Genomic DNA, 56,425 nt, shown 5'->3' with positions numbered 1-56,425 from the left:
CCGTCATGGCCGGGCTTGTCCCGGCCATCCACGCCTTTCCTGCGTTGCCGTCAGCAAGGCGTGGATGCCCGGCACAAGGCCGGGCATGACCCGTGGAGACGGAAGTGCCCAAATCTAAAGGCCGCATGTCCGGCCGGGCTCTGAGAAGCCCGGCGAAGCCGGGCGTCTCGAAGGATGGGGCCACGCATCCGTGCGGCCATGGTTCGAGACGGCGCTGCGCGCCTCCTCACCATGAGGTCGTGCCTGTGGTGACAGCTTCGGCGATCGCTCAGGCGGCCGTCGCCTCACGCCTGTGCGCGTAGTCCCAGCGCCTCGCTGTTGCGCATCGCGAACAACGCCGCCTGCGTCCGATTGGCAACGTTGAGCTTCTGGATGATGCCGGCGACCTGCGACTTGACGGTGAACACGCTCATGTCGCGCTCCTTGGCGATCTGGCGATTGCTCTTGCCGCTGGCGAGATAGGGCAGCAACTCCAGCTGCGACGGCGTCAGTTCGTGCAGCACCTGCGCTTCACGCGCCGGCGTGGTGATCGTCAGCGTCGGCGTGCCCCCCTGCGAGGCCGCGAGCGCGTCGACGATCGCGCCGCGCACGGCGCTGATCATCGCCACCTCGGCCAGCGCGGCCGCCACAGCACCCTGCCCGACCATCAGCGCCGACAACTCGCGACGACCGCCGAGCAGCACCGAAAGATCGATGTGCAACACCACGATGGCGTCGGGATCGTCCTCGCAGGGCGTTGCGACGATCAGGAAATGCTTGCGCTCGCCGTCCTCCTCGCGCCAGTTGACCGTCGCGAAGAAATCAATCGTTCTCTCGGCGAGGTTCTTGAAACCGCGTAGCAACTCCAGCGAATGCCGGTCGGGCCGGATGCAGGCGTCGAAGTAGCTCTTGCCGAGTTTGCTCGGTGGCCGCCCGGAGCCGGACACCTCTGACTCGTCGCTGACTTCGAGAATTCTGCCGTTGCGATCGATCATAAGGGCGCTGATACCGATCCCTTTAATGATCTTCGATAGGCTCGAGCCCAACATGATCTTGCGTCGAAATGAACGATCGAAATCCCACCGGCGCGCGCAGAACGGGCGAGCCGTGACTGGTAGTTGTGCGGAAAGCTAAAGTGACGTCGCGCGAGTCGTCATCCCCAATTTTGGCGACGCACTTGTTTCAACCGCGGTGCGGCCCTGGCCCGCGCGGTAACGACGGCGGTCGCGAACGAACTCGACACGCAGTGGCATCTCGCGATCCCCCTGGGTAATAGGAGCGGGTTCGGACGGCTGCGCCGACCATCCCGCGTCGGTTCGATCGAGCAGATCGCGGTACGCTTTCAGCGCAGCATAAAGCCGGTCCTCGGCGATCGCCTGGTCGGCCTTCGCGATTGTCTCGGCGGCCGCAGGCGTCTCGTCGAGAAGACGGCCGGCCGCTTCCCGATAGTTTTCGAGCGTCGCGCCGTCGCGCCGCAGATACAGCTTCTGCAGCCGCAGATAGACCTGCCGCAACGCCGTCTCGGCACGCTCTTCGAGCATGGTGTTGGCCTGGCGCAGCACCGGCGCGAACCCTTCGATCGAAAAGGTCGACGGCTCGGTCCAGCCATTGATCAGCGTGAGCGCCCCGATCTCGATCCGCTCGAACGGCTTGAGCGTGACCTTCAATCCGGATGGCGGCTTGCGCGCAGCACGCGGCGGCAGCATGGCGGCAGCAAGTTTCATCTCGGGCAAGGCCATCTCGGCTCTCCTGGGTTCAGGCAATCGAGCCGGCGGCTGAACCGCCGCCGGCTCGATCAGTTCCGTTAACGCAGCAGTTGCAGGACGCCCTGCTGCGACTGGTTGGCCAGCGACAGCGCCGACACCGCGATCGACTGGCGGGTCGACAGCGCCTGGCTGTTCGCTGCTTCCTCGTTGGTGTCGGCCAGCGTCAGGTTGGCGGAGCCGGTCTGCAGCACGTTGATCAGGCTCTTCGAGAAGTCCTGACGGGCCTGCACCACCGACAGGTTCGAACCGAACGCCGATGCCTGCGACCGCAGCGTGGTCGAGGCGGCGCTCAGCTTGTCGAGAACCGCATTGGTCGCCTTGTTGTCGATGAAGTCGACGCCCGACGACAGGTTCGACAGGCCGAGGCCGGTCGGGTCGAAGGTGACGCCCTGGATCGAAATCGTCGACTTGCCGGTCTCGTTGAACACCAACTTCAGCGTGTCGCCGTTGAGCAGGTTGACGCCGTTGAACGAGGCGTCCTGTGCCGTGGTCTTGATCTGGTTCAGGATGTCGTTGAACTGCTTGACCAACCCCGCGCGGGTGTTCTGCGCGTTGACGTCGGCGACCGGCGCTTGCGGCGTTGTGAAGGTCAGATTGGCCAGCGCCGAACCGCCGAGCACGCCACCCTCGTTGCCGCCGAGCGTGTGCGAGGCATAGTCGTTCGAGGTCGAGATCGTCAGCTTGCCGGTGGCGTTGTCGATTGCGGCCGTCATGTTGTTGGCGGCCAGCGCGACGTTGAGCTGAGCCAGCGACTTGACGGTGCCGTTGGTGCCGTCGCCGAAGGTGACGTTGACGCCGGCGCCGCCGTTGAACGACGTGAAGGTCAGCGACTTGCCGTTCAGGCTGCCGGCGCTGGCGCCGCGCGACGCGGTGAACGTCGTGTCGGTGCCACTCGGCCCGGTCAGGCCCAGCGCCGCCAACGCATTGCCGGTGCCGGTGATGCTGAGGTCGGACTGCAGGCCGGTCGAGATCTTCAGCATGCCGCTGGCGATCGACGAGTTCGCCGCACCATTGGCGGTCGAGATCACCGCGCCGGCATTGCCGAGCGTCGCCTTGCGAACGCCGGTCGCCAGGTCGATCGCCTTCATGACGTCGTCGAGGTCGCCCTTCTGCAGGTAAACCGTCGAATTGCCGTTGCCGTCGGTTTCGACGTTACCGGAAATGCCGGTGTGCGAGGCCGATGCGGTCGGCACTGCGGCGTTCTTGAAGGTGATGGTGTGGCCGTTGACGTTGAGCGTCGAGCCATCCTGGATCAGCGTGCCGAGCGAATTGCCATTGGTGGTGCGCTGCTTGGTAAGGGTCAGCGGACCGGAGCCGCTCGCGGTGGTCAGGCCGAGATTGGCCAGCAGGTCGGTCGGGCCGGTCAGGTTGAGGTCGGCGCCGGTCGAACTGCGGATGGTGACGATACCACCGCTGACATCCGACGCGGTCTGACCCGATGCGGTGTTGGTGGAGATGGTCGCCACACCGTTCGAGATCGACGCGGCCTTGACGCCGTTGGCAAGATCGATCGCGGTCAGCAGGTCACCGACGGTGGCGTTGGTGAACTTGTCCTGGTTGCCGAGGTAGATCGTCGAGTTGCCGTTGCCGTCGGTGCCGATGCGGCCCAGCACACCGGTGCCGCTGGGAATATTGTTGCCCTGCGGTGCGTCCGAGGTCTTGAAGGTGATGGTCTTGCCGTTGACGGTGAGCTGGGTGCCGTCGGCAATCGCCGTCGTCGACAGGCCACCATGGCTGTTGAACAGCTGGGTGTCCGCAGTGATGTTGGCCGCCGGCGAAGCCGACGCCGCGGTGTCCACCTTGCCGGTTGCGGCGGTCAGGCCCAGCTTGGCAATCACGGTGCCACCGGCATTGTCGCTGATCGTCAGCGGGCTGTTGGTGCCCGAGTGCAGTTCGAGCTTGCCGCCCGTCACCGTCGACGCCGTCGAACCGCCGGCGTTGTTGTTGATGGTGTCGACCGTCTTCAGCAACGACGTCAACGTCTGGTCGATGCCGATCGTGTAGTTGCCTTCGGAATCCGCCTTCGCGGCACCGGCGGTGGTGAAGGTGATGGTCTTGCCGTTAACGGTGATCGCGTCGCCGGCAGCCGGCCCGGTAGCAGTGTCGGTCAGGCCGTTGGTCAGTTCGCTGATCTTGTTGGCGCCGGTCGCAGCGGTGCCGGAGGTGCCGACCGTCAGCCCGTTGGCGGCGAGACCGCTGTTGTCGGCCGCCGCGACGACCGTCTTGGCCGAGCCGGCGATGCTGACCAGCGTGCCGCCGAGCGTGTCGGACCCGGACGCCGCGGTGGCGCCGCCGGCGGTGCCGTCGAAGATCACGTTGCTGCTGGCGACCGCGTTGCTGAAGCTCTGGGTGCCGCGCAGGTCGTCGGCGGTCGCGCCCGAGATGGTCGCCGAGACGTTCGACTTGGTGGCGTAGCCCGAGGTGGTCTGCAGCGCCTGGTTGGCGATCGACTTGGCGCTGTCGACCAGCTTGGTCAGCGAGGTGATGCCGGTGTTGGCCGCCTGCAGGATCTGCACGCCATTACCGATGCCATCGAGCAGGTTGTTGATGTCGCTGGCGCGCGAGTCGAGCGACGCCGCGGTGAAGAAATTCGTCGGATTGTCGAGCGCCGTGTTCACCTTCTTGCCGGAGGACAGGCGGCTTTGCGTGGTGGCGAGCAAGTCGGCCGTGGCCTGAAGCGACGAGAGGTTCTGGCGGACGGCATTGGAGAGGACGATACCTGACATGGACGTTTGCCTTTCTGGGCAATGGCGTGTCGTTGCGCCGAACTTTTCTGTCGGCTCGTCATCTTTGGGTGGGCCGCGCAAATGATCGTTGAAGCGGCCGACGTCCGTTCGGACGTCGGCTTCACCCGATTGGACGTGCCGGGCGTAACGCTTCGTTTGGCTGCGGTTCGGGCACCCGGGCCTGCGGCACCAGCGGCAGACGGATCCAACGGTGCTTCGGAACAGCGGCTGTCGGATGTCGGGCGCGCGGCCGGCTCCGCGCCGCACATTGAGCTTGATCAGTGCTCGACTTAGGGTAGTCGGGCACTGGTCCCTATTGATGCCGATGACACGCAAATCGATTGCAACTGCCACCCACGCGCCGCTCCTGCTCGGCGCGACCCTGCTGCTGTTCATCGTGATTGCGGGCGCGCTGTTCCTGAACCTGATGCGGCTGCGCGACAGCTTCTCCTGGGTGCAGCACACCAACGACGTGCTGCTGGCGATCTCCGGTATCCAGCGCGCCGTTTTGGAAGCCGAAACCAACGAGCGCGGCTATCTGCTCACCGGCATCGAGAGCTACAACGAAGGCTATCGCCGCGCCCATGAAGCGGTCGGGTCCCGGCTCGACAGCCTGCGGGCGTTGGTGGGCGACGATCCCGCCCATGTGGCGCGCGTCGACGAATTGCGACTGTTCGTGGACATGCGCACCGCTCAACTCGGCCGCGTTATCGAGCTCGGCCCGGAGCGGATGCGAGAGGCGCTGGATATTCTCGAACAGGCGCGCACCGATCAGCTGACCGAGCGGGTCGAAGCGAGTTTGACGACGCTGACCCGCGTCGAACAGGGGCTGCTGACCGAGCGGATGCACAAGCACGACCGCGAGAGCCTTGCGGCGGCGCTGATCACCGCCTGCCTATTGATTCTCGCCGTCGGCAGCGCCGCGATCGCGGCGTTCCTGCTCGAGCATCAACGCGCGGCAGCGCGGCAGCAGGAAGCCGACCAGCGGCTGCAGGATTTGCAGGCCGAACTGATGCGGGTGGCAAGGCTCAGCACCATGGGGGAAATGTCCAGCGCGCTGGCGCACGAACTCAATCAGCCGCTCGGCGCCATCACCAATTATGTGCAGGGGTCGCGCCGGCTGATCGAAGCCAGCAGCCATCCCGACAAGGCCAGGATCGGCGCGGCGCTCGACAAGGCGGCGCAGCAGACGCTGCGCGCCGGCGCGGTGATCCAGCGGCTGCGCGACTTCGTCGGCCGCGGCGAGACCGACAAGAGCGTCGAGAGCCTGCGGGCGATCGCCGAGGACGCGCTGGCGCTCGCCTCGGTCGTCACCCGCGACCGTCCGGTCGACGTGTCGCTGACGCTCGACCCGGCAACCGACCGCGTGCTGGTCGACAAGGTCCAGGTGCAGCAGGTGTTTCTCAACCTGATCCGCAACGCCTTCGAGGCGATGCGCGACGAGCGGGAGCGTCGCCTCACCATCGCCAGCCACCCGGCAGCGGGCAGCATGGTCGAGATCGTCGTCGCCGACACCGGCCCGGGCCTCGATGCCCGGATCGCTGAACGCATGTTCCAGCCGTTCGCCACCACCAAGACCGACGGCATGGGCATCGGCCTGTCGATCTCGCAAACCATCATCCAGGCCCACGGCGGCTCGATCGCCGCCTCGACACTGCCGGAAGGCGGCACCGTGTTCAGCTTCACCCTGCCACGGGCGGATGCGGAACAGCAATCGGTGCCAGCGGTGGACGTCGCGGCGGGATGAACGAAGAGGTCAAGCGATAACCCACTGGTTCGCTGCTTGCGTCCCTCAGCTTCGCGGGAAACTCAGTCGGAAGTATCTGGCACTCACGTCTCCGCACGTCATGCCCGGCACTCGGGTCCGGCTTCGCCGGCCCGAGCACAGGCTCTTGTGACGGGCATCCACGCCTTGCTGACGGAAACGCCGAAAAGGCGTGGATGGCCGGGACAAGCCCGGCCATGACGGACGTTGTCAGCAACTAAGCGGTTTGAAATCGGTTGAGCTGGGCATTTGAAGACGACTGTCACGACGACGACCGCGTCGTGTGGTGACGTCTGTTCCTACTCGGCGCGCTCCCGCCGAGGTGTTAGTTCGGCGATCCGCTCTGCGAAGTGGTCGTATAGGCCGATCTGCGCCGGGCCGGCTTGCGCGCGGCAGGCGGCGAGCGCTGCTGTCGCGGCGTGTGCGTCGCCGGCCGCGAGCGCCGTCAGCAGTTCGGCGTGGCTCTGCTTCAATGCTGTGAAGCGCGAGGTAGTCGCCAGCGTCTCGTCGCCGGCGAGCGCGTAGAGACGCGTCGGCTTGGACTTGCCCTTCAGCATGATCTCGCCGGCTTCGAGCAGCGCCAGGCCGGGCGCTGCGCGGGCGACGTCGTCGGACACCAGGATGTCGCTGCGGAATTCCTTCGAGGCGCTCTCGATGCGCGCCGCGACGTTCACCACGTCGCCCATCGCCGAGTAGTTAAAGCGCTTGGCCGAGCCCATATTGCCGACGCAGGCGGTGCCGGTGTTGATGCCGATCCCGATCCGCACCAGCGGGTCGGCAAGCCCCCTCGCCGCGAAGCCGAACGCGTCGGCATCGTTGAGCCGCTCGACCACCGCGCGCATCTGCAGCGCGGCGCGGCAGGCGCGCGCGGCGTGATCCGGCACGTCGACCGGCGCGTTCCAGAACGCCATGATCGAGTCGCCGATGTATTTGTCGATGGTGCCGAGCTCGTCCTGGATCGCATCCGACAGCGGCGACAGCAGCGTGTTGATGAAATCGACCAGCTCGGTCGCACTCAACGTTTCGGAGATCGGCGTGAAGCCGCGCACGTCCATGAACATCACGCTGAGCTCGCGCATCTCGCCGCCGAGCCGCATCGCCTCGGTCGATGTTTCGAGCTTGGCGAGCAGTGCCGGCGCGAGGTACTGCCCGAACGCCTGCCGGACGAAGGTCTTTTCGCGCACCGAGGCGACGTGCAGCACGCGCTCGACCGCCACATAGGTCGCCAGCGTGGCCAGCGACGGATACACCGGATCGATCAGCAGCCGGAAATGCGAGAACGCGACCCACGAGCCGCCGATCGCGCCGAGGAACACCACGCCGCAGGCGATCAGCGAGAACCGCGCGCCGGCGACCAGCAGCAGCGCCGTCACCAGCGAGCCGAGCAGAAGCGTCAGCACGATCTCGAAACCGTCGGCCCAGTCCGGCCGCTCGAGAAAGTCCTGCGAGATGATCTGCTCGATCAGTTGCGCGTGAATCGTCACGCCCGGCACGACCTGGCCGAGCGGCGTGGCGCGGGCGTCGAGCAGACCGGAGGCCGAGGTGCCGACCAGCACGATCATGCCCTCGAGCTGTTCGCGCATCTGCGCGTCCTTCGCCGGGTCGAGCACGTCCTTGACCGACACGGTGCGGTCCGGCTGCTCGCGGTGATAATACACCCAGACCTCGCCGTCGCGCGTCAGCGGCAATTTGAACTGGCCGACCCGCATATCGACCAGCGCGGCGCGGCCGGTATCGGCGTCGCCGCTGGCGCCGGTGCCGCGTACCACGATGCCCTTCTGGTTCTGCGCCACCCGCAGCGCCTCGATCGCCAGGCTCGGATACACCTGCTTGCCGTCCGACATCAGCATCGGCAGCCGCCGCACCACACCGGAATCGTCGCGCGCCGACAGATTGATGGCGCCGGTTCCGGCGGCGGCCTGATCCAGCAGCGGCAGATTGGACACCGCGCCGCGGAACGGCGGCAGCACCTGGGTCGGCGTCACGCCGACCACCGCCAGCCCGGCCTTAACCGTCGGCCGCGTCGCATTCGGCGCCCGGGTCGCAACGAAGCCCAGCACGGTCGGCGTCGCCTGCATGGCCTGCGCGAAGCTCGCGTCGTGATCCGGTAGGCTATTCAGCAGCGCGATCGTGAGATCGCGATCGGGCAGATCGGCGGTGCCGAGTTCGTTGGCGAGCCGCCCTGGTGTGGTGCGATCGGGCTCGGAGAAGACGATGTCGTAAGCGACCACACCGGCGCCGAGTTCGCCGAGTCGCCTGGTCAGCGCCGCCAGCCGCGTCCGCGGCCACGGCCACTGCCCGAACGCCGCCAGCGAGGCTTCGTCGATGTCGACGATCCGCACTGGCAGATCTGCGACCGGCCGCGGCGACAGCCGCTGATACGCGTCGAAGGCGCGCTCCTTGGTCTCGTTGACGAGCCGCGGATCGTAGGCGCGCAGCGCAGTCAGCAGCAGCAACGTGGCCAGAGCCGCCGCGACCGCCCTCACCGACTTGCTGCGGCCGAGCCGCCGCAGCCGCAACCACGCCGTCGCGACGCGGCTCCGCACCGGATGCGCGCCGCGACTTAGCCGCCGCATCGCGCGCCCCGCTTCGATTCGGCAGGCCGGCTACCGCGCTGCGGGAGCGACCACGCGCGATGATGATGACGGAACCGGTCCATGCGATCGAACGTTGTGGCAGCAGATACGGCCCGGATGATCCGGACCGAACCGATAGACGTCGCGATGTTAGGAAGATCTGCCGGGTCTGGCCACTGCTTTCGCGGCCTGACCACGGCCCTCCTCCCGGCGCGACGCAGCGATGAGGGGGCGAGGCGATGCTGCGCAGGGAATCCCGTGGCGAGCGATTGGGTTCGCTGATCGCTCTCGCGATGTTGCCGCTGGCCGCGATCGCAACCTACGCCATGACGACGCGCGCGAACGGCCATACCCATCTGCAGCAGATCGCCGACGAAGCCGCCATCGCTGGTGTTCATGCCCTCGCCGCCAGCGATCACGCGACCGCCGCCGGCCGTCAGGCCGCCACCTCGGTGGCCGCCCGGCGCGCGATCGGCGATCGCTCCGCGACGATCCGGTCCGTGACGCCGTCCGCGGACCGGATGTCGGTCTCGATCGAAATCGTCGACCCCGCCACCAAGGCCGAGGCAACCGCGACCGCCCGCTATTTGCCACCCGGCGTTCGGCCGGCCGGGCAGCAAGCCGCGGCGATCTCCGGTCGGGCCAGTCCGGTGGCGCATCGGTTCTGAGCCGCGCCCTGATCGGCCGCGGCGATTACTTCATCTTCGCCGCGAAGATCCCGGAGCCGAGATAGTTGGTGCCGGTGAGCCCGACCGCCCCGCCCATTTCGCCGACCGGGCTCGAGACGCCGCGGAAGAAGCTGCCGGTCAGCGCCATCTGCCGTTCGCCGGTGTTGCCCGCCAGCGCCCCGGTGAAATTGCGCGGGTCCTGCATGAATTGCACCTGGCCGGCGTAGTTGGTGTTGTCCAGCCCGGTCACCGTGACTTGGCCGGTTCGCGATCCGAAGTTCACCGTATTGCTGAAATCGGCCGAGGCGACGTAGCTGCTGCCGTTGTTCTCGATATGGGCGATGACGTGACCGCCGTAAGTCGCCTGGCCCTGCGTCGGCACCTCCCCGACCGTGGTCGGCCGGCCCGCCACCCAGAATCCGAGCGCCGTGTCGTAATATTGCTGCTGCGTGCTCTGGCTCCCCCACAGGCCCCAGCGCGTGTAGTCGCACTCGCAGAAGTTCGTCGTGGTCGAGCCGTTGTCGGGGGCGAGCGTCCGCGCGGTCTGCTGAGTCACCGTGACCATGACGCCCGTGTGGTTGGTGATCGCCATGCCGTTGATGGTCGACAACGGCTTGCCGGTCTTGTCGTGGGCGGCACTGCCGCCGAAATTGTTGTAGTCGGCATAAGCGCTTTGCGGGTCGAGCGACGGATCGGTCGAGCCGAACTGATAGGACACGTCGGACGGCAGATAGGCCGAATCCGGCGGTTGCGCGACCTGAGCGTTGAAATTGGCCTGCATCCGTCCCGACGCCCCATCGAGCGCAATCGTCGCCGTGCCGCCAATCACACCGGTCGAAGACCGAGTTTCGAAATCATTCACGAACGTCTTCATCAGACCAGTGACGAAGCCGGTCAATGACAGCGATGGCGGCGGCGGCGGCGGTGGTGGCGGTGGTGGCGGCGGTGGCGGCGGCGGCGGCGGTGGTGGCGGTGGTGGCGGCGGTGGCGGTGGGGGTGGCGGCGGAGGCGGAGGCGTCGGGTGTTGCTCGATCTCCTGCAGCACCGCGGCCTGCTGGGTCGAGGTCTGGATCGTTTGGGTCAGCGTCGAGGCGACCGGCGGCGGCGGAGGTGGCGGCGGCGGTGCCGGCGTCAGCGAACCAGCCACCGAGCCGCCGGGCGTGCCGGTGGCGCGGGCTTCGGCGCGCCGCACATTGGCGGGCGACGCCGTGCCGCGCGCGACGCCGCCGCTCTGCCCGCTGCCGCTCTGGAACAGCTGGATCTGGCTCAGCACGAAATTCGGCGGCGGCGGCCCGGGTGGTGATGGCGCCTGCCCGCGTTGCAGGGCCGTGTACTCGCCGGGACTGAGCGAGACCGTGACCCCGCCCGCCGACACCGTCAGGGCGCCGTAGCCGGCATAGACGTGGCCGGTGCCGATCAGCGCCACGCCGCCGCGGATGCCGACGGTGGCAGACGCCGTCTTGATCTCGGCGTCGCCGCTGTGGCTGATCTGGCCGCCGACGAAGCGCAGCGCGCCCTTCCCCAGCGTCGCCGCCAGCTTGCCGCGCCCGGCATTCGGGTCATAGACGTATTCGTCGATGGTGAGATCGCTGTTCGGGCCGATCGTCATCGACGTCTTGTCGACGAACAGCAGCTGCACCGACCCTGCCGAGGTGGTCTGAATCCGCTCCTTGTGGGTGATCGAGGCGCCGATGGAGATGGTGCGCATATTCGCGGTGGCGTTCGGATTGACCGCGGAAGCCTTGCCGACCTCCTGCGCCAGCGCGCTCGTCCCGAGCAGCGCGACCGTCAATGCGGCGAGCAAGCTTGGACCAACCCAAGCACGGACTCTCGTCATTGCGAGCGAAGCGAAGCAATCCATGACGCCGCGCGCCGTGGCCTGGATTGCTTCGTCGCTGCGCTCCTCGCAATGACGGCGGTGGGAAGTTGATCCGATCTCGCGCATCACCACCCTCCTCAAAACCGCAGCGTCGGGCCGACCGAGGCCGACAGATTGTCGGTGCGGTAGTTCGGCAGGTTGGAGTCGATCTTGGTGTAGGTCACCTGGGTGCGCAGGCCGATATTGTCGACCAGCTGCGCATCGAAGATCACGCCGTAACGATATTCCTGGTCGCGACGCGCGATCGTCGGATCGACGATGAAGTTCGGCGCGTCGTAATTGGCCTGGCTGAAACCCGCCGTCGGTGCGAACACGAAGGCGCGCGGCGCGCCGAACACCGGCAGCACGAATTCGAACGGCAGCGCAACGTCGATCGAGTAGCGCTTGTAGCTGTTGTAGTCGGCGACCGCCTTGTTGCTGTCGAAGCCGGCGCGCGTCGTCCAGTGCAGCCCGCCCCAGCGGAAATCCGTCAGGATCGCGGCGGTCAAAAGATCGCCGGTCTGGTCGCCGGCCGTCGGGAAGTAGTTCGAGTCGCTGAAGCGGCGATGACGGGTTTCGACATAGCCCTCGACCAGGCCGAGACCGCCGATCTGCGTCCGCGCCGACAGACCGCCGCCGAGCGCGTTGAAGTAGCTGTAATCGCCGAGCCAGACCTTGTCGCCGATCGCGTAGTACTTGAACGAGGAGTCCTGGCCGAGGCCGACGCGATGACCGGCGGTGACTTCGATGAAGCCGAGGTTGAACTGGCTCTGCGTCATCTGCCGCGAGTTCAGGCCCAGGAAGGTCGTCTCGATCGCGTCGCCGCGCAGATTGAGCTTGTAGGCATAAGCCGCCGCGACCGACTGGAACGCGTTCCAGTCCGGCTTCTTGCCGTAGCGCGGATCGAGGATGGCGTCCTGGCCGAGCGCGCGCACCTGCAGATCGTTCGGGCCGAGATTGGCGTTGGTCTGGTAGCGGATGCCGGAATGCATAAACACGCTGTATTCGTAAGGCGCCAGCCGCCGATCGATCTCCGACAGATACGCCATCACCTGGGCGCGAATATCGGCCGGCACGTTGCTGCCCTTGATGGCGTCGAGCAGATAGCCGCGCGCGATCTCGTAGGACGCCAGCTTGAAGTACAAGACACCGAGTTCGAGCTTCACCCGCGGCAGATCCGGATTGAAGAACAGCATGCGCTCGAGCGCGCCGATCGCCGCCTCGTAGTCGCCGCGCGCCACCGCCTCGTGGGCGAATTTGAAGCTGACGTCGAGGTCGGATGGCCGCTGATACATCTGCGCGAACAGCGCGTCGTAGTCCGGCTGAACCGCCGACACCGGCACCGGTTTGGCCGCGCTTTGCTGCGCGGAAGCGCCCGACACGGCGACACCCAACGCCGCCAGCAGGCCCAACATGGTGGCTCGTAACGTCACGCAGCACCCCGAAATCAAATGTGCTCGAAACCAATTGCTCGTCGCACGAGCTAATTGGTCGGGATTTTGCTGAGAACGTTCGTGCTAGGGTACCGTTTTCTACGTCATCCCCGCGCGATTACCCGCGGTCGTGGCTTTTGTGTCACGCGGGACACGCCGCTCCTGTCCTGAAACCGAACGAGATCACACAACGCGGCGCGGATTTGAGCATCCGTCGGGCCGCGCTTGGTGCTGAGCCGGACCATTTCTGTGACGGAGATTCCGCGCCCGCCCGGCTGCATGGCTTGGCCGAGGCCCTGCGCAAGAGCCGTGGGCTGCACGGCGATGACGAGAGCCACAGCCTCGGCCCGCGTCAGCAGCGTCCGGCAGCGTCGTCGTTCAGATCCCGGCACGGTCGAAAGCCCGTCCTCGAGGGGGGCGGCACGAACGCCGATCCACTCGACGCGTGTCTGGCAGAGCGCAGCGGTGCGGTGACGCCATGCCCTCCACGCATCGCCCGATCTGAATTTGGCGATGGCCGGCCGGACGCGATCCGCGTACGACCACGTCAGCCGCACCATGAGGAAGCCATCGATGCGCATCGTCGACGTCTGCGAGATCACCAAGCCGATCGCCTCCCCGATCCGCAACGCCTATATCGACTTCTCCAAGATGACGACGAGCCTCGTCGCGGTGGTGACCGACGTCGAGCGCGACGGCCGCCGTGTCGTCGGCTACGGCTTCAACTCCAACGGCCGCTACGGCCAGGGCGGCCTGATCCGCGAACGGTTTCGCGGCCGCATCCTCGAGGCCGAGCCCGCCAGCCTGCTGAACGAGGCCGGCGACAATCTCGATCCGCACAAGATCTGGGCCGCGATGATGACCAACGAGAAGCCCGGCGGCCACGGCGAGCGCTCGGTCGCGGTCGGCACGCTCGACATGGCGATCTGGGACGCCGTCGCCAAGATCGCCGGCCAGCCGCTGTTCCGGCTACTCGCCGAACAGCACGGCCGCGACGCCGACCCGCGGGTGTTCGTCTACGCCGCCGGCGGCTACTACTACCCCGGCAAGGACGACGGTGCGCTGCGCGCCGAGATGCGCGGCTATCTCGACCGCGGCTACAATGTCGTCAAGATGAAGATCGGCGGCGCGCCGATCGCCGACGACCAGCGCCGCATCGAAGCGGTGCTGGCCGAGATCGGCAGCGACGCGCGGCTCGCAGTCGACGCCAACGGCCGGTTCGATCTGGAAACCGGCATCGCTTACGCCAAGATGCTGCGGCAGTATCCGCTGTTCTGGTACGAGGAAGTCGGCGACCCGCTCGACTACGCGCTGCAGGCGGCGCTGTCCGAATTCTACTCGGGCCCAATGGCCACCGGCGAGAACCTGTTCTCGCATCAGGACGCACGCAACCTGCTGCGCTACGGCGGCATGCGGCCGGACCGCGACTTTCTGCAGTTCGACTGCGCGCTGTCCTACGGCCTGGTCGAATATCTACGCACGCTCGACGTGCTGAAGCAATTCGGCTGGTCGCCGTCACGCTGCATCCCGCACGGCGGCCACCAGATGTCCCTCAACATCGCCGCCGGCCTCGGCCTCGGCGGCAATGAGAGCTACCCCGACCTGTTCCGGCCCTATGGCGGCTTCCCCGACGGCGTGAAGGTCGAGAACGGCCACATCACCATGCCCGACCTGCCGGGCATCGGCTTCGAGGGCAAGTCGGATTTGATCAAGGTGATGCGGGAGTTGGCGGAGTGAGCACGGGGGCAAGCGCCGTCTGTCGCACGATCCACATGCACTGCGTCCTCATCCTGAGAGCCTGGTCGGAAAATATCGGCCGCGTTTCCGTCATTGCGAGCGAAGCGAAGCAATCCAGAGGCCGCGAATTGAGCCTCTTCTGGATTGCTTCGTCGCTTCGCTCCTCGCAATGACGACATTCAAGGTCGCATTTTGCGGCTCGAGTTTCCGGCCAAGTTCTGAGGAGCCCGGCGCAGCCGGGCGTCTCGAAGGATGGGGCCACGCGGCGCCCTTGGCCCATGGTTCGAGACGGCGCTACGCTCCTCCTCACCATGAGGCCGTGGTTGTGGCATCCGCCTCGATGGTCAGCTTGATTTCATCAGAAGCCGATCAGCTCTAGACTGCGTCCAACAGGCCCGTGCAATCCGAACCTCCGCGCGCAACACGACACCAGGAAACGCCATGCCCGCCCAGCAAACCGCCCCCCCGACGCATCCATTCGAGATCCGCCACGCCATCAACATCGCCGCGCCGATCGAGGCCGTGTTCGACTACGTCACCAATCCGAAGTCGTGGCCGGAATGGCTGCCCTCCTCGCACGCGCTGGAATGCGAGAACCGCCCGATGCGCTTCGGCGACACCTTCCACGAACACTGGTCGACCCGCACCGGCCCGGTCGACCTCGCCTGGCTGGTCATCGCCTGCGACCGCCCGACGCTGTGGATCGGCATGACCTACACCAGCTTCATGGGCCCGGTGGTGGTGCACTACACGTTCGAACAGGTCGATGGCCGCACCCGCTTCACCCGCATCCTCCGCAACCCGGCCAGGCCGAAGCCACCGACCGCGGAGATGGTCGAGCGGATGAGCGCGGAGGCGGAGCTGGGATTGGGGAATATCAAGAGGATTGTGGAGACTAGATAGCTGCACCGCGCCCAAGAGCTTGACCTGAAACTTATGCAGTAAACACGAGCCGCGTTTTCCGTCATTGCGAGCGAAGCGAAGCAATCCAGAGGCCGCAAATTTGGCCAATCCTGGATTGCTTCGTCGCTTCGCTCCTCGCAATGACGAAAATTACGGCCGCATTTCCCAGACCGAATTTTCGGTCAGGCGCTAAGCCTGCACCACGACCGACAACCGCCCCGCTCGGCCCGCCGCCTTCCGGCGCGGAGCGGGCTTCACGGTGACCTGCACGTCTTGGCCCAGCAGAGTGAGAAATTCCATCAAGCGACCAATCGAAATCGACGTCGGCCGACAGCGCATCAGCGCGGAGATTTGCGGCTGCGTGGTCCCGAGAAGCTTCGCAGCTGCACCCTGAGTCATGCCGCGCTCGGAGAGCAGTTTGTAGATCTGGACGGTCAGTTGGGCCTTCACCAGTTCCTGTTCGGAATCGGCAAAGCCGAGATCGGCGAACACGTTGCCGCTGCTGATTTCATGAGTTTTCATGGTCCGCCTTCCTGTGCAGTTCTTCAGCGAACTTCAATCGCGATCTGACCAGCTCAATATCTCGCAGCGGTGTCGCGCTGCCCTGCTTCGACTTCTTCTGAAAGACGTGTAGTACGTAGATGGCCGATGCGAAGCGAACGGTATAGACCGCGCGGTAGGTCCCGCTTCGATCATCTTCAATCAACTCCAACACGCCGGCGCCGCCGAATCCCCTCAGCACTTTGGCGATGGGCGGCGCTACCCCCATTTGCGCCGCAAATAGAGCCGTGCCGAAACTCCGGCGAACACTTTTCGGAAGAGTCTGCATGTCGCGACGACTGGACGATATCCAGACTAAGCGCTTCGGAGGATAATCGAACACCGGGGCACCTATATAAATTATTATATAAACGAATTCAAGTCTGACGGTGCAGGAAACGCGCATTCGGATCGGTTGACAACCTCACAACTCCGGCTTATATTCCTATCCATCCCGTTCGCGAGGGGCGCTTCTCGAGGGCGCTTGCGAGGCGGAGCGGGATACGGCGTCCTGCGTGACGTGCCTCGCAAGCACGCGCCCGGGAGGTTGAGGGTCACCGTCCGCCGCTACTACGAGCGGCCGCCGCTTCAGAGGCTGGACGGGTCGGGTGGAGGCCGGGGAAAGCCCGCAAGCTCGCTCGGTCCCGGAAGAGCGGTCCTTCAACCCAAAATCGCCGGGGTGGCGCGCCGCAAGGCGACGCGCGGTTCGCGATCTTCGCTCCTCGCGCGGGCGAAGGCCGGATCGCGACACGACCAACGCCGCGTCTTGCGGCGCGCCGCCGCCCCTCATTTTTGGGGCGGCCCTCCGGGCAAAGCTCGGGCGCGTTGCGCCGCGAGGCTGCGGAGCCGTGGCTGTTTGACAGTGTCGGTTACACGAAAGCCGTCATGCGCGGGCTTGACCCGCCTGCGAGGCCGGAGCCCCTCCGGCGCGGCGAAGGCCCGCGCATCCATCGTCCGCGCAGCGGACCAATGGTGATGGCGACTTTTGACGAAGGGGATGGACGCCGGGTCAAGCCCGGCAATGACGTATTGTGATGGCGCGTAGCACGCGGCCTCACGCCAGCTTCTTCACGTCCTTGATCTCCGAGAAGATGATGCCTTCGGCGCGATCCCGCGTGTAGCCGAGATAGAATTCGTTCTTGGCGAGATACACCGGGTCGCCGTCGACGTCGTCGGCGATCGAGGAGTTGTTGGCGGTGATGAAGGTGTCCAGCTTCTTGCGGTCCTCGGCGGAGATCCAGCGCGCGAGCTGGAATTCGGAGACTTCGAAGTCGACCGGCAGCTGATACTCGGCTTCGAGCCGCGCTTTCAGCACGTCGAGCTGCAGCGGCCCGACGACGCCGACCAAAGCGGGCGCGCCGTCGCGCGGGCGGAACACCTGAACGACGCCCTCCTCCGACATCTGCTGCAGCGCTTCCTTCAGCTTCTTGGCCTTCATCGCATCGCCGAGCCGGACGCGGCGGACGATTTCCGGCGCAAAGCTCGGCACGCCGACGAAGGTGACGTCCTCGCCCTCGGTCAGCGTGTCGCCGATCCGCAGCGTGCCATGGTTGGGAATGCCGACGACGTCGCCGGCGAAGGCTTCGTCCGCCACCGAGCGGTCCTGCGCGAAGAAGAACTGCGGCGCCGACAGGCTCATGTTCTTGCCGGTGCGGACCAGCTTGGCCTTCATGCCGCGCGTCAGCTTGCCGGAGCACAGCCGCGCGAAGGCGATGCGGTCGCGGTGGTTGGGATCCATGTTGGCCTGGATCTTGAACACGAAGGCGCTCATCTTGGCCTCGTCGGCCTCGACCTTACGCAGGTTGGATTCCTGGGCGCGCGGCGGCGGCGCGTAGCGGCCGAGGCCTTCCAGGAGATCGCCGACGCCGAAATTGCGCAGCGCCGAGCCGAAATACACCGGCGTCAGATGGCCCTCGCGAAACGCCTCGAGGTCGAACGGCTTGCAGGCCTCGGTGGCGAGCTCGAGCTCCTCCTTCACCGCGGCGACGTCGAGATTGGCGTTGCGCTTGCCGAGGTCCTCAATGGTGATCTGCTCGGCCGCGCCGGTCTTGGCGCCGCCGCCTTCCAACAAGCGGATGCCGCCGCTGAGCACGTCGTAGGTGCCGAGGAAATCGCGACCGCGTCCGACCGGCCAAGTCATCGGCGTGGTGTCGAGCGCCAGCGTCTTCTCGATCTCGTCCAGAATATCGAAGGTGTCGCGGCTCTCACGGTCCATCTTGTTGATGAAGGTGATGATCGGGATGTCGCGCAGCCGGCAGACCTCGAACAGTTTTCGCGTCCGCGCCTCGATGCCCTTCGCCGCGTCGATCACCATCACGGCCGAGTCGACCGCGGTCAGCGTCCGGTAGGTGTCTTCCGAAAAGTCTTCGTGGCCCGGGGTGTCGAGCAGGTTGAAGACCAGGTTGTCGAACTCGAAGGTCATCACCGAGGTGACCACCGAGATGCCGCGGTCGCGCTCGATCTTCATCCAGTCCGACCGCGTGTTGCGGCGCTCGCCCTTGGCCTTGACCTGGCCGGCGAGATTGATGGCGCCGCCGAACAGCAGCAGCTTTTCGGTCAGCGTGGTCTTGCCGGCGTCGGGATGCGAGATGATCGCGAAGGTGCGCCGCCGCGCCACTTCATGGGCGAGCGAAGACGGGGTCGAGGACGGCGCGTCGGCCGGAACAGCGGTGTCGGACATACTCAGCCTGTGGCAGGGAAAGCCGGCGCAATCAAGGGCTTCCGGCGGGTCGCTGCGCGCCCGGTTGCGCGGCGCAGCGGCGTGTCTCATATAGAGGTTCGAGGACGACCTCAAAATCACCTTTCGGCCGGGACGACCCGGCCTCCTCGCGAACCGCGCCAAGCGCCGGCGCCATCCTGCTGGATGGCCTCACGAATTTCCCGTGACACCGGATTGTGCGCAAGGAGGCCCGATGGCCTGGTTCTATCTGTTGATCGCCGGCCTGATGGAAATCGGCTGGGCGATCGGTCTCAAATACACCGAAGGCTTCACCCGGCTGGTGCCGACCGTGCTGACGCTGGCGGCGATGACCGCCAGCATCCTGCTGCTCGGCCTCGCCTTGAAAACGCTGCCGATCGGCACCGCTTATGCGATCTGGACCGGGATCGGCGCGGTCGGCACCGCGGCGCTCGGCATCGCCTTGTTCGGCGATCCAGCCACATTCGCCCGCATCGCCTGCATCGGCCTGATCGTCGCCGGGATTATTGGACTGAAGGTGGTGAGCTGAAGCGGCTCTGCGTTTGATCTACTCGACGGCGTCATCCTGAGGCGCCCACTGGGCCGCGCGATGCGCGGCTCAGGGGGCCTCGAAGGATGGCCGCAAGCACCTTGGCCGCATCCTTCGAGGCGCGCTGCGCGCGCTCCTCAGGATGACGACTCAAATGAAGCCCGACGGCCGCGGCCTTAGGCCGTCACAGCCAGCCGACGCGCTTGAAGCGGTAGTACAGAAACCCGCAGACGCAGGCGATGACGCCGAGCACGGCGTAGTAGCCGTACTCCCACTTCAGCTCCGGTATGTGCTCGAAATTCATCCCGTAGATGCCGGCGATCGCGGTCGGGACGGCCAAGATGGCGGCCCACGCGGTGAGCCGCCGAGCGATCTCGGTCTGCTGCGCCTGCCCGGCCATCATGCTGGCTTCGAACACGAACGCCAGAATCTGCAGCAGCTGGTCGATGTCTTCCTCGGCGCGGTTGACGTGGTCGAGGATGTCGCGGAACAGCGGCTTCAGCGGCGCATCCAGCGTGATCAGGTCGGCGTGCTCGAGCCGCTTGCAGACGTCGACCATCGGGCCGACCGCGCGCTTCAGCTTGAGCAGTTCGCGCCGCAGCCGGTACAGATTGTCCATCTGGCCGAGATGGGAACGGCGCAGCACCTCCTCCTCGAGACTGTCGACGTCGCCCTGGATCCGGTCGATCACCGGGCGATAGTTGTCGACGATGAAATCGAGGATTGCGTAAAGGATGTAGTCTTCGCCTTCGGCGAACCAGTTCGGACTGGCCTCGCAACGCGACCTGACGACGTTGTACGAGGATGACGCCCCGTGCCGCACGGACACGACATAGCCCTTGCCGACAAAGATGTGCGTTTCGCCGAACGCGATCCGCTCGTGCTCCATTTGCGCGGTGCGAGCGACCACGAAGAAGGCGTCGTCATACTGCTCGACCTTCGGTGGCTGCCGGGCATTGGTGGCGTCCTCGATCGCCAGCGGGTGGAGGTTGAGCTGCCTGGCGACCCGCGCCAGCAGATCCTTGCTCGGCTCGTGCAGCCCGATCCAGACGACGTGGCCGTCCTTGCGGGCCCACTCGCCTGCCTGCTCGATGGTGATGTCGGCGACCAGCTGGCCGTGCGCGTAGACGCTGGCCGCGACCACACCGGGTTCGCACGGCGGCGCATGCGGCCTCGGCGGCGGCGCATCGATGCTGCGCAATCGGGGCTGCTTCAGCATCATGGGCCGAACTTTCCTGAGCGATTGATACCGGAGAAAAGCGCGGAGAGTTCGGCTGGTTCCGGCGGTCACGCCGAAAGGCCCTCGGAGTTCCGCAGTCAGAACGACGGCAGCAGCTTGGTCGCCCAATAGGCCGCTGCGGCGACCAGGGCCGAGGCCGGGATGGTGATCACCCAGGCGTAGACGATCGAGCTCGCCACGTTCCAGCGCACCGCCGACATCCGCCGCGCCGCGCCGACGCCGACGATGGCGCCGGTGATGGTGTGAGTGGTCGACACCGGCACGCCCAGGAAGGTCGCCATGAACAGCGTCGCGGCGCCGCCGGTTTCGGCGCAAAAACCCTGCATCGGCGTCAGCTTGGTGATGCGCAGCCCCATGGTGCGGACGATCCGCCAGCCGCCCATCAGGGTGCCGAGCGCCATCGCCGACTGGCACGAGATCACCACCCAGAACGGCACCGAGAACTCGCTGCCGAGATAGCCCTGCGAGTACAGCAGCACGGCGATGATGCCCATCGTCTTCTGGGCGTCGTTGCCGCCATGGCCGAGCGAATACAGCGACGCCGAGGCGAATTGCAGGATGCGGAAGGCGCGGTCGACCGCGAACGGCGTCGAGCGCACCGACGCCCAGGACACGATCGCGACCAGCACCAGAGCCAGCAGGAACCCCACCAGCGGCGACAGCACGATCGCCAGCAGCGCCTTGGAAACCCCGCTCCACACCGCAGCCGACAAGCCGGCTTTCGCCAGGCCGGCGCCGAGCAGCCCGCCGATCAGCGCATGCGACGAGCTCGACGGGATGCCGAGCGCCCAGGTGACGATGTTCCAGACGATGGCGCCGATCAGCGCGGCGAAGATCACCGCCGAATCGATCACGCTCGGCTCGATGATGCCGGTGCCGATGGTGTTGGCGACGTGCAGGCCGAACACCAGGAACGCGATGAAGTTGAAGAACGCCGCCCAGAATACCGCATAGTGCGGCCGCAGCACCCGGGTCGAGACGATGGTGGCGATCGAATTGGCGGCGTCGTGCAGGCCGTTCAGGAAGTCGAACAGCAGCGCGACGGCGATCAATCCGACCAGAATGGGCAGCCCGATCGAAGCGTCCACGGCGCGGCCCTAGACCTGCTCGATGACGATGGAGTTGATCTCGTTGGCGACGTCGTCGAACCGGTCGGCGACCTTTTCGAGATGGTCGTAGATCTCGGCGCCGACGATGTAGTCCATGGTGTTGGCGTTACGATGCTTGAGGAACAGCTCCTTGAGCCCGATATCGTGCAGATCGTCGACCCGGCCCTCGAGCTTGCCGATCTCCTCGGTCATCGCCGTCAGCATCTGCAGGTTCGGCCCGATCGACTTCATCAGCGGCAGCGCCTTGCCGACCAAATTGGCGCTCTCGACCAGCAGCGAGCCGATCTCGCGCATCGGCGGCTCGAACTCGCGGACCTCGAACAGGATCACCGCCTTGGCGGTCTGCTGCATCTGGTCGATGGCGTCGTCCATCGAGGTGATCAGGTTCTTGATGTCGACGCGGTCGAACGGGGTGATGAAGGTGCGGCGCACCGCGGTCAGCACCTCGCGGGTGATGCCGTCGGCCTCGGCCTCGAAATGACTGACCCGCTGGCAGTGCACCGGCGTTTCGTCGCCTCCCCGCAGCATGTCCTGCAGCGCATGGGCGCCGTGGACCACGGTTTCGGTATGCCGGGCGAACAGGTCGAAGAACCTTTCCTCCTTCGGCAGAAAGGCTCGAAAGTATCGCAGCATTGGAAGCTATCCGATTGACGACACTGGTCCGGGCGCCGGACGCGTCACAGGAGCGTCATAAAACACTTCGGGCGGTGGCAGGCAACCCGCCGTTTCGCAGAACAGCGATCGGATCGCAACCGTTCGGATCCGGGCGCCACGGCATCGGCCCCGACCAGGCGAAACCAGCTGGCTCCCCGGCAGATCGGGGGCTGTCCCCAGAAACTGAGACAGTTGCGCTTGCATCGCAGCAAGCACGGCCGCCTGCACCGCCTCCGCGAATCAGTTGGCCGCCGGCCGGGACTCGTCAGCCGCACCGGCACGCATAGTAGCGGTAACAGGGGAAAGTACGGCCGGACCGCGATCACACGCCCGGGATTTTTTTGAGGACAGCCGGGAGCCCGCACAGCCACCGCGCCCGCTCCGACTTTGCTTCTGACGATCACGACTTAGCAGCACTTGCTGAGCCGACGTGAGAACTTGTGCGCGGCGCCGGCGCTGCGCGGCGCGTATTGAAATCGTAAACGAACTGTTAGACTCGCGCGCACCTGTCACTTCCAACCGCGGCGCTACTCACCGCAGAATTGGGCGGCCATGCTTCAGAGCGCATTGGGTGTCATCGCCGGCGTCGACCGCAGAACGCTGTCCACCTGCCCGGCCTCCGACAAGCTGTGGGCCGCGCATCTCGGCGCATCGCTCTGCCTGTCCTTCATCGTCGTCGTCGGCGTGTCGTTTCACGCCACCGGCTACATGATCGCCAATGTGTGGACGCGGCTGTTGGTGTCCGGAGTGATCGGCCTCACCGTGCTGATGTTCGACCGCGCGCTGTGCCAGTCCGACTGGTTCTACCAGGGCACGCTGTGGAATACCGCGCCGATCGTCTCGAGCACCGAGGCGCGGCAGACCGCATGGCGTTTCGTGCGGGTCGGTATCAGACTGCTACTATCGTTCGGGCTCGCCTGGGTGATCGCAATGTTTCTCGAACTCGCGATCTTCTCCGGCACCATCAACGAGAAGATCGAGGCCGACCGCGTCGCCGCCAATCAGCCGATCTACGCCAAGATCGCGCAATACGAGGCCGGGCTCAACGCCGAGGTGGCGCGCCGCCAGGCCGGCATCGACGCGATGGAAGCGCTGCACCGCGAAATCCTTACCGAAGCACCGGCGCCCGAACCGACGCTGCAAACCCGCACGGACGACATCGAGCAGCAAATGAAGGCGCTGGCCCAGCGCGAGGCCGATATCCGCGCCGACATCGCACAGATCGACCGCACCATTCAGCGCTACATCGCCGACATGAACGCCGAGGAGTTCGGCCTGAAGGCGTCGCCGAACAATTCGGGCCGGCCCGGCGCCGGGCCGCGATACGAATACGCCCGCAAGCAGAAGGAATCCTTCATCACCCAGCGCGCCGCGCGCGAAGCCGAGATCGGCCAGTTGCATCTCAAGCGCGACGAACTCCGCGCCGCGCAGGCGAAAGTCGCCGGCGAGGCACTTGCGGTCCGCGATCAGGAGCGCGTCGCCATCAAGGCCAAGGCTGATGCGCTGCAGACGCGGATCGATGCCGCGCGTGCCGACCTCAAGCAGTTCGAGGCGGCCAAGGCCGCGGACGTCGCCGACTTCCGCCAGAAGGCGCTGGCGCAGTCCTATTACCAGGAAAGAAAGGACCGCATCGATCCGCTGACCCGGATCGCCGCCTACCAGGAATTGAAGAACGATCCCAGGGATGGCGCCACCATGACGCTGTTCTCGTGGATGACGCGATTGTTCATCATCTTCCTGGAAATCGTTCCGGTGGTTGCCAAAATCTTCTTCTCGCCGCCCAGCGTCTACGCCGCGAAGATCCAGGCGCAGGTCGAACGCGCACGGCAGCGGATCGAGAACAACGAGGACCTCGACGACGACAAGCCGGCCGCGCCGGCGCCCGCTCCAGCGATGGCGGCGATCACGCTGCCGGCGATGAGCCTCGATGCGGTGACGATGAAACAGCCCGCGCCGCAGCCCGAGGCGAACCTCCGCACAGCGCGCCCCTCTTCCGCTTCGGCCGATGCCGCTGGCCACGCGGACAGCGGACATGATGATGACTGGCGCGACGACCGCCGCGACGGTTACGGCGCGCGCTTCGATCGGCGTGACGCCGAGGACTATCCGCGGCGCGAAGGCTATGAGCGGCGTATCGCCCCGCGCGACGCTCGGCGCGGCTATGACGATCGCGACCGCCGCGCCGCCATGCGTCATGATTTCGACCGGGACCATGACGGTGATTTCGACTACCGCCATCCGGATCGGCGGGACTATGCGCGGCGCCAGGACGTTCCGCGCTATGAGCCGCCCCGGTACGACGCACCACCGCGATACGAATCGGCGCAGACCCGCGGCGCCCGGTTCGCTGCTCAGGACTATGCGATCGATGATGCCGCGCAGCTTCGCGGCGAGCCCGACTTCGTCCCCGGCGAACTCGACGTGCGCGATCTGATCATGCCGCGGCGCAGGTCGCCCCGCCGTGAGACGCCGCATGAAGAAGGCACCCGCGACAACCTCGGCCTCCAGACCAGCCCGCCGGCGGCGCGGCCGGTGGCCGAACGGCCGACTGACGAGATTTTCTCCGATCAGCCAGCTCCGGCTCCTCTCGCGGACACCAGAGTCGACGCTTCGGTCCAGGACGAGCAGACCGCCCACGCGGCGCCGATCTTAGATCTGCCAACGATGCCGCTGCGCGCACCTTCGGCGCGCACCACGGATCCGCTCGACGCCGCTCCGCTTCGGACCGTCGCGCTCGATCCGGCTCGGGCCGGAGATGCGCCGAGTCAAAACGCATCGATGGCGGCCGATCAAGCGGCTGTGTCGCTGTCCCTGGTCACGAACCCGACTGCCGAAAGGGGCCGACCGGAGCGAGACCAAACCAGCGTCTGCGACGCTGCTCCCGAGCGATTCGCGTCCGGCACACCTGTCTCCGAGAGCCACCGGCCGCCCGATGATGCAAGACATGAGGCCATTCCTCCGGCCGCGGCCGGCAGCCCGGCCCCGAAATACAACGCCGACGTCGAGAAGCTGATGAGCGAAGCCGTCGAACTTACCAAGGCCCGAAAGAAGCCGTCCCGTCCAAGGCGCGAGGCTCCCGTCGCCGCAGAGCACATCGCCGACGCGGAACTACCACTCGAGCTAGGTCCCGTCGAGGCCCTGCCCCGGAAGGACTGACAGCGGTGTTCTATTGATAGGAGCACCACCTTCACTTTAAGCGCCTGACCGGTATTGCGTCCTTTGAAATCTGGCACCTTCGCGTCCACGCGTCATGCCCGGCCTTGTGCCGGGCATCCATGCCTTACTGACGAAACGCCGGAAAAGGCGTGGATGGCCGGGACAAGCCCGGCCATGACGGAGGTCGACAGCAAACTGAGCGATCAAAAAGAGAGCCTGAACGTTCAGTTCGCGTGTTGAGTCAGACTCTGAGGTCCGCGCCGCGCTGCGGACCTCGAAGAATGAGCCGCAAGCACCTTGGCCGGATCCTTCGACACGCGCTACGCGCCGCTCGGGATAACGGCTCCGCAGTGGAGAAGACGGCGTCGCTTCAATCCATCGGCGAGGCGCTCCGGGCACGCATGGCACGGATCAAACAAAGGCCGCCGCGCAATGCTGTTGCGCGGCGGCTTATTGTGGTGGCGATCGGCCTGTTCGCAGTTCTCGAAAACGCTTTACAGCGACCGTTTAAAGTAGTGCCCGATCTCGCCGACGATGCCGCGCCGGAAGGTCAGCACGCAGGCGACGAAGATCACGCCTTGGATCACCGTCACCCACTGGCCGAAGCCCGCGAGATATTGCTGCATGGCGATGATCACGAAGGCGCCGATCACGGGGCCGAAAATCGTGCCGAGACCGCCGACCAGCGTCATCAGCACGATTTCGCCGGACATCGACCAGTGCACGTCGGTCAGCGAAGCGTTCTGCGCTACGAACACCTTCAGCGCGCCGGCAAAGCCTGCCAGCGTGCCGGAGAGGATGAACGCCAGCAACTTGTAGTGGTCGGTCTTGTAGCCGAGCGAGATCGCGCGCGGCTCGTTCTCGCGGATCGCCTTGAGCACCTCACCGAACGGCGAATTAATGGCCCGGTAGATGATCAGGAAGCCGAGCAGGAAGCCCGCCAGGATCACGAAATACAGCGTGGTGGCGTTCTGCAGGTCGATGACCTTGAACATCTTGCCCTGCGGGATGCCCTGGATGCCGTCTTCGCCGTGGGTGAACGGCGCCTGCAGATAGATGAAGTAGAGCAGCTGCGACAGCGCCAGCGTGATCATCGCGAAATAGATGCCCTGGCGGCGGATCGCGATCAGACCGGTAACGATCGAAAGGGCAAACGCGGCAGCGGTGCCGACGATGATGGCCAGTTCCGGCGACAGGTCCCACACCTTCAGCGCATGGGCCGTGACATAGCCGGCCGTGCCGAGGAACATCGCGTGGCCGAACGACAGCAGGCCGCCATAACCGATCAGCAGGTTGAAGGCGCAGGCCAGCAGCGCGAAGCACAGCCCCTGCATCACGAAGAACGGATACACTCCCGTGAACGGCACGATCACCAGCACGGCCGTCATCAGGCCGAAGGCGATCATCTCGTCGCGCACCGGGCGGCGGGTTGTTGCGGGAACGGAAGTCTGTGTAATCGTCGCCATGTCAGGTTGTCCGTCCCGTCAGACCCGAGGGTTTCACCAGCAGCACCAGCACCATCAGCACGAACACCACGGTGTTGGAGGCCTCGGGGTAGAAATATTTGGTCAGGCCTTCGATCACGCCGAGCGCAAAGCCGGTGATGATCGAGCCCATGATCGAACCCATGCCGCCGATCACCACCACCGCGAACACCACGATGATCAGATCGGCGCCCATCAGCGGGCGGACCTGGTTGATCGGCGCCGACAGCACGCCGGCCAGGGCCGCGAGACCGACGCCGAGCCCGTAGGTCAGCGTGATCATCCGCGGCACGTTGATGCCGAAAGCGCGCACCAGCGTCGGGTTTTCGGTGGCGGCGCGCAGATAGGCGCCGAGTTGGGTACGCTCGATCAGGTACCAGGTCAGCAGGCAGATCACGAGCGAGAACACCACGACCCAGCCGCGGTAGATCGGCAGGAACATGAAGCCGAGATTGATGCCGCCGCGCAGTTCTTCAGGGATCGCGTAAGGCAGACCGGAGGAGCCGAAATAATTCTGAAACAGGCCCTGGATGATCAGCGCGACGCCGAATGTCAGCAGCAGGCCGTAGAGATGGTCCAGCCCCGACAGCCATTGCAGCAGCGTCCGCTCCATCAGCATGCCGAACGCTCCGACGATCAGCGGCGCCAGGATCAGCGCCCACCAATAGCCGATACCGAACAGGTTCAGCAGGAAATAGGCGCAGAACGCGCCCATCATGTACAGCGCGCCATGGGCGAAGTTGATGATGTTCAGCATGCCGAAGATCACGGCGAGGCCGAGACTCAGCAGCGCATAGAACGAGCCGTTGATCAGCCCGACCAGAAGCTGCGCCAACAAGGCCTGGATATTGATCGACATAGGTTTTCCAGCTCTCAGCGAGAAGTCACGTCAGCGGCGTCAAACGCCAAGATAGGTGTGCAGCTTGCCCATGTTGGCTTCGAGTTCCGAATTGGCGAAGCCATCGATGATCTTGCCGTGCTCGACCACGTAGTAGCGGTCAGCCACCGTGGAGGCGAAGCGGAAGTTCTGCTCCACCAGCAGGATCGTGAAGCCTTCCTTCTTCAGCCGCGCGATGGTGTGGCCGATCTGCTGGATGATCACCGGCGCCAGACCTTCGGTCGGCTCGTCCAGCATCAGGAAGCGCGCGCCGGTGCGCAGGATGCGGGCGATCGCCAGCATCTGCTGCTCGCCGCCCGACAGCTTGGTGCCCTGACTCTTGAGCCGCTCGCGCAGATTGGGAAACAGCTCGAAGATCTGATCCTGCGACAATCCGCCCGGCCGCACCTGCGGCGGCAGCATCAGGTTTTCGCGCACGTCGAGGCTGGCGAAGATGCCCCTCTCCTCCGGACAGAACGCGATGCCCCGCTTGGCGATCCTGTCGGACGAGGCGCGACTGATGTCGTGGCCGTCGAAAGTAATCTCGCCGGTGCGCTTGCCGATGATGCCCATCACCGACTTCAGCGTCGTGGTCTTGCCGGCGCCGTTACGGCCGAGCAGCGTCACCACTTCGCCGGTGCGCACCTCGAAATTCATGCCATGCAGAATGTGAGATTCGCCGTACCACGCCTGCAGGTCGCGCACGTTGAGCAGCACGTTGCCGCTGGCCGCGGGCGCGGTCCGGTCCAATGTCGTCGCCTCAACCATGACCCGCTCCGAGATAGGCTTCCTTGACGCGCTCGTCCTGGGTCAGATCGTTGTAATGGCCTTCGGCCAGCACCTGCCCGCGGGTCAGCACGGTGATCACGTCGGACAGATTGGCCACGACGCTGAGATTATGTTCGACCATCAGGATGGTGTACTTCGCCGAGATCCGCTTGATCAGCGCGGCGATCTTGTCGATGTCCTCATGGCCCATGCCGGCCATCGGCTCGTCGAGCAGCATCATCTCCGGATCGAGCGCCAGCGTGGTGGCGATCTCCAGCGCACGTTTGCGGCCGTATGGCATTTCGACCGCAGGCGTGTCTGAAAATTCGCTGAGGCCGACGTCGTCGAGCAGTTCGCGCGCGCGCTGATTGTAGCGGTCGAGCACGCTCTTGGAGCGCCAGAAATCGAACGAATGGCCGTGCTGGCGCTGCAGCGCGACGCGCACGTTCTCGAGCGCGGTCAGATGCGGAAACACTGCCGAAATCTGGAAAGATCGGACCAGCCCCAATCGCGCCACGTCGGCGGGCGCCGTCGCGGTGATGTCCTGCCCCTTATAGAGAATCTTCCCCGCCGACGGATGCAGGAACTTGGTGAGCAAATTGAAACACGTCGTCTTCCCGGCACCGTTGGGGCCGATCAAGGCGTGGATATGCCCGCGGCGCACGCGCAGATTGACGTCGCGAACCGCAAAGAAGCCCGCAAACTCCTTCGTCAGCCCGTGCGTTTCGAGAATGATATCATCGGCCAAGTAGCACTTCCCCCTGCCCGGTCACGCGGCGGAGGCACATCCGCGGCCGAATTCTTGTTACTGTTGAGTGTCGCACGCCCTGGCAGGCACGCCGACCCTCGATCTGCGGCGGACTATGCCGCTATTCGCCAGCCGTGCGCAAGATGCAATGCAGGCCAGCGCCGGGGTTATGCTGAGCTTCCCGTTGGGCCTCACGAAGCTCTCTCGGCCAGGTCGAGCTTTAGCCATTCGGCGACGAAAACGCTAAAGTCGGCGAAGGTGAGTTCCGCAGGATCGACTGCGGCGCTCACGCAGATTTTTGGTAAAGCAGTCTCGAACAGGCAATAGCGGCGATACACCTCCGCTCCGCCCGGCAGCGCCCTCCCCGAACAGGTCCGCAACCAATCGCGCACGGCGCGGATCACCTTCTTGACGTCGCCGCCATGGGCACGGATGTCCTGTCCGGCAATGTCCGATACGAACTTCTGATAGCGATACGGCTCGGTGTCGCAGACCAAGCAGATCTTGCGCTTCTGGATGTCGAGGCCGCTGCGCTTAACTCCGAGGAACATGCCCAACTCCAGGGGCATGTTGAAGCGCGGCAGTCCAGAGACCGCATCCAGCTCGGTGCGAGAGAGATCGTGCACGCCGTAGCGACACTCTTCGATGATCGCGAATATCTTGTCGATGCGCGTCTGGCTGCCGTCGTCGATTTCGAGGGCACAGCGAGCCCGAAACCCGCACAGGATAACCGTGAAGACGATGCCGTCGAATAGCGGCCGATAACTGGCATCAAACGGGCAATTGACGAAAACGCTCGCGTCGTAGTCGGCAAAACGACTATTTGCGCGTCGCGCCATGAACTTCGCGCACTGCCTTGCGGATTTCGCTCAAGGACGCAGACGTCGGCCGCTTCTTCGGCTGCAGGATCGTAACCTTGGTCGCGGCCTGGTTGGACCGCGTAGGCGCGACGAACCGCACGTACTTTCCGGACTCTGTCTCACGTTTGCTCATGGCGACAAAAATGCGCCAATCCGGCGCAAAATCAAGCCCTAGCTGAACACCTCGGCGTAGGCGTCCGGCCGGAACCCCACCAATAGCTTCGTGCCCTTCTGCAGCACGGGGCGCTTGATCATCGACGGTTGCGCCAGCATCAGGGCAATCGCCTTGGCCGCCGTCAGCCCGTCCTTGTCGGCGTCGGGCAGCTTGCGGAAGGTAGTGCCGGCGCGATTGAGCAACGTCTCCCAACCGACTTGCTCGGCCCAGCGCGTCAGGTGCGCCTTGTCGATCCCGGCTGTCTTGTAGTCGTGGAAGTCGTACGCGATGCCGTGGGCGTCGAGCCAGGCACGCGCCTTCTTCATGGTGTCGCAATTCTTGATGCCGAATATGGTGACGGACAAAGCGAGCGCCTTGGGTTCACAGGGATGGCGCATTCAGGCCACCTGCGCCATCGCCGTCAAGCGTGGCAGCCCGGGCGGCTGTGGACGGAGCCGCAGCAGCGCCAGTTGCCTTGCGCATAAGGTCGCAGACCCGGGCCGTCTCGCTGTCACAGGCGTTACATCGACGGCTCCTAGAGCGGGCTGACGCGGTTCGTTCCGGCCGCGCCCGATCAAGCGAGCCCGCCATGTCGACCGAAATCGATCACCTCAAGCAGAAGCTCGACCGGCTGATCGCCGACGTCGAGGCGGACAGCCGCCCGCGGATCGAAGCCTGGGCCGACAAGATCACGCGGCAGGGTTTCGGCTCCAGCGCCGCCAATCTGGCGCATTATCTTGCGCTGCGCCGCCACGATGTACGGCCTCTGCAGCGCTCGCTTGCGGCGCTCGGCCTGTCGTCGCTCGGCCGGCTGGAGAGCCGGGTGATGCCGACGCTGCATGCCGTCCGCGCCACGCTCAGCCAGCTCTGCGGCGAGCCTCAAACGGTGCGCCCCTCGCCACGGCAATTCTTCGCCGGTGAGCACGAACTGGCCCAGCGCAGCGAGGAACTGTTCGGCGCGCCGGCCAGTGGCCGCTCCACCGCCCTGCTGGTCACATGCCCGAGCGAGGCCGCCGACGACCCGTCTTTCATGCTCCGTCTCGCCGAACGCAAGGTGGAGGCGGTGCGGATCAATTGCGCCCATGACGACGCCGCGGCGTGGCAGCGCATGATCAACCATCTCCACGTTGCCGAGGAAGCCACCGGGCACCGGATGAAGATCCTGATGGACATCGCAGGCCCGAAAATCCGCACCGGTGCGGCGCGCGTTCCAGAGGGCCGCGAGCGCATCCTCACCGGCGACCTGATCGCCATCGTGGCTGAAGGCTCATTCCACCGCATCGATCTCGCCGAGGAGCATTTCGCGATCGAATGCACCCTGAGCGATCCCTTGATCAACAGCGCGGTCGGCGCCCGGGTGTTCGTCGACGACGGCAAGCTGTGCATCCGGATCGAACGCAAAACCGCATGGGGCCTGATCGGACGCGTCACCTCCACCTCCGACAAGGGGCTGCGACTGAAGCCGGAGAAGGGCCTCAACTTCCCCGACACGCTGCTCGACATTCCGGCCCTCACCGCCAAGGACCGCGACGATCTCGATTTCGTCGCCGAGCACGCCGATGGCATCGAGTTTTCGTTCGTGCAGTCGGTCGCCGATGTCGAGACGCTGCAGGCCGCTCTCGCCGAACGCCGCCCCGACGATTGGCGCAAGCTGGCGCTGGTGCTGAAGATCGAGACGCCGGAAGCCGTCGCCAACCTGCCCGACATTCTGGTGCAGGCCGCCGGTCAGCAGCCGACCGCGGTGATGATCGCGCGCGGCGATCTCGCGGTCGAGATCGGCTTCGCTCGCCTCGCCGAGATGCAGGAGGAGATCCTGTGGATCGGCGAAGCCGCGCACGTCCCGGTGATCTGGGCCACGCAGGTGCTCGAGCAGCTCGTCAAGAAAGGCACGCCATCGCGCGGCGAAATGACCGACGCCGCGATGGCGGCGCGTGCCGAATGCGTGATGCTCAACAAGGGCCCTTATCTGTTCAAGGCGATCACCGAGCTCGACAATCTGCTCGGCCGCATGGCCATCCACCAGCACAAGAAGACGCCGCAGCTGCGCAAGCTGCAGAGCTGGGGCTGACAGCTGCACCATGGCGCCGGACGCCACTTGCCCAATGGCAGCCTGGGAAAGCTTGCATCCGGCGGTGGAGTCGGACGTGCCGCCTGGGTTGAAAAGCGCCGGCCGCAACCCGGCCCCCTTAGAGCGCTAGACTCCTCGGCTCCTCGAGCAGGGTGAACGTCTGCGCGAGCGACCGCATCGAAGCGTCTTCCGGCTCCGCGCGATCACTTCGCCGTTCGAGAAAACGCACGCACTGCATCTCCCGATCATAACCGAGCAGAACGCCGAGCATAAAATCATGCTCGGCGGACAAGCCGCATAACGGTCCGACCATGAAGCTGCTTACCACCTGGACCGCCAATCGGCTCCCGAACACGACATTGACGCGGTCGGGGCATGCCTCATGGACATGGTGGGCGATGCCCCGGCTCTGAAGGCGGGCAATCACCGGCGCTGCCGCCTCGACCGTCATCGTCATCAACGCCAGCGGGCGCATCCCTTTCGAAAGCTCGTAAAGATGGTGATTGAAGATCTGCAGCACCGGGCTGCTCAGATCAGCCCGCTGACCCATGCCGTGATCCTCTTTTCGGTTTTCGATGACTGGTTGTCCTGATCCAGCGGCAAGCCGACGAACTGGCCATCGCGTTCCGCCTTCGACCCCGTGTGATCGTAGCCCGACGTTGGGGTAAAGCCGACGATCGTGGCTCCTTGCTCGACGACCAAATCGTACAGCACGCCCATCGCATCGACAAAACAATCCGGATAGCTCACCTGATCGCCCGTACCGAACAGCGCCACCTTCTTCCCGCCCAGCCGAGCTCCGGTGAGCTTGTCGAGATGCGCCTCCCAATCCGCCTGCAGATCGCCGGCGCCGTAGGTCGGCGTCCCGAGGATCAGCAGTGAACAATTTTCGAAGTCGGCAGGGCTCGCTGCCTTGATGTCGATGGCACGGCCATTGGTGTGCTTGGCGATGCGGTTCGCGACCGCCTTGGTGGTTCCGGCATCGGAACCGAAAATAACGTTGACGCTCATGGGTCTCTGGTGCTCGCAAAAAATACGACAGCCGGCATGGGCATGGCTGCTTCGCCATCTGTTCGTGATGAAGTACTCGAACGCTAATGTCGCGAACCCACCGCCTCAAACTCAAATAACTATCATCTGCGCAAAGAATACTCAGCTTAGTGATTGACTAATTCAAAACTATCCTGGCCCACCACACGAAAGTACCACCGCCCGCCATTCCAAGTGCAGGCGGCATACGTCGATACCAGCGACGTTGATCTCGACCGATGGGCTCGGAGTCGGGTTCACCGGCGGCCATCGATCTAAACGAAATTGCAGATCGTCAACTGTCGAGCGGCGCAATTTCTCGGTGGTCGCTATTCTTCAATGGCGCGCAGCAAGGCCGATTGCCGGCCCCGCTATCCACCTTCGGACAAAAGATCTGATTACCTTCGCGGATTGACAAGTCGGCGAATGCGCGTCCTAAGACGATATTCAGCATCAGTTTGCCGCGGAACCTCGTCCGGCGGCCCGCCAGCGATGCGCAGCTCAATGGGGCATCCGAGGGCGCGGTGAATTCTGAGAACCAGATCGTGGTCGTCGGCGGCGGCATCGCCGGGCTGTGTGCGGCGATCGCTGCAAGGCGCATCGGGGCGTCGGTGCACCTGCTCGACAATGCGCCTGCCGCTCTGCGTGGCGGGAACGCGCGCCACGCCCGGAACTTCCGCGTGGTTCATCCCGAACCGACGCCGTTCGCACCCGGCAGCTATCAGTCGGCCGAATTCCTCGCCGAACTCGATGGCGTCGCCGGGGGCGTCGGCGACCGCACCTTGGCAGAACGCCTGGTCGCCGGCTCCGAAACGCTGGTGCCGTGGCTGATGGAGAATGGCGTGACGATGCAAACGCCGTCGCTCGGCGTCGTGCCCTATTCGCGTCGCACCGTGTTTCCGCTTGGCGGCGGCAAGGCGATGATCAACGCGCTGTATCGGACGGCAGCCGCATTGGGGATCATGATCAGCAACGACACTTCTGTCACCGCCCTGCGCGAAAGCACCAGCGGATGGAGAGTCGATCTCGGCAGCGGCGGGGAAAATGCTGCGACGATCCAGGCTCGCCGCGTGATCGTTTGCGCCGGCAGTCCCGGCGCCGATCCCGCGTGGCTCACAACGCATTACGGCGCGGCGGGCGACGGCCTTATGATCCGCGGTACGCGTTATGCCGATGGCCGGTTGCTCGATCGTCTCCTTGCGATGGGCGCTCAGGCGTCCGGCGATCCGACCGTGTGTCATATGGTGGCCGTCGACGCGCGCGGTCCGCGGTTTGATGGCGGCATCGTCACCCGCATCACCGCGATCCCCCATGGCATGGTGGTGGACGCCTCCGGCGCGCGCATCGACGCCGCCGGCGCCGGCCAGAAGCCGACGCACTATGCCCGCTGGGGCCCGCGGATCGCGGCGTGCGATCGACAGACCGCTTACCTCATCCTCGATGCCGACGGGCTGCAACGCGCCGCGCCGCAGGCCTTTGCGCCGATCGAGGCCAAGTCGATCGCGGCTCTCGCCGCCGCGCTCGACTGCAATCCGGCGACGCTCGAAGCGGCGGTGGCAGAGTTCAACGCCGCTCCGACCACCAGCGCGCGCCCGGTCACGCGTGCGCCGTTCGCCGCCTATCCGATGCGGGCCGGCATCACTTTCGTCCATCATGGCGTCGCAGTGGACGACCGGCTGCGTGTCGTGTGGACTGATGGTCGCACCAACGACACCCTGTTCGCCGCCGGCATGATCATGGCCGCCAACGTGCTGCGCCGAGGCTATCTCGCCGGGCTCGGCCTTACGCTGGCAGCCGTGATCGGCCGCCTCGCCGGAGAGGAGGCCGCGCGCCATGTCATCCGTTGATCTCACCGCGGAAGCCCAACGGCAGCTGCGGATCTGCACCGCCTGCATGTATTGCGACGGCCTGTGTCCGGTGTTCCCGGCGATCGACAATCAGCATCGCTTCGAGCTCAGCGATCTGAGCTATCTGTCCAATCTCTGCCACAACTGCCGCGGCTGCTGGAGCGCCTGCCAATACGCGCCGCCGCATCCCTTCGCCATCAATCTGCCGGCGACGCTGGCCGCGGTACGACAGCAATCCTACGCGGACTACCTGTGGCCTTCTGCGCTGGGCCGCGCCTTCCTCCGGCCGATGTTGAGCATCGTCCTCGTCGTCGGCATGGCCCTGCTGTTCACGCTGACCGCCGTCTTGCTATCGACCTCACCCGCTGCGTTGCTCACCGGCGATGGCAGCCCGGGCGCGTTTTATCGCGTGCTGCCGTGGCCGTTGATGGCCGGCGCCGCCGGCCTGTCGCTGCTGTGGGCGGTGCTGTGCATCGCGCTGGCGACGCTACGCTACTGGCGCGGGATCGCACCGCCGCTGCCGGCGGGCGCGATCCTGCGCGCATTGCGTCCGGCGCTGAGCGATATTGTCACGCTGCGCCATCTCGGCGGCGGCGGACCGGGCTGCAACGATGTTGACGAGCGCCCATCGCAGCAACGCCGGATCGCCCACCACGTCATGGTCGCCGGCTTCCTCGGCACCGTGCTGTCGACCATCACCGCATCGATCTACCACCACAGCTTTGGCTGGCTCGCGCCCTACCCATTGACGAGTCTGCCGGTGCTGCTCGGCACGGGCGGCGGCATCGCGATGTTGGCCGGGATCGGCGGCCTGCTGACGATCGAGCGCCGTGCCGACAAGCAGCCGTCTGATCCCCACGAAGTGCAGCTCAACGTCGCGTTCCTGATCCTGCTGGGCGTCGTCACGCTCAGCGGGCTCGCCCTGCTGGGGCTGCGCGACACGGCGGCGATGGGCGGGCTGCTGATCCTGCATCTGGGTCTGGTGTTTGGCTTCTTCATGGCGCTGCCGTTCACCAAGGCGATCCACGCGCCGTTCAGGGCAGCCGCGCTGCTGCGCGCCGCGGCCGAGGCACAAGCGGCCAAGCGACTTCCCGGCAAACGCCGCGACTGATTGGCGATTGCCACGCTCGTCTTGATCCATCGCAAGCGCGGTCGAAAAAATCGAGACGTCGCGGTCGCGGCCTCGATCCGAAGCTCGATTGACACCCTGCGGTTTTCAGATCAAACATCGCTGCGCCGACGGTTCCTGTCTTCGGACGGGACTAAGAGGGAATATCGGAAGCCGCCATCCAGCCTGGATGCGGCGCGCCGAAGCTGCCCCCGCAACTGTGAACGGCGAGCCATCGCAACATGCCACTGGATTTCTCCGGGAAGGCTGCGCTGGCGACGACCCGTGAGCCAGGAGACCTGCCGTCGCCTGCTGATTGACGCCATTCCGGGCGGGGTGTTCCGGGGTGAAGTTCGGCCGTTCGGAGTGCAGGTCCGTTCGCCGGTTTCGCATCATCGCAACGCGCGGTGATCAACCGACGGACACGGCGTGATGCCGCTCTCGATTGTCAGCTCGGACGAGCACGGCGGATGCGATCCGGCGTCCGCGACTGCGCGCCCTGCCGATCTCGTGGTGATCGCCGGTTCCGATGCCGAACTGGCCCGCTATGCGCAGGCATGGCACGGCGCAGGCCGCAACCTGCCCGGTCTGTATATGGCCAACCTGCGGCGCCTCTCGCCGTATCAAATCGGGCAGCTCAGCGCCGCGATCGGCATTGCGCGCGGTGTTCTGATCCACCTGCCGCCGGACATAAGCGACGGACAGAGCGACATCGCGCCCCTCGCCGAGCTGGCCCGGGCGCGCAATGTCGCGCTCGCGATCGTCGGCAGTGCGGACCAAACCGATCCGGCGTTGGAGGGCTTGTCGAACATGCCGCGCACCACGCTGCGCCGGCTCGGCGCGCTCTGCCGCCGTCCGGATGCGCGCTCCGCCCGCGCGGTGCTCACCCAATTGTCGCTGTCTGCCGGCCTGTCGATCGAGCCATGGCTCGACGGGCCGGCCGCGGTCCTCGAACCAATCCGCGGAGAAGCGCGATGAATTACGCCTACGAGACGAACGGCGACGCGATCTATCGGCAGTCCTTTGCCATTATCCGCGCCGAGGCCAGGCTCGAACGCTTCGCGCCCGATGCCGAAATCATCGCCGTGCGGATCATTCATGCCAGCGGCATGGTCGATGTCGCCGACGACATCGTGTTCAGCGGTGACTTCGTCGCCGCCGGCCGCGCCGCGCTGCGGGCCGGCGCGCCGATCCTGTGCGATGCGCAGATGGTGGCGAATGGCGTGACCCGCAAACGACTGCCGGCCGACAACGAGGTGATCTGCACGCTGAGCGACCCGCGCGTGCCCGCGCTCGCCGCCGCAATGAACACGACGCGCTCGGCCGCCGCGCTCGAACTATGGCGCGCGCGGCTGGACGGCGCCGTGGTGGCGATCGGCAACGCGCCGACGGCGCTGTTTCGCCTGCTCGAAATCTTGGCCGAGCCCGGCGCGCCGAAGCCCGCCGCGATCATCGGCATTCCGGTCGGCTTCGTCGGCGCCGCGGAGTCCAAAGAGGCGCTGCTCGAAGCTGCGCCCGTGCCCTGCGTCGTGGTCCGCGGCCGCCGCGGCGGCAGCGCGATGGCGGCGGCGGCGATCAACGCGCTGGCGAGCGAACGCGAATGAGCAAGCCGACCGTCTACGGCGTGGGCGTCGGCCCCGGCGATCCGGACCTGATGAGCGTGCGCGCGGCTCGCCTGGTCGGCGCCGCCAAAGTCGTCGCGTACTTCCGTAAAGCGGGTCGCGCCGGCCATGCGCGCACCATCGTCGACGGATTGCTCGCGAGCGACGTCGTCGAAGAGCCGCTCGACTATCCGGTGACGACCGAGATTCCGCTCGACGATCCGGCCTATGCGGCGACGCTGCGCAGCTTCTACGAACAATGTGTCGCACGGCTGGCCGCGCATGTCGCAGACGGCCGCGACGTCATCGTGCTATGTGAAGGCGACCCGTTTCTGTACGGCTCGTTTATGCATCTCTATCACCGCTTGGTCGGCGCTGTGCCGGTCGTCGTGGTGCCGGGGATTTCCGGCATGGCGGCGTGCTGGACCGCCAGTGGCACGCCGATTACTTACGGCGACGACGTGCTGTGCGTGGTCCCTGCGACACTGCGCGCGGAGCGGCTCGCCGAGGTGGTGCGCACCGGCGACGCGGTGGTGATCATGAAGCTCGGCCGCAATCTGCCGAAGGTGCGGCGTATCCTGCAGGACGTCGGCCTGCTCGATCGCGCGATCTATGTCGAGCGCGGCGCGATGGCCGGCGAGACGGTACTACGCCTTGCCGACAAGCCGACCGATGACGCGCCTTACTTCTCGATGATCCTCGTCCACGGCCAGGGGCGACGGCCATGACCGGCTCGCTGATCGTCGTCGGCCTCGGGCCCGGCGCGCCGGACCTGATCACGCCGGAAGTCACCGCCGCCCTCGCCGCCGCGACCGACCTGGTTGGCTACGCACCCTACGTGGCACGCGTTGACGCCGGGCCAGAAGTTTGCCGGCATGTGTCGGACAACCGCGAGGAGATCGACCGCGCTGCGTTCGCCCTGAAGCTGGCTGCAGAAGGCCGACGCGTCGTTATCGTTTCCTCGGGCGACCCCGGCGTGTTCGCGATGGCGGCGGCGCTGTTCGAGGCGGTCGAGGCCGGCGAGCCGGCGTGGCGCGATCTCGAGATCCGCGTGCTGCCCGGCGTCAGCGCGATGTTCGCCGCCGCTGCGCGGATCGGCGCGCCGCTCGGCCACGACTTCTGCGCGATCAATTTGTCGGACAATCTCAAGCCATGGGAGACGGTCGAGAAGCGGCTGCGCGCCGCGGCCGAAGCCGACTTCGTCATCGCGCTGTACAATCCGATCTCGAAGGCGCGGCAGTGGCAGCTCGAAGCCGCCTTCACGCTGCTGCGAAGCATCCATCCTGCTTCGGTCCCGGTGATCTTCGCCACAGCGGTCAGCGCGCCGCAGCAGCGCATCGACGTCGTGCCGCTCGGCGAAGCGCAACCAGAGCGCGCCGACATGCGCACCGTAGTGATGATTGGCTCGTCGCAGACCCGCATCATCGAACGCGGCAACGGCACGCGCTTCGTCTACACGCCGCGCTCGGTCGGAGTGCTGTCGTGAGCGAGCCAATCCATCACCTCGGCGACGCTGCTAACAGTTCGGCGCGGCGGGATCGCCGGCCGGCGCACCATCACCACCGGCAGCCCGAGATCACGCGCGGCCTCAATCTTGGCCACCGCGGCGTCGCCGCCGGCATTCTTGGCGACAACGATGTCGACGCGATGCGCTTCGAGCAGCGCGCGATCGCTGGCGCGGTCGAACGGCCCGCGCGCGATGACGATCTCGACCTGCTGCAGCGGCAGCCGCCCGCGCGGCGGGTCGACCAGCCGCACCAGATAGCTATGCTGTGGAGCCTTGGCGAACAGGTCGAGGTTCTGCCGTCCGATGCCGAGAAAGACACGGCGCGGCGCGGCGCCGAGCGCGGCAGCAGCCGCCGGCAGATCATCGACCTCGGTCCAGCAATCGCCGCGCTGCGCCTGCCACGGCGCGCGTTCGAGCGCCAGCAGCGGCACGCGGGCGGCAGCGCAGGCCTCCACCGCGTTGCGGCTCATCTGCGCAGCGAAGGGATGCGTGGCGTCGACGACGCGGTCGATCCGCTCCGCGCGCAAGTAATCGACGAGGCCAGCGACGCCGCCGAAGCCCCCGATGCGCGACAGGATCGGCGGCAGCTTCGGCGCCTCGGTGCGCCCGGCGAACGACAGTACGGCATCGATCCGCGGCTCGGCCGCGATGGCTGCGGCCAAACGGTTCGCATCGGCAGTGCCGCCGAGGATCAACAGGCGCAAAGGCTGGTCGGAGCGAGGCATCATGGCGCTCAGCGATGACATAGCGACGCCGTGGCTGTCCATCGTCGGAATCGGCGAGGACGGACTAGATGGCCTTTCCGCGAAGGCGCGCGCGCTGCTGACGCAGGCCGAACTGGTGATCGGCGGCGAGCGCCATCTGACGATGGTGAGCGCGCTCGGCAAACCGGCGCTGCCGTGGCGCGTGCCGTTCGCGGAGACGCTGCCTGAGGTGCTGGCGCAGCGTGGCCGCAAGGTGGTCGTGCTGTGCTCGGGCGATCCGTTCTGGCACGGCGCCGGCGCGGTGCTGGCCGATCATCTCGCCCCGGGCGAATGGACCGCGCTCCCCGCGCCCTCGACCTTCGCGTGGGCGGCGGCGCGGCTCGGGTGGCGGCTGGAGAACACCATCACGCTCGGCCTGCATGCGCAGCCACTCGCGGCGCTGCGGTCCTATTTGCGGCCGAAGGCGCAACTGATCGTGCTGGTTCGCGATGGCGCCGCGGTTGCGCAGATCGCGGCCTATCTGACGACAGCGAAATTCGGCGGCTCGCAGTTCACCGTGCTCGAAGCGCTGGGCGGTCCGCGCGAACGCGTCCGCCAAGCGAGCGCCTCCGCCCTCGCCTTCAGCGATATCACCGCGCCGGTCGCGCTCGGCATCGGAGTCGCGGCCGAGCCCGACGCTGCGATCATCCCCATCACGGCGGGGCTGCGCGATGCGCTATTCCAGACCGACGGCCAACTCACCAAGCGCGAGGTGCGCGCGGTGACGCTGTCGAGCCTCGCGCCGAGCGGCGGCGAATTGCTGTGGGACATCGGCGCCGGCTCGGGATCGATCGGCATCGAATGGCTGCTCGCCGCGCGCAGTAATCGCGCAATCGGCATCGAAGCGCGCGCCGACCGGCTGGCGAACGCGCGCGCCAATGCCGAAGCGCTCGGCGTGCCGCAGTTCGATCTGCGGCTCGGCGAAGCGCCGGAAGCGCTTGCTGATCTGCCAATGCCCGACGCGGTGTTCATCGGCGGCGGCGCCAGCCGGCCCGGCGTGCTTGAGGCGGTGTGGCAGGCCCTGCCGCAAGGCGGTCGGCTGGTCGTCAACTCGGTGACCTTAGAGAGCGAAGCGCTGCTGATCGCCTGGCACGCCCGCTACGGCGGCGAGTTGCTGCGACTGGGCGTCGAACGCGCTGCGCCGGTCGGCGGCCTCACCGCGTGGCGCGCCGCGATCCCGGTGGTGCAATGGAGCGTCCGCAAATGACGCGCGTGGTGATCGGTCTCGGCTTTCGCGCGGCGGCGCCGCAGGCGTCGATCGCCGAAGTGATCGACGCCGCGCGGAACGTCGCTGCGCCGGCGCGTCCGACGCTGCTGGCGACACCCGCCGACAAGAGTAGTTACCCGCCGCTGATCGCTGCGGCCGAGGCCGCTGCGCTGCCCTGCCTCGCCATCGACGAGCCGGCGCTGCAGCAGGCTGCGGCGCGGATCACCACGCATTCGGCGCGCGTCGCCCGCGCCCGCGGCGTCGGCAGCGTCTGCGAAGCCGCGGCGCTGGCCGCGGCCGGCCCCACAGCGCGCCTCGCCGTATCCCGCTTCGTGTCGCGCGACCGCCAGGCCACCGCCGCGGTCGCGATCGAGGAGACCCATTGATGACCGTCCACTTCATCGGCGCCGGCCCGGGCGCGCCGGACCTGATTACTGTGCGTGGGCAAGATCTGGTGCAGCGCTGCCCGGTCTGCCTCTATGCCGGCTCGCTGGTGCCGCGCGAGATCATCGCGCAGTGCCCGCCGAACGCGCGCATCGTCGACACCGCGCCGCTCGATCTCGACGCCATCACGGCGGAGTTCGTGGCGGCCAACGCGGCCGGCCACGACGTCGCACGGCTGCATTCCGGCGATCTGTCGGTGTGGAGCGCGATGGGCGAGCAGATTCGCCGGCTGGAAGCGCACGGCATCGCCTACACGGTGACACCCGGGGTGCCGTCCTTCGCCGCAGCGGCGGCGGCCCTCGGCCGCGAACTGACGCTGCCCGAAGTCGCGCAGACCGTGGTGCTGACGCGCACCTCCGGCCGCGCCTCGGCGATGCCGCCGCGAGAGACGCTCGACGCCTATGCGGCGACCGGAGCGACGCTGGCGATTCATCTGTCGGTGCATGTGCTCGACAAGGTCGTCGCGACGCTGCGACCGCATTACGGCGACGGCTGCGCGGTTGCGGTGGTGGTGCGCGCGAGCTGGCCGGAGGAGCAGATTATCCGCGGCACGCTGGCGTCGATCGCCGCGCAGGTCGCCGCGGCCGGGATCGATCGCACCGCGCTGATCCTGGTCGGCCCTGCGCTCGCGGCAACGAACTTCCGCGACAGCGCGCTGTACGATGCCGGCTACGACCGGCGCTATCGCCGCGCGGCGCAGGACGGCGGCAGCCGTGACTAATCATCCGCGCGGACTGATTATCGCCGCGCCGTCGACCAGCAGCGGCAAGACTACCGTGACGCTGGCGCTGCTCGCCGCGCTGCGCCGGCGCGGCCGCGTAGTGCAGCCCTACAAATGCGGGCCGGATTACATCGACCCGGCGTTCCATGCCGCGGCGGCGGGCCGGCCCTGCTACAATCTCGACTCCTGGGCGTTCAGTCGTGGCCGCGTCGCCGCACTGCTGCAAGCCGGATCAGATGCCGAGCTGTGTATCGCCGAAGGCGTGATGGGCCTGTTCGACGGCGGCAGCGATGCCGGCGCCTGGGGCCATGGCGCGACCGCCGATATCGCAGCCGCCGCCGGCTGGCCGGTGGTGCTGGTGATCGACGTCGCCGGCCAGTCGCAATCCGCCGCCGCGGTCGCGCTCGGCTTCGCGCGCTATCGGCCCGACGTCACCGTCGCCGGCGTCATCCTCAACAACGTCGCCAGTTCGCGGCACGAAACGCTGGTCCGCGCCGGCTTCGCGGCGCATCCGATCCCCGTGCTCGGCACGCTGGCGCGCCACGCCAGCCAGTCGATCAAGAACCGTCACCTCGGGCTGGTGCAAGCGCGCGAGCACGCGCAACTCACCGAACGGCTCGAGGCGCTGGCGACGCTCGCCGAGCAAGGCATCGATCTTACCGCGCTCGAGGAGTTGGCGCAGCCGTCACAGTTCGATACGGCGGCGACGCCAACCTTCACACCACCCGGCCAGCGCATCGCGCTTGCCAGCGACGACGCGTTTTCCTTCATCTATCCGCATCTGCTTGCCGGCTGGCGCTCCGCCGGCGCCGAGATCTTGCCGTTCTCGCCGCTCGCCGACGAGGCGCCCGAAGACAGTTGCGACGCGGCCTGGCTCCCCGGCGGCTATCCCGAACTGCACGCAGGCCGGCTTGCCGCTGCGTCGCGCTTCATGGCTGGACTACGCGCCTTCGCCGCGACACGTCCCGTCCACGGTGAGTGCGGCGGCTACATGACGCTCGGCGCCGGCCTGATCGATGCCGACGGCACGCGCCACGCCATGGCCGGGCTGTTGGGTCTGGAAACCGACTTCGCGCAGCGCAAGCTACATCTCGGCTATCGCATCGCGACGCTGCACGCGCCCGCCGCCGGCCACCCCGCCGGGACTGTGCTACGCGGCCACGAGTATCACTATGCGCGCGTACTTTCCGCGGCCGACGAGCCGCTCGCCAGCATCTGCGATGCCGCGGGCGGGACGACGGCCGAGACTGGCAGCCGCCGCGGCCATGTCACCGGCACGTTTTTTCACATGATCGACCGCGCGACGGAGCTTGCCGCGTGATCCCGACACCACCTCCCTCAAGCTTCGCGCCCGGCAGCGTCGCGCTGGTCGGCGCCGGACCCGGCGATGCCGACCTCTTGACGCTGCGCGCCATGCAGCGGCTGCAGGCGGCCGAGGTCGTGCTGTACGACGATCTCGCCGGCGAGGATTTCATGGCGTTCGTCGGCCCTGACGCGGAGCTCGTCGCGGTCGGCAAGCGCGCCGGCCATCCGTCGCCGCGACAGGACGAAGTCAGCCGGCTGCTGGTCGCCTATGCGCGCGCCGGCAAGCGCGTGGTGCGGCTGAAGGCCGGCGATCCGACCGTGTTCGCAAGGTCGGACGAAGAACTCCGCGCACTGCGCGAGGCCGGCATCGCGGTCGAAATCGTGCCCGGCATCACCACCGCGACCGCAGCGGCGGCCGCGCTCGGCGCGTCGTTGACCAAACGCGGCGTCGCCCGCCGCGTGCAGCTCGTCACCGGCCACGATGTCGACGGCCGCCTGCCCGGTGATCTCGACATCGCGGCGCTGGCCGATCCGGCCGCAACCACCTGCATCTACATGGGCAAGGCGACCTTCCCGGCACTGGTGCAGCGCCTGCTAGCGCGCGGCCTCGATCCGGCGACGCCCGCGGCAATCGTCGAAAGCCTCGGCTCGCCGGAGATGCGGGTGATGCACGGCACGGTCGTTGAGATCGCCGAACGGCTTTCGACGCAGCGCCCACAAGGCGCCTGCATGATCCTGTATGGATTTGCCTTGGCGCAGGCCTGACGGCCGTGGCTCAGCCCTTTCGCTCCAGCGCGAGCCGCAGCCCGAAGCCGATCAGCACCGCGCCGGTCAGGCCGTCGATGCTCCGCGTGAAGCCGGGGCGGCGCAGCAGCCGCGCCAGCGGCCGCGTCGCTGCGGTGAGCGCCGCGAACCACAGCAGCCCCATCGTGCCGTGCAACGCCGCGAGCCCGACGCTGAACGCCACCACCGGAACGTCAGCCGGAATGAACTGCGGCAGGAAGCTGACGTAGAACACGCCGACTTTCGGGTTGAGCAGATTGGTTAGCATGCCGCGCCAAAACCAGCGCGGCGGCGACGCGCGCGGCGCCTCGTCATCGACCGCGTCAAGCTGCGGCTGCGGCGCGCGGCCGGGCCGTAGCGCTGCGCGGATCATCTGGACGCCAAGCCAAAGCAGATAGATCGCGCCGGCGATCTGCAACACGCGGTAGCCAATCTCCGACACCGCCAGCAGCGCGCCGAGCCCGAGCGACACCAGCAGTCCCCACGCCAGCACGCCGGCCGACACCCCGGCCCCCGCGGCCATCGCCGAGCGGGCGTCCTCGACTGTCGCCGTGCGTAGCACCAGCGCCGTGTCGAGTCCGGGCGTGATCGTCAGCAGCGCAGCGGCGATCGAGAAGGCGATGATGGCAGAGGTTGGATCCATGAGGACTTAGACGGAGAAGAAGGCGCGCCGATAGACTACAGCAGATCCGCTCTTGATGACATCGACGTGAAACATTCGATCGCCGTCGAAATTTCAGGGCCTCACTCAATATTCGAACCGAGTTCTCAGCGTTAGCTGTAGATCACCTGGCCTAACGCAAGCTCCGTCATGGCCGGGCTTGTCCCCGGCTACCCACGCCTTTTCTACATTTCCGGCGGCAAGGCGTGGACGCCCGGCACAGGGCCGGGCATGACGCGTGAAGACGAAAGTGCCCAAGCTTAAAGTTCGCATTTCTGATCGAGCTGTCAGGCAGCCGCCGCAATTGCGCTTGCGAACTCGCGATAGGAGTGCAGCGGCCGGCCGAGCAACTTGGTCAGCCGCTCGGCGTCGCCGGCGTCAGGTACCATGCCGTCGCTGACAAAGCGCTCTGCCATCAGCCGCATCTCGTAGGCCATCCATTTCGGCATGAAGGTCGCGAAATTTTGCTCGAAGCCGGAAGGATTGTCGCCGCCGTACACGATCGGTCGGCCGACCACCTCCGACCAGATCGCGGCGGCGCTGGCGCCGGTCAGCGTGTCGGGGCCGACCAGATTGATGGTCTCGATCGGCAGCTTGCCCGGTGCCTGATCGCGGCGCATCAGTTCGAACGCTGCGACCTCGGCGATGTCGCGGGCGTCGACCATGGCGATGCCTTTGCTGCCGATCGGCATCGGGTAGACCCCGTGATTGAGGACGACGTCCTTGATCATCAGTTCGTTGTCGATGAAGTAGGCCGGCCGCAGGATGGTGGCGCCGAATCCCATCTGCGTCAGCATCCGCTCGCCGCCGAACTTCACCGCAAAGTGCGGCACGTTGACGAAGCGATCGGCGTGGATCACCGACAGATACACGACGCTTTCGATGCCCTGCTCGCGTGCGATATTAAGCACGATCAGCGCCTGGGTGAATTCGTCGCCGCTCACCGCATTGAGCAGAAACAGCGTCCGCATGCCGGTGAAGGCGGCGCGCAGCGAGTCGATGTCGAGCATGTCGCCCTTCACGATTTCGACGCCCGCCGGCAGATCGGCCTTGCTCGGGTCGCGGACCAGCGCGCGCACGCTGGCGCCGCGGGAGACGAGTTGCTGAACCAGGTGGCGTCCGATCCGGCCGGTGGCGCCTGTGACGAGGATGGTCATGGGATCTCTCCGTGGGTTGCTGTCTGAAGACCTCCCGAAAATGATCGATCCACATTCGGCCAGATAGCCGCTATATCTGAACACATCGTCTCACCGGTGGAACGACATGGACCTTCTCGCCCTGGCTGATTTCGTCCTCGTGGCGCGTCACGGCGGCTTCGGCCGCGCCGCCCGCGCCACTGCCCGCCCGAAGGCGACGCTGTCCCGCCGGGTCGCGGAGCTGGAGGCGGCGCTCGACCTGCGGCTGTTCGAACGCGGCGCGCGCGAGCTCAAACTCACCGAAGAAGGCCGCGCGCTGTCCGAGCGTGCCGGCCAACTGCTGACCGAACTCGAACACACCGCCGCCTCGATAGCCTCGGGCGGTGAGACACCGCGCGGCCGGCTGCGGATCAGCGCGCCGCTGCTGATTTCGCAAACCGCGATGGGCAAGATCGCAGCCGGCTTCGCGCTGAAATATCCGGAGGTGCGACTCGAGGTGACCACCGAAGACCGGCCGGTCGATATGATCGAGGAAGGGTTCGACCTGGTGATCCGCGTCAATCCCGATCCGGACGACGCTCTGGTCGGACGCATCTTCCTGCGCGACCGGCTGGTCGCGGTTGCCAGTCCCACCTTGGCCCGACCGGACGGCGAACGCCCCGTTCCGGCTGTCGTGCGCTCGGCCGGCGATCGCCAGGGCTGGACGCTGAAGACCCCGACCGGGCCTATGATCCTTGCGGTCGAACCAGTTCTGGCGATGTCGTCGCTGATCATGGCGCGCGATGCCGTGCGGGCCGGGGTCGGTGCCGGCCGGTTGCCGCTGTCACTGGTGAGTCACGATCTCGCCGATGGCACGCTGGTGACATGGGGCGACATCGACGCCCCCGAGATCACCCTGTGGACCCTGTATCCGTCGCGACGTTTACTCAGCGCGCGCGTCTCGGCCTTCCTCGATCATCTCAAGCAGTCATTCCCGGCGGGTACCCCGGACGAACTCGCAAGCTTCGTCGGCAGGTCATGAGGCTCGCAACTCGGCTCTGCCAATGCCCCGCGCGACAGCGCGGCACCAGGCTTCATCGATCGACCAACGATCTCTCCACGCTCGGCTGCAATCGCGACGTCGGCGAGGTGCGAACGACATGGTTGAAGCCTCGACGGGATCGGAAATAGCCGCGGGAAGACTTCGCTAGACTAATCGAGAGGTGCTGACGGTCGCGGTGCCGGTCGGCCAGCACGGCGCGGCGATCCGGGGCGCAGATCAGCCCGCAGTCCCAGCGGCGTGATGCGCGGCCAGTTCGGCATCAGCTGCAGTGACCCGTTGAAACGCGGGGCGTGTTCTGATCCGCTCGGCGTAGCGCACGAAGACGTCTCGCTTCGGCACCAGGCCGAAATTCATGGTCCAATCGAGAGCGATTCCCCACAACATGTCCGCGGCGGTGAGGCGATCGCCGAGCAGATACGGTCCGGCCGCGAGTTGCGCTTCCAGCGCGCTGAGCATCGTCTCGTAGTCGGCATAGGGCGACATCGCCACCGGCGCCGGCTCGCGTTGCATGAACTTGTCGACGACGGCCGGTTCGAACGACGAACCGTAGTACGCGATCCAGCGCAGATACGGGCCACGCAACGGATCGTCGATCGATGGCGCGAGGCCCGCCTGCGGAAACAAGTCTGCGAGATAGATGGTGATCGCCACCTGTTCGGTGACCAGCGCGTCGCCGCGGCGGATCGCCGGTACCTTGCCGAGCGGATTGACGGCGAGATAGCCGGACTGGCGCTGCTCGCCGGTCTTCATGTTCAGCACATGCAGATCGTAGGGCTCGCCGAGCTCCTCGAGCAGGACGCGCGTCCCGGTTGCCCGGGTTTGCGGCGAATAGAACAGGGTCAGTCGGTCTGGATCGGTCACGGGTGGCCTCCATCAGCGCGTTGGCAATAAGGACCCTTCTAGCGAACCATACCTGACATCCTGTGTCAGGTATGGTTGAGTGAATCATGCGCGCGAGCCGAATGCTGTCGATCCTCACCACCCTACAGGCCAGGGGACGCGCCACCGCGCCGGAACTCGCCGAGGCCTGCGAGGTCTCGGTGCGCACGATCTATCGCGACATCGACGCGCTCGCCGCATCCGGTGTGCCGGTCTATGCCGACCGGGGGGCAGAGGGCGGCTATCGCCTGCTCGACGGCTATCGCGTGCGGCTGAACGGCCTGTCGCAGAGCGAAGCCGGCGCGCTGTTCCTCGCCGGCCTTCCCGGCCCCGCCGCCGCGCTGGGGCTCGATGCAGCGATGATCGCCGGCCAGAACAAGCTGATGGCCGCGCTGCCCGCGAATTTGCGCGAGGATGCTGGGCGGATGCAGGAGCGTTTCTACCTCGACGCGCCCGGCTGGTTCGCCGCGGCCGAGGAACCCACGCACTTGCGGGCCATTGCCGGCGCCGTGCTGCGCGGCACCTGGATCGATATCCGCTACCAGAGCTGGCGCGCCGAGAAGCAGCGTCGGATCGCGCCGCTCGGCCTCGTGCTGAAAGGGGGAAGCTGGTATCTGGCGGGCCAGGTCGACGGCAGCGTTCGAACCTATCGCATTGCCCGCGTGCTCGAGTGCGTGCCGCTCGACGACCGCTTCACCCGTCCGGCCGATTTCGATCTCGCCGCCTATTGGCAAAGCGCAACGCTGCGCATGGAAGCCGAACTACATCCCAACGTGGCCACGGTTCGGCTATCCCCACTCGGCATCCAGTTGCTGAACGCTCTCAGTCAGCCCTACGTCAAAGCCCGCACGCAAATCGACGATACTGCGGACGCTGACGGCTGGCGGGTCGCAAGGATTCCGGTCGGCACAACATCCTGGCACGCCGCCGCCGAGCTGCTGCGCCTCGGCCCCGAAGCCGAAGTTCTGGCACCGGTGGATCTACGCGCAACGATCGCGGAGCTCGCGCGGGCGATGGCGGGCCGTTATGACGAGGCAAGGCAGTCCGCGCAGAGCGATCGAAACTCGGTATAGACGATCTCTGCCCCAACTCGCGCCCCGATCAGCCCCGCCACGGTGAGGTAGTCCGCATATCGCTCCCTGCCGCCATCCTTTAGAAAGCGAAGATAATTCAGCATGACGACGGCCGTCCGTGGTCTTCATTTTGCCTATTCGCGCGAGCCTGCCGCCGTCGACGCAGGCAAGCAAACGGACGGATGCGCGCTGGACGCGCGGAAGAACGCGACCCGGCGCCTGATATCAGGCCCGACCAGATGCTTCGTTCGGAGCCGCTGAGAAGGCGTTTCTCAGCGCTCTTTCACGGCGAGCCCGGCCTGCGCGCCTTGCCCTACCCCTACTTCGACACGGAGACCCTGGTAAGCGGCTCCGGGACTGGCCTGCGGTGCAGCCGGTCGAGCCCCGACATCGCGTCGCCCTGCACCTGCTCGCGCAAACGTTCCTCGTCGCGCTGGCGGATGTCGGCCGCCGCTTCCTCGATGTCGGCCTCGGAAAAGCCCAACACGCGCAGCCCCTCAGCGCCCATCAGATACGCGGATTCGACCGTTTCGCGGATCTGGTAGTCGACGCCAGCGCGGATCAGGTCCACCGCGTGGGCGCGGTCGTAGCTCCGCACCAGCAGCTTGGCCAGGGGAAACGCGTGCTGCGCCAATTCCACGATCTGCAGCGCGGCCTTGGGATCTTCGACGCAGACCATGATGGCGTCGGCCTCCCCGGCTCCCGAATGCCGCAGCGTATCGAGCCGGACACCGTCGCCGAAAAACACCTTGAAGCCGTAGCGGCCCGCGTCGCGAATCCGGTCGGGATCGCGGTCGATCACGGACAACTCGACGCCGCGCGACAGCAGCGCCTGCGACGCGATCTGACCGAAGCGGCCGAACCCGATCAGCAAGATCCGTCCCTTCAAGTCGCGCGCGACGTCGATGCCGTCCATCGACGCCTCGGTGCGCAACAGGCGATCGGTCACCAGCATCAGCAGCGGCGTCAGCGCCATCGACAGGATCACCACCGTGGCGAACAAAGCGTTGGACCGCGCGTCGATCACACCGCCCGCGGCCGCCGCGGCGTAGAGCACGAAGGCGAACTCGCCGCCCTGCAGGAACATTGACGAGCGGTGCAACGCCTGACGGTTGGAAGCGCCGAACAGCCGGGCGACACCGAACACCACGACGCCCTTGACCACCGTGAATGCGGCCAGCATCGCCAGCAAAAACATCCATTCCGCCGCGACGATCGACAGGTCGAGCGACATGCCGACCGCGAGGAAGAACAGACCCATCAGCAGGCCGCGGAACGGCTCGATATCGCTCTCGATCTGATGCCGATAGCTCGAGCTCGACAGCATCACCCCGGCAAGGAACGCACCCATCGCCATCGACAGGCCGGCGACGTCCATCAATAGCGCGGCGGCCAGAACCACCAGCAGCGCGCCCGCCGTCAGCACTTCGCGGGTACGCGCCCGCGCCAGCAGCGCGAAGAATGGATTCAGTGCCCAGCGCGCCACGCCGAGCAACAGCAGCAGCGCGGCCAGCGCCACCGCAACCTGCGTCCACCCCGCCTGCCTGTGCGACAGCGGCGACAGAAAAGCAACGACCGCGAGCAGCGGCACGATCATCAGATCCTCGAACAGCAGAATCGAGACCGACTTCTGGCCCTCGGCGCTGGCAATCTCGCCGCGATCCTGCAGCACCGACATGATCACCGCGGTCGACGACAGCACGAAGCCCGCCCCGGCGATGAACGCGACCGGGCCGGACAAACCGAACAGCACGACCGCGGTCCCCGACAGCGCTGCGATTGCGACGGCAACCTGGACGAGGCCCAGTCCGAAAATCTGGCCGCGCATCGCCCACAGCTTCTGCGGGCGCAATTCCAGTCCGATCACGAACAGAAACATCACGACGCCGAGCTCGGAGAAATGCAGAATCGACTGCGCATTGGTGATCAGGCCGAACACCGACGGCCCGACCAGGACGCCCGCCGCGAAATAGCCGAGCACCGACCCCAGCCCGATCCGCCGGAACAGAGGCACCGCCACGACCGCGGCAGCCATCAACACGACAGCGGGCCCGATCGTCTGCGCCAGACTCGCTTCTGCCATCAGTTCGGCAGTGAAGTTGAAGCGTTGCGACAAGTCATGGCGATACTCGGCTGCCGTCGGGGTTGGGCGCGATCCGGCGCGCGGCGGCGCGGACACGCCGTCCCATCCGACCTACCAGTCCACGCGCCGCGGGGATAGCCTTAAGGACCGCCCACCGCGTCGCACAATCAGGAACGCCGCCGTTGCACGAAGCCGCCGGTCTAGAAAGCGATCATGATCGCGACTTCGAAAGGCTCAGGCACGGCCCCGAACAGGTCCAGCCGGTCCAGCGACTTCGGGATCACGCACGTCGCGCTCTCCACCGACGACATCGACGCCGCGGTCGCGCGCTTCACAAAAGCCGGAGGCACGCCGCTCACGAACCGCCGAACACGTGAGCCAGAATGTCCACTCCGCCAAGACGCTCGATCGCCGCCTTGGCCAGAGTTTCGCCGCCTACGGCCGTCGCCAAGTCCGGCTGGACGTAGTCGACGCCGTCAATCGGCTCCAGCGTTCCGCGGGCCGCGGTGATGACGCGGGCGCCGCCGGCCAGGAAGCGCTCGACGGTGGCGCGGCCCAGCCCCTTGGTGCCGCCGCTAATCAGTACGGGTCTGCCGGCGAACTCGGCAGGATCGGCCTTGACGGTCATGCCGTGATCTCCAGGGCTTTGATCACGTCGCCTTCGAGCGTGAAGCGGTAGGTGAAACGAATCGGGCTGCCTTTGAAGTCACCATGGGCAGGCCCCTCCACGACGACCTGACCGTTGTCGTGGCGAACGGTGTCCGGCGTGAAGATCGCCTTGACTGCGATCACCTCGTCTTCAAACAAGGTTTTCAGCTGAGCATGACCCTCGAGGCGTTTTCCGTTGTCCAACAGGACAGCATCGGCGGCGAAAGGCTTCAGCATGCCGTCCAGCTCCAGCCGTGCATTCGCATCGACATAGTCGGCGATGGGTTTGGGTAGTTCGATCGACATCGGTCGGCTCCTTGACGTGGCGAAGCTTGATTTAGCGATCGGCATCCCTCACGATAATCGGTGCAAACCGGCACGTCACGTTGCGGAAAGCGGGACAATGGCAAAATACGGCCTGACCGAATTTCATGCTGTTCTTGCGATCGCGCGACGCGGGACGTTCCGGGCAGCGGCGCTTGAACTCGGCCTGTCAACCACCGCGCTGAGCAACGTCGTGAGCAAGCTGGAGCGCCAGCTCGGCGTCCGGCTGTTCAACCGCACCACGCGTAGCGTTTCGCTGACGGACGCAGGGCAGAATTTCGTCAGCCATGTCGGGCCTGCGGTGCAGACACTTCACGACGCCATGGGCGCCGCCCGCTCGCAGCAGCAAACCCCGTCCGGGACGCTTCGGATCAATGCGTTCGCGACAGGTGCGCGAGAGGTGCTGAGTCCGCTGCTGTTGCAGTTCTTGCGACGCTACCCAAACGTTCACATCGACCTCGTCACCGAGGGCCGAATCGTGGACATCGTTGCCGCAGGATTCGATCTTGGCCTGAGGAACGCAGACCTCGTGCCGAGCGACATGATTGCCGTTCCCGTTGGCCCTGCCCGCAGCTTCGCGGTGGTCGCGTCGCCGGAATATTTCAAAGCCAATGGCAAGCCCCGCGTGCCCCCCGACCTGCTGCGCCATGCATGCCTGCGCATCCGGCTGCCGAATGGCGCACTGCATCGCTGGCAATTCGAAAAGGACGGTCAGCCCGTGCAGATCGATGTCCAAGGACCGATCACGCTGGATGAGGCGAGCCTGGCGCGCATCGCGGTACTCGATCATGTCGGCATCGGCTACTTCATGGAGTCCGATGTGCGACAAGACATCGAGGCAGGGCGCCTCGTTCGGGTCTTGAAGGATTGGACGCCTTTGCTAGCGCCCTTGTGTCTCTACTATCCCAGCCGACGACATCCCTCGGCCGCGTTCAAAGCGTTGATCGACATGGCACGCGCACCTGCCAAACGAGGGGTTGCTCGGTAATTGCGCTTGCTGCGGCGCCCCTCTCGTGATCGCTGCGTCTGCAACGAAGTCTGCGAACCATGTTGTGGGAGTCGTTTTTTCTGGCTATATTACTGGATATATGCCGGAGGTCATGATGGACAATTCGCAGAAGCGCGCCATCCAGAATTATCGATCCCGCCTCGGCGAGCGCGGCCTGGCACGTTTCGAGGTGCTGGGTCGAGATACCGACCGCGATCTTATCCGATCGGTCGCCAGACGCCTCTCGGAGGATACGCCAGAAGCGTCTGAGCTTCGCGCCACCATGAGCAAGTCTATCGCTGGCGAGCCGCCCAAGCCGGGCGGGATTGTTGCTGCATTGCGTCGTTCGCCGCTCGTAGGTGCCGATCTCGATCTTTCCCGGCCACGTGAAAAGGGGCGGAAGGTCGACCTGTGACACGCTATCTCCTCGACACCAATATCATCAGCAACGTCGTCAAACCTCAGCCATCGGAGTCTCTCCTCTCCTGGATGTCGACCCGACGCGACGAGGATTTGTTTCTTGCTTCGCTGACCGTTGCAGAAATACGCCGCGGGATTTTGGAGAAGCCGCGCGGCAAAAAGCGCGACGCACTCGACCGGTGGTTCTCCGGACCTGAAGGGCCCCAGGCGCTCTTTGCGGGTCGTATACTATCGTTCGACGACAAGGCTGCGCTGATTTGGGCGCGCCTGATGGCTGAAGGCACGAGGGCCGGTAAGCCGCGAAGCGGCCTCGACATGATCATCGCCGCCGTCGCCGGCGCGAACGAATGTATCGTGGTGACTGATAACGAAAAGGACTTCGTCGGGATTAAAGTCGTCAATCCAATACGCGGAGCGATATGATGCAGCGACGGGGTACGAAAGCCCAAAGCTCTAAAGACCGGCCTCCGCGATGCTTCCGACGTCGGTTGAGATCTATTAGATCGTCTAAGCTGCCATTTCGACGATGTCGTATCCCCCAGTAGCCGGCACTACACCCTCACTCCCACTCAATCGTCCCTGGCGGCTTCGACGTCACGTCGTACACCACCCGATTGACGCCCTTCACCTCGTTGATGATCCGCGTCGCCGTCGCGCCCAGGAACGCCATCTCGAACGGGTAGAAGTCCGCCGTCATGCCGTCGGTCGACGTCACCGCGCGCAGGCCGACCACGTACTCGTAGGTCCGCCCGTCGCCCATGACGCCGACTGTCTTGACCGGAAGTAGCACGGCAAAAGCCTGCCAGATCTGGTCGTAGAGGCCGGCTTTGCGGATCTGGTCGATGTAGACGGCGTCGGCGTTGCGCAGGATGTCGAGTTTTTCGGCGGTGATTTCGCCGGGGCAGCGGATGGCGAGGCCGGGGCCGGGGAACGGGTGGCGGCCGACGAACACCTCGGGCAGGCCGAGTTCGCGGCCGAGCGCCCTCACCTCGTCCTTGAACAGTTCGCGCAGCGGCTCGACCAGCTTCATGTTCATGCGTTCGGGCAGGCCGCCGACATTGTGGTGCGACTTGATCGTCACCGACGGGCCGCCGGTGAACGACACGCTCTCGATCACGTCAGGATACAGCGTGCCCTGCGCCAGGAAATCGGCGCCGCCGACCACCTTGGCCTCGGCGTCGAACACATCGATGAACAGCTTGCCGATGATCTTGCGCTTCTGCTCCGGATCGGTGACGCCCTTGAGCGCGCCGAGGAAGGTCTCCGACGCGTCCACATGCACCAGCGGGATGTTGTAGTGGTGGCGGAACAGGTCGACGACGGTCTTGGCTTCGTCCTTGCGCAGCATGCCGTGGTCGACGAACACGCAGGTGAGCTGATCGCCGATCGCCTCATGGATCAGCACCGCAGCGACCGCCGAGTCGACGCCGCCGCTGAGGCCGCAGATCACCTTGCCCTTGCCGACCTGGGCGCGGATCTTGTCGATCGCCTCCTCGCGGAAGGCGCGCATCGTCCAGTCGCCGGTCAGGCCTGCGACCTTGCGGACGAAGTTGCGCAGCAGTTTGGCGCCGTCCGGCGTGTGCACCACCTCGGGGTGGAACTGCATCGCGTAGAACTTGCGTGTGTCGTCGGCGATCACCGAGATCGGCGAGCCCGGCGCCTTGGCGACGCCGCGAAAGCCGTCGGGCAGCTTGGTGACGCGGTCGCCATGGCTCATCCAGACGTCGTACTGGCCGCCCTTCTGCCAGACGCCGTCGAACAGCGCGCAGTCGTCGGTGATCTCGATCTGGGCGCGGCCGAATTCGCGGTGATGACCGGCCTCGACGGTGCCGCCGAGCTGCTGCGCCATGGTCTGCTCGCCGTAGCAGATGCCGAGCACCGGCACGCCGGCCTCGAGGATCGACAGCGGCGCGGCGGGGGCATTGTCGTCGAGCACCGAAGCCGGGCCGCCTGACAGAATCACGGCCTTGGGCTGCATCTCGGCGAAGGCGGCCTCGGCCTTCTGGAACGGCACGATCTCGGAATAGACGCCCTCCTCGCGGACGCGGCGGGCGATCAGCTGGGTGACCTGCGAGCCGAAATCGACGATCAGGATTTTCTCATGGATCGCCGCGACATGCGGCGAGGTGTCGGCCCCGGAGGGGACCACGGAGGCGGAAGGTGTGCTGGGGGCTGTCATGGGCAGCAAATACGCGACCAAGGCGCGGCTCGCAACGGGGAAAACGGGGTGAGCACAGCCCCGTGCAGCGTCAGCCCCACCCTCCACCGTCATCCTGAGGCGCCGCCGCGTAGCGGCGGCCTCGAAGGATGCTGTTCTGCGGGCGCAGTGCTTGGGGCGCCCTCACCCCAGCCCTCTCCCGCACGCGGGAGAGGGAGCGCGCAGTGCCCTACTCCCCTCCCCTTTGCGGGGAGGGGTTGGGGGTGGGGGTCCCCGGGCACTGTGCCTGCGTGGGGGGGGCCGCCCCCCCCCCCCCCCCCCCCCCCCGGGGGGGGGGCCCCCGGGGGGGGGGGGGGGGGGGGGGGGGGTGTTTTTTGGGCAGCTGAACGGTGAGAAGAACAGCAGCCCGCCGCGCGCGCGGG

53 protein-coding genes and 1 riboswitch are annotated in these 56,425 nt (G+C 66.2%); of the genes, 23 read left to right on the top strand and 30 right to left on the bottom strand.

The window, feature by feature from the left end; all coding sequences use genetic code 11:
* Positions 1–284 precede the first annotated feature (284 nt).
* The 3 genes from D4Q52_RS22740 to D4Q52_RS22730 form a co-directional block, all read right to left on the bottom strand.
* Positions 285–974 (bottom strand): helix-turn-helix transcriptional regulator, encoded by a 690-nt coding sequence (locus D4Q52_RS22740; RefSeq protein WP_234831294.1) that lies wholly within the window; start codon positions 972–974, stop codon positions 285–287.
* A gap of 135 nt (positions 975–1,109) precedes the next feature.
* Positions 1,110–1,718: a flagellar biosynthesis repressor FlbT gene (locus tag D4Q52_RS22735; RefSeq protein ID WP_119858849.1), complete on the bottom strand. Its 609-nt coding sequence runs from the start codon at positions 1,716–1,718 to the stop codon at positions 1,110–1,112.
* Positions 1,719–1,783: 65 nt separating this feature from the next.
* The gene (locus D4Q52_RS22730) at positions 1,784–4,471 is read right to left on the bottom strand and encodes a DUF1522 domain-containing protein (protein ID WP_119858848.1); all 2,688 of its coding nucleotides are present in this window, start codon (positions 4,469–4,471) and stop codon (positions 1,784–1,786) included.
* A gap of 325 nt (positions 4,472–4,796) precedes the next feature.
* Here D4Q52_RS22730 and D4Q52_RS22725 point away from each other — a divergent pair, with 325 nt between their 5' ends.
* On the top strand, positions 4,797–6,218 hold the full coding sequence (locus tag D4Q52_RS22725) for a sensor histidine kinase (protein ID WP_119858866.1): 1,422 nt from the start codon (positions 4,797–4,799) through the stop codon (positions 6,216–6,218).
* A 317-nt stretch (positions 6,219–6,535) separates the two neighbouring features.
* Here the strand turns inward: D4Q52_RS22725 and D4Q52_RS22720 are convergent, their stop codons facing one another.
* Complete coding sequence (locus D4Q52_RS22720) at positions 6,536–8,812, bottom strand: CHASE2 domain-containing protein (RefSeq protein ID WP_119858847.1); 2,277 nt, start codon at positions 8,810–8,812, stop codon at positions 6,536–6,538.
* 239 nt (positions 8,813–9,051) lie between these two features.
* On the opposite strand from D4Q52_RS22720, the gene D4Q52_RS22715 reads away from it, so the two are divergent.
* Positions 9,052–9,480 (top strand): hypothetical protein, encoded by a 429-nt coding sequence (locus D4Q52_RS22715; RefSeq protein ID WP_147407845.1) that lies wholly within the window; start codon positions 9,052–9,054, stop codon positions 9,478–9,480.
* Positions 9,481–9,505: 25 nt separating this feature from the next.
* Here the strand turns inward: D4Q52_RS22715 and D4Q52_RS22710 are convergent, their stop codons facing one another.
* The 3 genes from D4Q52_RS22710 to D4Q52_RS22700 all read right to left on the bottom strand — a co-directional run bounded on the left by D4Q52_RS22710 (position 9,506) and on the right by D4Q52_RS22700 (position 13,376).
* Positions 9,506–11,317: a FecR domain-containing protein gene (locus D4Q52_RS22710; RefSeq protein ID WP_119858865.1), complete on the bottom strand. Its 1,812-nt coding sequence runs from the start codon at positions 11,315–11,317 to the stop codon at positions 9,506–9,508.
* Between the two features lie 119 nt (positions 11,318–11,436).
* A complete protein-coding gene (locus D4Q52_RS22705; RefSeq protein ID WP_119858845.1) occupies positions 11,437–12,771 on the bottom strand; it encodes a tetratricopeptide repeat protein in 1,335 nt (444 codons plus the stop codon).
* 104 nt (positions 12,772–12,875) lie between these two features.
* The gene (locus D4Q52_RS22700; protein WP_147407844.1) at positions 12,876–13,376 is read right to left on the bottom strand and encodes a hypothetical protein; all 501 of its coding nucleotides are present in this window, start codon (positions 13,374–13,376) and stop codon (positions 12,876–12,878) included.
* Here D4Q52_RS22700 and D4Q52_RS22695 point away from each other — a divergent pair.
* Positions 13,345–14,508: a mandelate racemase/muconate lactonizing enzyme family protein gene (locus D4Q52_RS22695; protein ID WP_119858843.1), complete on the top strand. Its 1,164-nt coding sequence runs from the start codon at positions 13,345–13,347 to the stop codon at positions 14,506–14,508. The genes D4Q52_RS22700 and D4Q52_RS22695 overlap by 32 nt on opposite strands.
* Before the next feature lie 441 nt (positions 14,509–14,949).
* A complete protein-coding gene (locus D4Q52_RS22690; protein ID WP_119858842.1) occupies positions 14,950–15,411 on the top strand; it encodes an SRPBCC family protein in 462 nt (153 codons plus the stop codon).
* Between the two features lie 189 nt (positions 15,412–15,600).
* Here the strand turns inward: D4Q52_RS22690 and D4Q52_RS22685 are convergent, their stop codons facing one another.
* The 3 genes from D4Q52_RS22685 to D4Q52_RS22670 form a co-directional block, all read right to left on the bottom strand.
* On the bottom strand, positions 15,601–15,933 hold the full coding sequence (locus tag D4Q52_RS22685) for a helix-turn-helix domain-containing protein (protein ID WP_119858841.1): 333 nt from the start codon (positions 15,931–15,933) through the stop codon (positions 15,601–15,603).
* Positions 15,920–16,294: a type II toxin-antitoxin system RelE/ParE family toxin gene (locus D4Q52_RS22680; RefSeq protein ID WP_425328510.1), complete on the bottom strand. Its 375-nt coding sequence runs from the start codon at positions 16,292–16,294 to the stop codon at positions 15,920–15,922. The genes D4Q52_RS22685 and D4Q52_RS22680 overlap by 14 nt, the downstream gene beginning before the upstream one ends.
* A gap of 711 nt (positions 16,295–17,005) precedes the next feature.
* A complete protein-coding gene (locus tag D4Q52_RS22670; protein WP_119858838.1) occupies positions 17,006–18,631 on the bottom strand; it encodes a peptide chain release factor 3 in 1,626 nt (541 codons plus the stop codon).
* A 232-nt stretch (positions 18,632–18,863) separates the two neighbouring features.
* Here D4Q52_RS22670 and sugE point away from each other — a divergent pair, with 232 nt between their 5' ends.
* On the top strand, positions 18,864–19,178 hold the full coding sequence (sugE, locus tag D4Q52_RS22665; RefSeq protein ID WP_119858837.1) for a quaternary ammonium compound efflux SMR transporter SugE: 315 nt from the start codon (positions 18,864–18,866) through the stop codon (positions 19,176–19,178).
* A gap of 184 nt (positions 19,179–19,362) precedes the next feature.
* Here sugE and corA read toward each other — a convergent pair whose 3' ends face one another.
* From corA to D4Q52_RS22650, 3 genes are all read right to left on the bottom strand, one after another.
* Positions 19,363–20,397, bottom strand: coding sequence for a magnesium/cobalt transporter CorA (gene corA, locus D4Q52_RS22660; RefSeq protein WP_119858864.1), 1,035 nt, complete (start codon positions 20,395–20,397; stop codon positions 19,363–19,365).
* A gap of 98 nt (positions 20,398–20,495) precedes the next feature.
* Positions 20,496–21,506: an inorganic phosphate transporter gene (locus tag D4Q52_RS22655; protein ID WP_119858836.1), complete on the bottom strand. Its 1,011-nt coding sequence runs from the start codon at positions 21,504–21,506 to the stop codon at positions 20,496–20,498.
* Positions 21,507–21,515: 9 nt separating this feature from the next.
* Positions 21,516–22,160, bottom strand: coding sequence for a DUF47 domain-containing protein (locus D4Q52_RS22650; protein WP_119858835.1), 645 nt, complete (start codon positions 22,158–22,160; stop codon positions 21,516–21,518).
* Positions 22,161–22,733: 573 nt separating this feature from the next.
* Between D4Q52_RS22650 and D4Q52_RS22645 the strand changes: the two genes are divergently transcribed.
* Positions 22,734–25,337 (top strand): DUF4407 domain-containing protein, encoded by a 2,604-nt coding sequence (locus D4Q52_RS22645; RefSeq protein ID WP_119858834.1) that lies wholly within the window; start codon positions 22,734–22,736, stop codon positions 25,335–25,337.
* Positions 25,338–25,831: 494 nt separating this feature from the next.
* On the opposite strand, the gene D4Q52_RS22640 is transcribed toward D4Q52_RS22645, so the two are convergent.
* The 6 genes from D4Q52_RS22640 to D4Q52_RS22615 form a co-directional block, all read right to left on the bottom strand.
* Positions 25,832–26,803, bottom strand: a complete 972-nt coding sequence (locus D4Q52_RS22640) for a branched-chain amino acid ABC transporter permease (protein ID WP_119858833.1) — start codon at positions 26,801–26,803, stop codon at positions 25,832–25,834.
* Between the two features lies 1 nt (position 26,804).
* Entirely contained in the window at positions 26,805–27,668 is an 864-nt protein-coding gene (locus D4Q52_RS22635; RefSeq protein ID WP_119858863.1) for a branched-chain amino acid ABC transporter permease, read from the bottom strand.
* Positions 27,669–27,719: 51 nt separating this feature from the next.
* A complete protein-coding gene (locus tag D4Q52_RS22630) occupies positions 27,720–28,466 on the bottom strand; it encodes an ABC transporter ATP-binding protein (RefSeq protein WP_119858832.1) in 747 nt (248 codons plus the stop codon).
* A complete protein-coding gene (locus tag D4Q52_RS22625) occupies positions 28,459–29,214 on the bottom strand; it encodes an ABC transporter ATP-binding protein (RefSeq protein ID WP_119858831.1) in 756 nt (251 codons plus the stop codon). The genes D4Q52_RS22630 and D4Q52_RS22625 overlap by 8 nt, the downstream gene beginning before the upstream one ends.
* Positions 29,215–29,405: 191 nt before the next feature.
* Positions 29,406–30,053, bottom strand: coding sequence for a hypothetical protein (locus tag D4Q52_RS22620; RefSeq protein WP_119858830.1), 648 nt, complete (start codon positions 30,051–30,053; stop codon positions 29,406–29,408).
* A 192-nt stretch (positions 30,054–30,245) separates the two neighbouring features.
* Positions 30,246–30,593 carry an ArsC family reductase gene (locus tag D4Q52_RS22615; protein WP_119858862.1) on the bottom strand — a complete coding sequence of 116 codons (348 nt, stop codon included), beginning with the start codon at positions 30,591–30,593 and terminating at the stop codon, positions 30,246–30,248.
* Between the two features lie 224 nt (positions 30,594–30,817).
* On the opposite strand from D4Q52_RS22615, the gene D4Q52_RS22610 reads away from it, so the two are divergent.
* A complete protein-coding gene (locus tag D4Q52_RS22610; RefSeq protein ID WP_119858829.1) occupies positions 30,818–32,296 on the top strand; it encodes a pyruvate kinase in 1,479 nt (492 codons plus the stop codon).
* A 118-nt stretch (positions 32,297–32,414) separates the two neighbouring features.
* Here D4Q52_RS22610 and D4Q52_RS22605 read toward each other — a convergent pair whose 3' ends face one another.
* Together D4Q52_RS22605 and fldA are read right to left on the bottom strand one after the other, a co-directional pair.
* Positions 32,415–32,846 carry a DUF2023 family protein gene (locus D4Q52_RS22605; RefSeq protein ID WP_119858861.1) on the bottom strand — a complete coding sequence of 144 codons (432 nt, stop codon included), beginning with the start codon at positions 32,844–32,846 and terminating at the stop codon, positions 32,415–32,417.
* On the bottom strand, positions 32,825–33,307 hold the full coding sequence (gene fldA, locus D4Q52_RS22600) for a flavodoxin FldA (RefSeq protein ID WP_119858828.1): 483 nt from the start codon (positions 33,305–33,307) through the stop codon (positions 32,825–32,827). Before fldA ends, D4Q52_RS22605 begins: the two co-directional genes overlap by 22 nt.
* Before the next feature lie 542 nt (positions 33,308–33,849).
* On the opposite strand from fldA, the gene tcuA reads away from it, so the two are divergent.
* The 6 genes from tcuA to cobJ all read left to right on the top strand — a co-directional run bounded on the left by tcuA (position 33,850) and on the right by cobJ (position 39,367).
* Positions 33,850–35,172, top strand: coding sequence for an FAD-dependent tricarballylate dehydrogenase TcuA (gene tcuA, locus D4Q52_RS22595; protein ID WP_119858860.1), 1,323 nt, complete (start codon positions 33,850–33,852; stop codon positions 35,170–35,172).
* Positions 35,159–36,283 (top strand): tricarballylate utilization 4Fe-4S protein TcuB, encoded by a 1,125-nt coding sequence (gene tcuB, locus D4Q52_RS22590; RefSeq protein WP_119858827.1) that lies wholly within the window; start codon positions 35,159–35,161, stop codon positions 36,281–36,283. Before tcuA ends, tcuB begins: the two co-directional genes overlap by 14 nt.
* 113 nt (positions 36,284–36,396) lie before the next feature.
* Positions 36,397–36,601: riboswitch (cobalamin riboswitch) on the top strand.
* A gap of 111 nt (positions 36,602–36,712) precedes the next feature.
* The gene (locus D4Q52_RS22585) at positions 36,713–37,258 is read left to right on the top strand and encodes a hypothetical protein (protein WP_119858826.1); all 546 of its coding nucleotides are present in this window, start codon (positions 36,713–36,715) and stop codon (positions 37,256–37,258) included.
* Positions 37,255–37,884 carry a precorrin-8X methylmutase gene (locus D4Q52_RS22580; RefSeq protein WP_119858825.1) on the top strand — a complete coding sequence of 210 codons (630 nt, stop codon included), beginning with the start codon at positions 37,255–37,257 and terminating at the stop codon, positions 37,882–37,884. Before D4Q52_RS22585 ends, D4Q52_RS22580 begins: the two co-directional genes overlap by 4 nt.
* Entirely contained in the window at positions 37,881–38,609 is a 729-nt protein-coding gene (locus tag D4Q52_RS22575; RefSeq protein ID WP_119858824.1) for a precorrin-2 C(20)-methyltransferase, read from the top strand. Before D4Q52_RS22580 ends, D4Q52_RS22575 begins: the two co-directional genes overlap by 4 nt.
* Complete coding sequence (cobJ, locus tag D4Q52_RS22570) at positions 38,606–39,367, top strand: precorrin-3B C(17)-methyltransferase (RefSeq protein ID WP_119858823.1); 762 nt, start codon at positions 38,606–38,608, stop codon at positions 39,365–39,367. Before D4Q52_RS22575 ends, cobJ begins: the two co-directional genes overlap by 4 nt.
* Here cobJ and D4Q52_RS22565 read toward each other — a convergent pair.
* The gene (locus D4Q52_RS22565) at positions 39,334–40,113 is read right to left on the bottom strand and encodes a cobalt-precorrin-6A reductase (protein ID WP_182915413.1); all 780 of its coding nucleotides are present in this window, start codon (positions 40,111–40,113) and stop codon (positions 39,334–39,336) included. The two genes, cobJ and D4Q52_RS22565, sit on opposite strands and share 34 nt — an antisense overlap.
* 1 nt (position 40,114) lies before the next feature.
* Here D4Q52_RS22565 and cbiE point away from each other — a divergent pair, with 1 nt between their 5' ends.
* From cbiE to cobA, 5 genes are read left to right on the top strand one after another with little or no spacing between them, the layout of a single operon-like run.
* Positions 40,115–41,338, top strand: coding sequence for a precorrin-6y C5,15-methyltransferase (decarboxylating) subunit CbiE (cbiE, locus tag D4Q52_RS22560; protein WP_119858822.1), 1,224 nt, complete (start codon positions 40,115–40,117; stop codon positions 41,336–41,338).
* Positions 41,335–41,724 (top strand): cobalamin biosynthesis protein, encoded by a 390-nt coding sequence (locus D4Q52_RS22555; RefSeq protein WP_119858821.1) that lies wholly within the window; start codon positions 41,335–41,337, stop codon positions 41,722–41,724. The genes cbiE and D4Q52_RS22555 overlap by 4 nt, the downstream gene beginning before the upstream one ends.
* Positions 41,724–42,503, top strand: a complete 780-nt coding sequence (gene cobM, locus D4Q52_RS22550) for a precorrin-4 C(11)-methyltransferase (protein WP_119858820.1) — start codon at positions 41,724–41,726, stop codon at positions 42,501–42,503. The genes D4Q52_RS22555 and cobM overlap by 1 nt, the downstream gene beginning before the upstream one ends.
* A complete protein-coding gene (locus tag D4Q52_RS22545) occupies positions 42,445–43,824 on the top strand; it encodes a cobyrinate a,c-diamide synthase (protein ID WP_119858819.1) in 1,380 nt (459 codons plus the stop codon). Before cobM ends, D4Q52_RS22545 begins: the two co-directional genes overlap by 59 nt.
* Positions 43,824–44,573, top strand: a complete 750-nt coding sequence (cobA, locus tag D4Q52_RS22540; protein WP_119858858.1) for a uroporphyrinogen-III C-methyltransferase — start codon at positions 43,824–43,826, stop codon at positions 44,571–44,573. Before D4Q52_RS22545 ends, cobA begins: the two co-directional genes overlap by 1 nt.
* 10 nt (positions 44,574–44,583) lie before the next feature.
* Here the strand turns inward: cobA and D4Q52_RS22535 are convergent, their stop codons facing one another.
* Complete coding sequence (locus tag D4Q52_RS22535) at positions 44,584–45,234, bottom strand: LysE family translocator (RefSeq protein WP_119858818.1); 651 nt, start codon at positions 45,232–45,234, stop codon at positions 44,584–44,586.
* Positions 45,235–45,539: 305 nt separating this feature from the next.
* Positions 45,540–46,409: an SDR family oxidoreductase gene (locus D4Q52_RS22530; protein WP_119858817.1), complete on the bottom strand. Its 870-nt coding sequence runs from the start codon at positions 46,407–46,409 to the stop codon at positions 45,540–45,542.
* A 106-nt stretch (positions 46,410–46,515) separates the two neighbouring features.
* Here D4Q52_RS22530 and D4Q52_RS22525 point away from each other — a divergent pair, with 106 nt between their 5' ends.
* Complete coding sequence (locus D4Q52_RS22525) at positions 46,516–47,409, top strand: LysR family transcriptional regulator (protein ID WP_119858816.1); 894 nt, start codon at positions 46,516–46,518, stop codon at positions 47,407–47,409.
* A gap of 237 nt (positions 47,410–47,646) precedes the next feature.
* On the opposite strand, the gene D4Q52_RS22520 is transcribed toward D4Q52_RS22525, so the two are convergent.
* Positions 47,647–48,291: a glutathione S-transferase family protein gene (locus tag D4Q52_RS22520; RefSeq protein WP_119858815.1), complete on the bottom strand. Its 645-nt coding sequence runs from the start codon at positions 48,289–48,291 to the stop codon at positions 47,647–47,649.
* A gap of 86 nt (positions 48,292–48,377) precedes the next feature.
* On the opposite strand from D4Q52_RS22520, the gene D4Q52_RS22515 reads away from it, so the two are divergent.
* Positions 48,378–49,382, top strand: a complete 1,005-nt coding sequence (locus D4Q52_RS22515) for a helix-turn-helix transcriptional regulator (RefSeq protein WP_119858814.1) — start codon at positions 48,378–48,380, stop codon at positions 49,380–49,382.
* Between the two features lie 319 nt (positions 49,383–49,701).
* On the opposite strand, the gene D4Q52_RS22510 is transcribed toward D4Q52_RS22515, so the two are convergent.
* The 4 genes from D4Q52_RS22510 to D4Q52_RS22495 all read right to left on the bottom strand — a co-directional run bounded on the left by D4Q52_RS22510 (position 49,702) and on the right by D4Q52_RS22495 (position 52,419).
* Complete coding sequence (locus D4Q52_RS22510) at positions 49,702–51,465, bottom strand: monovalent cation:proton antiporter-2 (CPA2) family protein (RefSeq protein ID WP_119858857.1); 1,764 nt, start codon at positions 51,463–51,465, stop codon at positions 49,702–49,704.
* Between the two features lie 200 nt (positions 51,466–51,665).
* Positions 51,666–51,824, bottom strand: a complete 159-nt coding sequence (locus D4Q52_RS27030; protein ID WP_182915412.1) for a hypothetical protein — start codon at positions 51,822–51,824, stop codon at positions 51,666–51,668.
* On the bottom strand, positions 51,821–52,093 hold the full coding sequence (locus D4Q52_RS22500; protein WP_234831291.1) for an SDR family NAD(P)-dependent oxidoreductase: 273 nt from the start codon (positions 52,091–52,093) through the stop codon (positions 51,821–51,823). The genes D4Q52_RS27030 and D4Q52_RS22500 overlap by 4 nt, the downstream gene beginning before the upstream one ends.
* Positions 52,090–52,419, bottom strand: a complete 330-nt coding sequence (locus D4Q52_RS22495; protein WP_119858813.1) for a nuclear transport factor 2 family protein — start codon at positions 52,417–52,419, stop codon at positions 52,090–52,092. Before D4Q52_RS22495 ends, D4Q52_RS22500 begins: the two co-directional genes overlap by 4 nt.
* A 97-nt stretch (positions 52,420–52,516) precedes the next feature.
* Between D4Q52_RS22495 and D4Q52_RS22490 the strand changes: the two genes are divergently transcribed.
* From D4Q52_RS22490 to D4Q52_RS22480, 3 genes are all read left to right on the top strand, one after another.
* A complete protein-coding gene (locus D4Q52_RS22490) occupies positions 52,517–53,425 on the top strand; it encodes a LysR family transcriptional regulator (RefSeq protein WP_119858812.1) in 909 nt (302 codons plus the stop codon).
* A gap of 115 nt (positions 53,426–53,540) precedes the next feature.
* Positions 53,541–53,840 (top strand): hypothetical protein, encoded by a 300-nt coding sequence (locus D4Q52_RS22485; protein WP_119858856.1) that lies wholly within the window; start codon positions 53,541–53,543, stop codon positions 53,838–53,840.
* A complete protein-coding gene (locus D4Q52_RS22480) occupies positions 53,837–54,268 on the top strand; it encodes a PIN domain-containing protein (protein ID WP_119858811.1) in 432 nt (143 codons plus the stop codon). Before D4Q52_RS22485 ends, D4Q52_RS22480 begins: the two co-directional genes overlap by 4 nt.
* Positions 54,269–54,404: 136 nt before the next feature.
* Here D4Q52_RS22480 and guaA read toward each other — a convergent pair whose 3' ends face one another.
* Positions 54,405–56,024, bottom strand: coding sequence for a glutamine-hydrolyzing GMP synthase (guaA, locus tag D4Q52_RS22475; protein ID WP_119858855.1), 1,620 nt, complete (start codon positions 56,022–56,024; stop codon positions 54,405–54,407).
* Between the last annotated feature and the right edge of the window lie 401 nt (positions 56,025–56,425).

Source organism: Rhodopseudomonas palustris, from assembly GCF_003591005.1.
GTDB classification, from domain to species: domain Bacteria; phylum Pseudomonadota; class Alphaproteobacteria; order Rhizobiales; family Xanthobacteraceae; genus Rhodopseudomonas; species Rhodopseudomonas palustris_K.
The sequence above is the reverse complement of the archived record's forward strand: the minus strand, read 5'-3'. Positions and strand labels throughout refer to the sequence as shown.

Excerpts from the sequence above, each read along its gene's own strand:
- D4Q52_RS22740 (WP_234831294.1), bottom strand. The coding sequence starts at position 974 with ATGATCGATCGCAACGGCAGAATTCTCGAAGTCAGCGACGAGTCAGAG.
- D4Q52_RS22735 (WP_119858849.1), bottom strand. The coding sequence starts at position 1,718 with ATGGCCTTGCCCGAGATGAAACTTGCTGCCGCCATGCTGCCGCCGCGT.
- D4Q52_RS22730 (WP_119858848.1), bottom strand. The coding sequence starts at position 4,471 with ATGTCAGGTATCGTCCTCTCCAATGCCGTCCGCCAGAACCTCTCGTCG.
- D4Q52_RS22725 (WP_119858866.1), top strand. The coding sequence starts at position 4,797 with ATGACACGCAAATCGATTGCAACTGCCACCCACGCGCCGCTCCTGCTC.
- D4Q52_RS22720 (WP_119858847.1), bottom strand. The coding sequence starts at position 8,812 with ATGCGGCGGCTAAGTCGCGGCGCGCATCCGGTGCGGAGCCGCGTCGCG.
- D4Q52_RS22715 (WP_147407845.1), top strand. The coding sequence starts at position 9,052 with ATGCTGCGCAGGGAATCCCGTGGCGAGCGATTGGGTTCGCTGATCGCT.
- D4Q52_RS22710 (WP_119858865.1), bottom strand. The coding sequence starts at position 11,317 with ATGACGAGAGTCCGTGCTTGGGTTGGTCCAAGCTTGCTCGCCGCATTG.
- D4Q52_RS22695 (WP_119858843.1), top strand. The coding sequence starts at position 13,345 with ATGCGCATCGTCGACGTCTGCGAGATCACCAAGCCGATCGCCTCCCCG.
- D4Q52_RS22690 (WP_119858842.1), top strand. The coding sequence starts at position 14,950 with ATGCCCGCCCAGCAAACCGCCCCCCCGACGCATCCATTCGAGATCCGC.
- D4Q52_RS22685 (WP_119858841.1), bottom strand. The coding sequence starts at position 15,933 with ATGAAAACTCATGAAATCAGCAGCGGCAACGTGTTCGCCGATCTCGGC.
- D4Q52_RS22670 (WP_119858838.1), bottom strand. The coding sequence starts at position 18,631 with ATGTCCGACACCGCTGTTCCGGCCGACGCGCCGTCCTCGACCCCGTCT.
- sugE (WP_119858837.1), top strand. The coding sequence starts at position 18,864 with ATGGCCTGGTTCTATCTGTTGATCGCCGGCCTGATGGAAATCGGCTGG.
- corA (WP_119858864.1), bottom strand. The coding sequence starts at position 20,397 with ATGCTGAAGCAGCCCCGATTGCGCAGCATCGATGCGCCGCCGCCGAGG.
- D4Q52_RS22650 (WP_119858835.1), bottom strand. The coding sequence starts at position 22,160 with ATGCTGCGATACTTTCGAGCCTTTCTGCCGAAGGAGGAAAGGTTCTTC.
- D4Q52_RS22645 (WP_119858834.1), top strand. The coding sequence starts at position 22,734 with ATGCTTCAGAGCGCATTGGGTGTCATCGCCGGCGTCGACCGCAGAACG.
- D4Q52_RS22640 (WP_119858833.1), bottom strand. The coding sequence starts at position 26,803 with ATGGCGACGATTACACAGACTTCCGTTCCCGCAACAACCCGCCGCCCG.
- D4Q52_RS22630 (WP_119858832.1), bottom strand. The coding sequence starts at position 28,466 with ATGGTTGAGGCGACGACATTGGACCGGACCGCGCCCGCGGCCAGCGGC.
- D4Q52_RS22620 (WP_119858830.1), bottom strand. The coding sequence starts at position 30,053 with ATGGCGCGACGCGCAAATAGTCGTTTTGCCGACTACGACGCGAGCGTT.
- D4Q52_RS22610 (WP_119858829.1), top strand. The coding sequence starts at position 30,818 with ATGTCGACCGAAATCGATCACCTCAAGCAGAAGCTCGACCGGCTGATC.
- D4Q52_RS22605 (WP_119858861.1), bottom strand. The coding sequence starts at position 32,846 with ATGGGTCAGCGGGCTGATCTGAGCAGCCCGGTGCTGCAGATCTTCAAT.
- fldA (WP_119858828.1), bottom strand. The coding sequence starts at position 33,307 with ATGAGCGTCAACGTTATTTTCGGTTCCGATGCCGGAACCACCAAGGCG.
- tcuB (WP_119858827.1), top strand. The coding sequence starts at position 35,159 with ATGTCATCCGTTGATCTCACCGCGGAAGCCCAACGGCAGCTGCGGATC.
- D4Q52_RS22585 (WP_119858826.1), top strand. The coding sequence starts at position 36,713 with ATGCCGCTCTCGATTGTCAGCTCGGACGAGCACGGCGGATGCGATCCG.
- D4Q52_RS22580 (WP_119858825.1), top strand. The coding sequence starts at position 37,255 with ATGAATTACGCCTACGAGACGAACGGCGACGCGATCTATCGGCAGTCC.
- D4Q52_RS22575 (WP_119858824.1), top strand. The coding sequence starts at position 37,881 with ATGAGCAAGCCGACCGTCTACGGCGTGGGCGTCGGCCCCGGCGATCCG.
- cobJ (WP_119858823.1), top strand. The coding sequence starts at position 38,606 with ATGACCGGCTCGCTGATCGTCGTCGGCCTCGGGCCCGGCGCGCCGGAC.
- D4Q52_RS22565 (WP_182915413.1), bottom strand. The coding sequence starts at position 40,113 with ATGCCTCGCTCCGACCAGCCTTTGCGCCTGTTGATCCTCGGCGGCACT.
- cbiE (WP_119858822.1), top strand. The coding sequence starts at position 40,115 with ATGGCGCTCAGCGATGACATAGCGACGCCGTGGCTGTCCATCGTCGGA.
- D4Q52_RS22555 (WP_119858821.1), top strand. The coding sequence starts at position 41,335 with ATGACGCGCGTGGTGATCGGTCTCGGCTTTCGCGCGGCGGCGCCGCAG.
- cobM (WP_119858820.1), top strand. The coding sequence starts at position 41,724 with ATGACCGTCCACTTCATCGGCGCCGGCCCGGGCGCGCCGGACCTGATT.
- D4Q52_RS22545 (WP_119858819.1), top strand. The coding sequence starts at position 42,445 with ATGCCGGCTACGACCGGCGCTATCGCCGCGCGGCGCAGGACGGCGGCA.
- D4Q52_RS22535 (WP_119858818.1), bottom strand. The coding sequence starts at position 45,234 with ATGGATCCAACCTCTGCCATCATCGCCTTCTCGATCGCCGCTGCGCTG.
- D4Q52_RS22530 (WP_119858817.1), bottom strand. The coding sequence starts at position 46,409 with ATGACCATCCTCGTCACAGGCGCCACCGGCCGGATCGGACGCCACCTG.
- D4Q52_RS22525 (WP_119858816.1), top strand. The coding sequence starts at position 46,516 with ATGGACCTTCTCGCCCTGGCTGATTTCGTCCTCGTGGCGCGTCACGGC.
- D4Q52_RS22515 (WP_119858814.1), top strand. The coding sequence starts at position 48,378 with ATGCGCGCGAGCCGAATGCTGTCGATCCTCACCACCCTACAGGCCAGG.
- D4Q52_RS22510 (WP_119858857.1), bottom strand. The coding sequence starts at position 51,465 with ATGGCAGAAGCGAGTCTGGCGCAGACGATCGGGCCCGCTGTCGTGTTG.
- D4Q52_RS22500 (WP_234831291.1), bottom strand. The coding sequence starts at position 52,093 with ATGACCGTCAAGGCCGATCCTGCCGAGTTCGCCGGCAGACCCGTACTG.
- D4Q52_RS22495 (WP_119858813.1), bottom strand. The coding sequence starts at position 52,419 with ATGTCGATCGAACTACCCAAACCCATCGCCGACTATGTCGATGCGAAT.
- D4Q52_RS22490 (WP_119858812.1), top strand. The coding sequence starts at position 52,517 with ATGGCAAAATACGGCCTGACCGAATTTCATGCTGTTCTTGCGATCGCG.
- D4Q52_RS22485 (WP_119858856.1), top strand. The coding sequence starts at position 53,541 with ATGGACAATTCGCAGAAGCGCGCCATCCAGAATTATCGATCCCGCCTC.
- guaA (WP_119858855.1), bottom strand. The coding sequence starts at position 56,024 with ATGACAGCCCCCAGCACACCTTCCGCCTCCGTGGTCCCCTCCGGGGCC.